This window comes from Sphingobacterium sp. ML3W (assembly GCF_000747525.1).
Classification (GTDB): Bacteria; Bacteroidota; Bacteroidia; order Sphingobacteriales; family Sphingobacteriaceae; genus Sphingobacterium.
On record NZ_CP009278.1, the window covers coordinates 4,553,070 to 4,610,740 of the forward strand.

Here is a 57,671-nt window from a genome sequence, read left to right on the forward strand (position 1 = left end):
ATAAATGATAGGATTTATATGTTTTTTTATAAGAATTGCTGATTACTTCTCCCCTATCCCTCAATTTTATTAATCTTCGCCAACAGGAAGAAAAAAACTAGTAATAAGGCCATTAAGAAGCATGAAGCCATTATATTAGCTTTAAATTATTTTTTCACAAGATCCAATAGAATTAGAATGAATAACAAATTGACATTTTTAAATAAAAAAGAATTTAATTGAAATTTCTATTTGTTTTTCAGCGACAATAACCTTATTTTTGCTGACCAAAAAGAGGCGGTTAATATTGCCTTTATAAAATTGATTAATAAATATTTAGTCCCTATAATATGCCCAATATTGGTAAAATAGCGCAGATTATCGGCCCAGTGGTTGACGTCAACTTCGCCGACAATGAAAATCTACCTAAAATTTACGATGCCTTGATTATCGAAAGAGAAAATGGTCAGCGTGTCGTTTTAGAGGTTCAACAACACTTAGGTGAGGAACGTGTTCGTACAATTTCTATGGATGCAACCGAAGGTTTGGTTCGTGGAATGAAGGTTGTAGACACAGGTGCTCAAATCAAGATGCCTATTGGTGAAGAAATTAAAGGTCGTGTATTCAACGTTGTGGGTGATGCCATTGACGGAATCAAAAATTTAGATAAAACTAATGGTCGTTCGATTCATAATGTTCCACCTAAATTTGAAGATTTATCGACTGAAACTGAAGTACTTTTCACAGGTATTAAAGTAATCGATTTATTAGAGCCATACTCTAAAGGTGGTAAAATTGGTTTATTTGGTGGTGCCGGTGTAGGTAAAACTGTATTAATCCAAGAATTAATCAACAATATCGCAAAAGGTCACGGTGGTTTATCCGTATTTGCTGGTGTTGGTGAGCGTACACGTGAGGGTAATGACTTATTGCGTGAGATGTTGGAATCAGGTATTATCAAATATGGTGATCACTTCATGGAAGAGATGGAGAAAGGTCAATGGCCATTAGATGCTATTGATACTGAATTAATGAAAGAATCAAAATGTACTTTCGTATTCGGTCAAATGAATGAGCCTCCAGGTGCACGTGCTCGTGTTGCTTTATCTGGCTTAACTATCGCTGAGTATTTCCGTGATGGTGAAGGTGACGGACAAGGTAAGGACGTATTATTCTTTATTGACAATATCTTCCGTTTTACACAAGCAGGTTCTGAAGTATCCGCGCTATTAGGTCGTATGCCTTCAGCAGTTGGTTACCAACCAACATTAGCAACGGAGATGGGTTTAATGCAAGAACGTATTACATCTACTAAGAATGGATCAATTACTTCAGTACAAGCGGTATATGTACCTGCCGATGATTTAACTGACCCTGCTCCAGCGACAACTTTCGCCCACTTAGATGCAACAACAGTATTATCTCGTAAAATCGCTGAGTTAGGTATTTATCCTGCAGTAGATCCATTAGATTCAACTTCTCGTATTTTAAGTCCTGCAATTTTAGGTAACGAACACTACGATACAGCACAACGTGTTAAAGAAATCTTACAACGTTATAAAGAGTTACAAGATATCATCGCAATCTTAGGTATGGATGAATTATCTGAAGAAGATAAATTAACAGTACAACGCGCACGTCGTGTTCAACGTTTCTTATCTCAACCTTTCCACGTTGCTGAGCAATTTACAGGTTTAAAAGGTGTATTAGTAGACATCAAAGATACAATCAAAGGATTCAATATGATTCTTGAAGGTGAAGTTGATGAATATCCTGAAGCAGCTTTCAACTTAGTAGGTAACATCGAAGAAGCAATCGAAAAAGGTAAGAAATTATTAGCTGAAGCAGTTTAAATTAGTTGTTAGTATTTAGTAGCTAGTATTTAGATCTCAAAAACTTAATATGAGGGTTTTAGATGCTAATCGATAGCAAAAGTCTAAATACGTCATACTAAATACGGTGTAAAGTCTAAGTACTTAATACGAACTACTAAATACTATTATATAAAATGAAATTATCTATTATCACTCCAGACAAAATAGTATTTGAAGGTGATGCAACTGCAGTAACTGTTCCAGGTACTTCAGGATCTTTTCAAATTTTGAAAGATCACGCTGCAATCATTTCTACTTTGGAAGACGGAAAAGTAATTATTCAGCAAGGTAAAGACGAGCAAACCTTAAACATCAAAGGTGGTGTGGTAGAAGCTAAAAATAATGTCGTTACCATTTTAGCCGAAGGAATTATTGAAGCATAATCATCTTTTGATGATAGTAAAAGCCTCTTATTAATAATAAGAGGCTTTTCTTTTAGCACAAAAAATCGTACAATTTTGAACAAAGCTAAAAAAGATATAAATTACAAAGTCAGCATCTCCCCATACAGATGATACCCTCCGAGTTATCAACAGCATATACCCGATGTTGATAACATATCCAAATCAGCTTATCTCAGAGTATCAATTATACGGTACTTCTTAAGCTTTTCAGAGCTTACTAACAATATGTTAATAAGAACACCTAACTCAGGAAATACCTGCTCCCAAATTTAACAGCACTATATCCCAAATCATAATTACAGCCTTTTTTTCAACAGATGTATAGAACATGTTGAAAAAGAAAACTCCATCAATAAAGCCAGTACAAGTAAACTAGGAGCCATCCATTTTCCATCTCCCTTATAGCTTAAGTTTTCAACAGCTGTATCCAATAGCCCTAATCTTATTCAGAGATATATCCTCTTTAGTAAATAAAAGCCATAATAATAGGCTACGCTAATACTCTTACCCAAAAGTTATAAGTCAAACTCTCAATAAACCAAATGTTATCCACAAAATGTTGATAAAACCAACCCATCCATAATTTCAGCATGCTGTCGAAATAGGATTTATAACAACGATAAGTATAACAGACTGTAAGCAATAATAAAATTAAAATTTCACCTTCAATTTTCGGACAATATTGCAGCACAATCATGTAATTAAAAAGAAGAAAAAATCAGGCACATAAAAACAAAAAATCATCACATTATCATTTTTTAAGAAGAATTTTCGATAAAAACAGAAAAACTCATCCTCAACTCAAGTAGACCGATTTTAAATACGGTCTACTTACTTCATTTTAAAATATCAATATAATTGAATATATTAAAATATAATTTTGTAAAAAACAATATAACCAAATTATATACTAAATCAAAAAAGTTAGGTCAGCCTATTGCCAATTATTTTTATTCGGAGTAACTTAAAGAAATAATTTGAGCGGCACATTCTACCGCGAAAAATTACATTTACCCAGGGAAACAAAAGCAGTTTATTTTTTAATTTTTACTAACGGGGGTAGATACCAAGTTTATGAAATATTACGACGAGAACACATTAATTTACTTAGACGGATCATACGTGAAAGCTTTTGCTACAGGCCTCGACTTGTATACGCAAGCATTACACTATGGCTATGGAGCGTTTGAGGGTCTACGGGCATATAACACCCATAATGGACCTCGTATTTTCAAAGCACTAGAACATTTCGAACGTCTACAAAAATCATGTGAAGCGATCAACATTCCTTATGCATGGGACAATCGTGAGTTAATAGACCGTGCATACGAATTATTAGCGATAAACAATTTACGCTCCGCATATATCCGCCCATTGGTATTCTCTGGTTCAAACATGCATTTGACTTCAGCAACTGAAGCACGAATCATGATGGCAGCATGGGAATGGGGACCATATTTAGGTCAAAATTTGTTGAAGGTAGAGATTTCAGATATTCTGCGTCCAAGCTCAAAAGCCTTTCCAACTTCATCCAAAATATCGGGACAATATATCAACTCCATTTTAGCGAGCAGTAAAGCGATCCAAAATGGATTTGATGAAGCGCTATTATTAGATCAGGACGGTTTTGTAGCACAGGCTTCAAGTGAAAACTTGTTCATAGAAAAAGATTTCAAAATCTACACCCCGCCTATCCAGAATATTTTCCCTGGTATAACGCGAAAAAACGTAATTCTTATTTGTAAAAAACTAGGAATTGAATTAATTGAAAAACACTTAACTGTTCAAGAAATTCATGAAGCAGATTCTGCTTTTCTATCAGGAACAGCAGCGGAGATAATAGGAATAAAACAAGTCGATCATATTGTATATAAAGAAGATTGGGAGCATACAATAGGTGCTTCGATTCAAAGAAGATATAAAAATTTAGTATTAGAGAACGAGAACTATGAAGTCATCATCTGATAAGGAACAAATATTGAATAAATACAGCCGTATATTCACACAAGACGAAACACAACCTGCAGCAAAAGCGATGCTATATGGTATCGGTCTTACAGATGCGGATATGGAGAAAGCACAAGTGGGCATCGCAAGTATGGGCTACGATGGTAATACCTGCAACATGCATTTAAATGATTTAGCACAAATCGTTAAAAAAGGAGTTTGGGCAAACAACTTGGTTGGTTTAACATTCGGTACTATTGGTGTCAGCGATGGTATGAGCAACGGTACCGACGGTATGCGCTATTCTTTAGTCAGTAGAGATGTTATTGCCGATAGTATCGAAACCATTTGTGGTGGTCAATATTACGACGGTTTGATAGCTATTCCAGGATGTGACAAGAATATGCCCGGTGCTATTATCGCCATGGGCCGATTAGATCGTCCAGCGATTATGGTCTATGGTGGAACGATTGCACCAGGACATTATAAAGGCGAGGATTTAAATATCGTTTCCGCGTTTGAAGCTTTAGGACAAAAAATATGCGGAAATATTTCCGATGAAGATTACGATGGTGTAATCCGCAATACCTGCCCTGGTGCTGGTGCCTGTGGTGGAATGTATACCGCAAATACGATGGCTGCAGCTATCGAGGCTTTAGGAATGAGCTTGCCTTATTCATCATCTAATCCCGCGGTTTCAAAAGAGAAAAAAGAGGAATGCTTAGAAGCAGGTAAATACATCCATATCTTACTTGAAAAAGATATCAAACCATCAGATATCATGACTCGTAAAGCCTTTGAAAATGCTATTCGTGCAATCATTATCTTAGGAGGAAGTACCAATGCTGTGTTGCACTTTATCGCCATCGGTAAGTCTGTAGGTGTAGACATCACACAAGACGATTTCCAACGCATGTCTGATGAAACACCAGTATTGGCAGACTTTAAGCCATCTGGAAAATACTTAATGCAAGATTTACATCAGTACGGTGGTATCCCTGCTGTTTTGAAATATTTATTGAACGAAGGTTTGTTGCACGGCGAATGTTTAACTGTAACAGGTAAAACGTTGGCGGAGAATTTAGCTGATGTTAAATCAGTAATCGATTACGACCAGAAAATCATTCATACATTAGCCGACCCAATTAAAGCAAACGGTCACTTACAGATTTTGTATGGAAACTTAGCCGAAAAAGGATCCGTTGCTAAAATTTCAGGAAAAGAGGGAGAAAAATTTTCAGGTCCAGCTCGAGTATTCGACGGAGAGCATGATTTAATCGCTGGTATTTCTTCTGGTCGCGTAAAAAAAGGTGATGTAGTCGTTATTAAAAATGAAGGTCCTGTTGGAGCTCCAGGAATGCCTGAAATGTTAAAACCGACTGCGGCTATTATTGGTGCAGGATTAGGTAAATCAATTGCATTAATCACCGATGGAAGATTCTCTGGAGGAACGCATGGTTTTGTCGTGGGACACATTACCCCTGAAGCGTACAAAGGAGGCTTGATCGGATTGGTAGAAGATGAAGATATCATTGAAATCGATTCCGTCAACAACACACTAAACTTAAAAGTAGATGAAGCAATAATCGCTGCAAGACGTGCAAAATGGGTACAACCCGCACTAAAAGTAACGAAAGGTGTGCTTTACAAATACGCAAAAACTGTCTCCGACGCTTCTGATGGCTGTGTAACAGATCTATAAGAGCAAAAGACCGAATAATCAACAAAAACAAAAGAATTACAAATCGAATAAATTAAAAATAATGAGTACGCTGGAAAAAACTGAAAGTAAGGAATGTACAAAGCAACCTCAACCTATTAATCAATTAACAGGTTCGCAGGCGGTATTAGAAGCCTTATTGTGTGAAGGTGTTGATACTATATTTGGATATCCTGGAGGAGCAATCATGCCGATCTATGATGCATTATATGATTACAATGAAAAATTGACTCATATTTTGGTCCGTCACGAGCAAGGTGGTATCCATGCTGCACAGGGATATGCAAGAACCTCTGGCCGTACCGGTGTTGTATTTGCAACTTCTGGTCCTGGAGCAACAAATTTGGTTACTGGTTTAGCTGATGCTATGATCGATAGTAACCCTATCGTCTGTGTCACCGGACAAGTGTTCGCAAGTTTATTGGGTACAGATGCCTTTCAAGAAACAGACGTTATTAATATTACAGCTCCTGTCACTAAATGGAGTTATCAAGTGACAGAGGCCTCAGAAATTCCTATTGCATTAGCAAAAGCATTTCATATCGCAAGTACTGGCCGTCCAGGCCCGGTACTTATCGATATTACCAAAAATGCACAAATGGAATTATTCGATTATTTCGGTTACGAAAAGTGTACGCACATTCGCTCTTATCGTCCATCTCCTATCGTAAGAAAAGAGTATGTACAGGAGGCTGCAGCTTTAATCAATAGTGCTCAAAAACCATTTATATTATTTGGTCAGGGTATAATCTTAGGGAGAGCTGAACAAGAGTTTAAAGATTTCTTAGAAAAATCTGGTATTCCTGCCGCAGCAACAGTAATGGGACTGAGCGCACTTGAAACTGATCATCCACAACATGTGGGTATGTTGGGTATGCACGGTAATTACGCACCAAATGTCATGACCAACGAATGTGACGTTTTAATTGCTATCGGTATGCGTTTCGATGACCGTGTAACGGGCCGTCTTGACAAATATGCAAAACAAGCAAAGGTGATCCATTTGGATATTGACCCTGCTGAAATTGATAAAAATGTACAGACAACGGTTGCTGTTTGGGGGGATTGTAAAGAAACATTACCACAATTGACCGAATTGATCACTAAAAATGATCATACAGATTGGTTAGCGCAATTCAGAACGTTAGAAAAAGAAGAAATTAAAGAAGTCATCCAAGATGAACTCCATCCCACAGGCGATGTGCTAACGATGGGTGAAGTTATCCATTTATTAAACGAATTGACTGGTGGAGATGCCATCATCACAACAGATGTGGGTCAACATCAAATGGTAGCATGTCGTTATGCAAAATTCAATCAATCTAAATCCAATGTTACTTCAGGTGGTCTAGGTACCATGGGTTTCGGTCTTCCTGCAGCTATAGGAGCATGGTATGGCGCTCCACATCGCGATGTTATTGCAATTATCGGTGACGGTGGATTCCAGATGACCCTACAAGAGCTGGGAACCATCATGCAATTTGGTGCTAAAGTGAAAATATTGATCCTGAACAATCAATTTCTAGGGATGGTACGCCAATGGCAGCAACTTTTTAATGATAGACGTTATTCTTTTGTGAATATCACCAGCCCAGATTTTGTTGCTTTAGCAAAATCGTACTATATAGACGGACAAAAAGTTTCAGAAAGAGATCATTTGAAAACGGCGTTAAAAACAATGTTAGATCACGATGGAGCTTATCTCCTAGAAGTAATGGTTGGCAAAGAAAACAATGTATTCCCGATGGTTGCCCAAGGAACAAGTGTTTCAGAAATTAGATTGAAGTAAAATGGAAAAACAAGAATATACAATCACGATATATACAGAAAATTCTATCGGCATGATCGGTAGAATATCAACAATATTCTCAAGAAGAAAAATCAATATCGAAAGCTTAAACACTTCGCCATCAGAAGTCGAAGGCATTCACCGTTTCACGATATTAATCACGGAAGTTGAAGAAGTTGTACGCAAATTGTGTCGTCAAATCGAAAAACAGGTAGAAGTACTCAAAGCATACTACAATACCAATGATGAAGTGATCTGGCAAGAACAGGCGTTATATAAAGTTCCTACAGATATCATTACCGAAAAAGTATACGTAGAGCGATTATTACGTCAATATGGCGCATCAGCAGTGGTGATCCGTAAAGATTATACGGTCTTTGAAACCGCTGGACACCGAGAAGAGATTGATAAGTTAACGGAAGAGTTAACCAAGTACAACTTAATCGAATTTGTACGTGGCGCACGTATAGCTATCATTAAAGAGAGCGCAGGATTTCATGCGAAATTAAAAGAATTTGAACGAAGAGAACCTTCTGAAGATGTCGTTGAAAACGAATACTTAGAAAAAGGAGATGGTGTTTTTACCATGTAAAAACGGTACTTCCTAACTTTGATTGATCACAATGAAATGTATCCAAACCATTCCCATATTCAGAATCTTCGATTATAACAAAGCGATAGAATTTTATGTGGGTTGGTTGGGCTTCACTATAGATTGGGAGCATCAATTTGACAAACATGCGCCTATCTATATGCAAGTTTCATTTTCGGGAATGAGCTTACATTTAAGCGAGCATCATGGCGACGGAACACCGGGTACACATATACATGTAAATTGCACAGGTATCAAAGCATATCACAAAGCATTACTCGATAAACAGTATAAATACAACAAGCCAGGGTTAGAAAAGACAGGTTATAATACTTGGTGCGTGGAGGTAAATGACCCCTTTAACAATAAGATCTTTTTTAACGAAGAGATTTAGAAAACACAAAAATGACACAGCATATATTTGAATTTATCATCAATAGCCGTAAAGGATTTTTACGTTTAATAGATGATTTGAGTTTAGAAGAATTAAATCAGATACCTGACGGATTCAATAATAATATCTTTTGGAATTTTTCACATATCGTTGTTTCTACGCAAACTTTGAGCTATGTTCGCACAGGCATCCGAGCAGATACTTCGGGAGTAAAGTACAATGAAGATTATAAAAAAGATACCAAACCAACACGCACTGTAACCCAGGAAGAAGTGTATGAATTTAAAACCTTGGCATTATCAACTATTGAACAGATTCAAAGTGATTATGACAAAGGTATATTCAACACCATTACACCCTATTCGACGGCAACATACGGTTCTGAGATGAACACCATCGAAGAAGTATTAATAGCGACACTTTCGCACGACAATTTACATTGGGGATATGCCCAAGCACAACGCAGAGTGATCAAAAACATTAAATAGAATAATCAACAACCATCAATAAAGAAATTAACAACAACAATGGCAAATTATTTCAACACACTACCACTTAGAGATCAATTACATCAATTAGGTCAAGCAGATTTTATGGACAACAGTGAATTCGCTGACGGTATAGATGCTTTAAAAGGTAAAAAAATCGTAATCGTAGGCTGTGGCGCACAAGGTTTAAACCAAGGTCTAAATTTAAGAGATAGTGGTTTAGATGTATCTTATGCATTACGTAAAGAAGCTATTGAGCAAAAAAGAGATTCTTGGAAAAATGCTACAGATAACAATTTTACAGTTGGAACTTATGAAGAATTAATTCCTACTGCAGATTTAGTGATCAACTTAACTCCAGATAAACAGCATACATCTGTTATCAATGCAGTAATGCCTTTGATGAAAGAAGGAGCTACATTATCCTATTCTCACGGTTTCAATATCGTAGAAGAAGGAATGCAGATTCGTAAAGACATCACGGTAATCATGGTAGCGCCTAAATGCCCAGGTTCTGAAGTACGTGCTGAATACGTTCGTGGTTTTGGTGTCCCTACCCTAATCGCTGTTCACCCAGAAAATGACCCTCAAGGTAAAGGCTGGGCTGAAGCAAAAGCATATTGCGTAGGTACAGGTGGTCACAGAGCTGGTGTATTGAAATCTTCGTTCGTAGCTGAAGTGAAATCTGATTTAATGGGTGAGCAAACCATCTTATGTGGTTTATTGCAAACAGGTTCTATTTTATCTTTCGATAAAATGGTTGAACAAGGAATCGACGCAGGTTACGCTTCTAAATTAGTACAATATGGTGTAGAAGTAATCACTGAGGCGTTAAAGCATGGTGGCGTAAGTGGTATGATGGATCGTTTAAGCAATCCTGCTAAAATCAAAGCTTTTGAATTATCAGAAGAATTGAAAGATATCATGCGTCCTTTATTCCAAAAACACCAAGATGATATCATCTCAGGCGAATTCAGCAAGACGATGATGGCAGACTGGGCTAATGGTGACGCTAATCTATTAAAATGGAGAGCCGAAACAGGTGAAACAGCATTTGAAAAAACACCTGCTGGTGATGTAAAAATTGCAGAACAAGAATATTTCGACAACTATACGCTGATGGTTGCTTTCATCAGAGCTGGTGTTGAATTGGCTTTCGAAACTATGGTTGAAGCTGGAATTAAACCAGAATCTGCCTACTACGAGTCATTACACGAAACTCCTTTGATAGCGAACACGATTGCACGTAAAAAATTATTCGAAATGAACCGTGTGATTTCTGATACGGCTGAATACGGTTGTTACTTATTTGATCAAGCTTGTAAACCTTTATTAGCTGATTTCATGAAAACTGTACAAACTGATTTAGTAGGAAAAAACTACAATGCAGGTAAAGACGGTTCAGTAGATAATGCACAATTAGTAGAGATCAATGACATTTTACGTAATCATGAAGTAGAAATTGTAGGTCGTAAATTACGTCAAGCAATGACTGCTATGAAAGCTATAAAAACTGTTTAAATTTTCGTAATTTAGACTACCAAAATTCCATTGTTTTTAGGAAATCCCTAAAACAATGGAATTTAATTGAAAAAATTAACATTAGAGAAGAAAATGTCAAAAACATTAGTAGAAAAAATTTGGGATGCGCATGTCGTTAAACGTGAAGAAGGATTTCCAGATATTATTTATATAGACACACACCTTATTCATGAGGTAACTTCACCGCAAGCTTTCGATGGTTTAAGAAAAAGAGGCTTACCGGTATTTCGTCCAAACCAGACTGTCGCAACAGCGGATCATAATGTTCCCACTCTAAATCAACACCTTCCCATAAAAGAGGAATTATCGCGTTACCAAGTCGATATGTTGACTAAAAACTGTGCTGAATTTGGTATCAATTTATATGGCCTAGGTCACCCCTACCAAGGTATTGTGCATGTTATTGGTCCAGAATTAGGGATTACCTTACCTGGTAAAACAATGGTCTGCGGAGATAGCCATACCTCTACACATGGCGCATTTGGTGCGATTGCTTTTGGAATAGGTACTTCTCAAGTGGAACAAGTTTTTGCAACACAATGCTTATTGCAACAAAAACCAAAAACGATGAAAATCGAAGTAAATGGTGATTTGCAAAAAGGTGTGGGAGCAAAAGATATTATCTTATACATCATTGCAAAAATCTCTGCAGCAGGTGGTACAGGCTATTTTATTGAATATGCTGGTTCTGCAATCCGTGCATTAAGTATGGAAGCAAGAATGACCATTTGTAATATGAGTATTGAAATGGGGGCTCGTGGGGGCTTAATTGCTCCTGATCAGACTACTTTCGATTATGTAAAAGGCCGTGAATTTGCACCAAAAGGAGAAGAGTGGGATACAGCATTAGCGTATTGGAAAACACTATATTCTGATGATGATGCACAATTTGACGCGGTTCTAGAATTTGATGCTGCAGACATCGCACCGATGATCACTTATGGAACCAATCCAGGAATGGGAATGGGTATCACCGAAAATGTTCCTGCAACACAAGCACAACCAGAATCAGAACAACCATCTTACCAAAAAGCACTGAATTACATGGGCTTTACTGATGATGCTCCAATCTTAGGAAAACCAGTAGACTATGTGTTTATCGGAAGTTGTACCAACTCCCGTATAGAAGATTTACGTGAAGTAGCTGCCTTTGTACAAGGAAAACAAAAAGCAGAACAAGTAGAAGTATGGATCGTACCGGGTTCAAAACAAGTAGAAAAACAAGCCATCGAAGAAGGTTTAGATAAAATTTTTGAATCTGCAGGTTTCCAATTACGCGAGCCAGGCTGTTCAGCTTGTTTAGGAATGAATGAAGATAAGATTCCTGCAGGTAAATACTGTGTTTCCACATCAAATAGAAACTTTGAAGGCCGTCAAGGCCCCAATGCCCGTACGATGCTCGTGTCACCTTTAACAGCTGCTGCTGCCGCCGTAACAGGTGTCATTACCGATGTTAGAGAGTTGATATAATCTAAATGCTAATAATAGCTGTTCTTTAATACATTTAAAAATGTGCCAAATTTGTCAGACAGTAGTAGTCACCGAAAATAAAGTAATCGATAGAGAAGCACAAAATGCTTCTACAATCTTTAACCAAAGAACTTTGGACCAGGATTATCATACGCTGAAATCTGCTCTAAAACCCGGATTAAGAGTTTTGGACATCGGATGTGGAACAGGCGCCATCACAAAAGATATTGCCGCGATCGTCGGTCCTTCTGGTTCTGTCGTTGGAATTGATAATACGGGAACCTTTATTACGGAAGGAAAAAGTCTATTTGCTCATATACCCAATCTAGAATTGATCCATTGCGATCTACTAGATTTTGAAAGTCTGGAGAAATTTGATCTAATTGTATCAGCAAGAACGTTCCAATGGATTTCAACATTAGATAAAGCAATTGATAAATTGAAAACGTTATTAAAACCCAATGGGCAAGTATCGATATTAGATTATAATCATGAAGCGATAGATTGGAATCCTAAAATACCAAGGAGCATGGAACATTTTTATCACATGTTCTTAATGTGGAGAAATGATGCAGGTATGAATAATAGAATTGGCTATGATCTGGAAGACATCTTTGAAGAGCACGGTTTTGGTCAGATAGAAGTTTTTAATGCCGACGAACATTATGAACATAGCAATCCATTGCACCTAGACAAACTAAAAATATGGTCCAAGGTAGCCAACTCTACACAAATGGTAGATGAAGGATATGTCAGTGATCAAGAACGTTTAGATGCCATTAAAGATTATAACGATTGGGCAGATGAGTCGGCTATCAGTATGACAATGAAACTAAGAGAAGTTAGGGCAGTTTTAAACACAAATATTTAGCAATCACCATTAAACAGAGTGAAACGAGCTTAATAATACAATTAAAAGCTAACACTCATAAATAATGAATTGGATGAAACCATCATGAGCTTAAAGTGACTCACAAATAGAGATTAGTACGCTTCTCATGATAGCCTCATCACCATTAAGTAACAAACCGAGTGAAACGAGTTCATTTATACAGTTAAGAACAGACACTCGTAAATAATTATTTGGATGAAAAAATTTGAAACAATAACAACAACGGTAGTTCCTTTACCGATTGAAAATATAGATACCGATCAGATTATTCCTGCTCGTTTTTTGAAAGCGACTACACGAGAAGGATTTGGTGACAACTTATTCCGTGACTGGCGCTTTGATAGCAACAATCAGCCTAAAGCTGATTTTGTAATGAACGATGCTACCTACAAAGGAAAAGTCCTTGTGGCAGGTAAAAATTTTGGTTGCGGTTCTAGTCGTGAACATGCTGCTTGGGCTATCCAAGATTATGGGTTTGATGTCGTTATCAGTAGTTTTTTCGCAGATATTTTCAAAGGAAATGCTTTGAACAATGGCGTATTACCTATTCAGGTAACAGAAGAGTTCCTAGAAACTATCTTTGATACGGTATTCAAAAATCCAAACACGGAGATTATTGTTGACCTCGAAAACCAAACAGTCACCTTGTCTGAAACCGGTGCTCAACAAGCTTTTGAAATCAACCCTTACAAAAAATCATGCCTCATTAACGGTTATGATGATATTGATTTCATCCTAGACAACAAAGCTGCAATTGAAACTTTCGAACAAACGAGATAATGATAGAACCTGTCGTCCATATTGCCAATTTAACTGTCCAGCACCAATATCATGTGGTGTTGCAGGACTTGAATTGGCAAATTGAACCTGGACAACACTGGTTGATAGGTGGAAGAAGCGGTACTGGAAAAACTACTTTAGCGCAAGCAATTGCAGGTCATATTCCGTACAACGGGCTTCTTAATGTCAACTTTGACAATAACTCTCCTCTTCCAGCAGAAATTTTTTATGTTCCAAATTGGTATCAATTCACCAATTTAGAAGGTGATAAAAATTTCTATTACCAACAACGATATAACAAGCACCAAACGAATGATACCTTAACAGTACAGGCAGAATTCATGCATTTTGCAAAAGAAAAACATTTGCAATTTGATGCTATAAAACCCTACCTCGAAACTTTTGGTTTTGAAGATGTCCAAACGGCACAGCTCATCGAGTTATCGAGTGGAGAACATAAAAAACTGCAATTGTTAAAGGCGCTATGGTTGAAACCTCAGGTATTGATTATTGATCAACCCTATACAGGTCTTGATCGCCAATCTCGCCAAGAACTCAACCAAGCATTTGATGATCTTGCATTAGCAGGAGTTACTTTAATATTGATCAGTAACGATCAAACAACACCTACCTGTATCCGTCATTTTGCTGAAATACAACAAGGAAAATTAAAAGTAGTCTCTTCACAAGCTGAGTTTTCAAGAGAAAAAGAACGTGCAAGAAAAGTACTTCCCCATTTTTTACAAAAAGCTCCTCAGATTTCTTCGGAAACGATGGTTAAAATGTCTCAAGTTGATGTCAAATATGGAGAAAAAGAAGTCCTAAAAGATATCAGCTGGGAAGTGAAGGCAGGAGAAAAGTGGTTATTACAAGGCCATAATGGCTCTGGTAAGTCTACCCTATTGAGTTTAATCAATGGAGACCATCCCCAGGCATATGCCAATGATATCATCCTCTTTGGAAAACAAAGAGGATCAGGAGAAAGTATTTGGGACATCAAATCGCACTTGGGCATTATTTCTCCCGAGATGCACTGGTACTTCGATCCAACAGCTAAAGTTTGGCAAAGTGTCGCTTCAGGATTTTTTGATTCCGTTGGATTATTTCGCAATTTAAGCTTTGAAAAACAACAATTACTAAATCAGGTATTGGACTTTTTTGATTTAAAAGAAGATAAAAACAAACTACTCAACACCCTTCCCTTAGGGAAACAACGTCTTGCATTATTAGCACGGACAGTGATTAAGAATCCAGAATTATTGATTTTGGACGAACCTTGCCAGGGTCTTGACTACGAACAAACACAACATTTCAATGCAGTAGTAGATGAACTGTGTACCTATGGAAAAACATTAATTTATGTAGGTCATTTTGAAACACAACTCCCAACTTGCCTTGAAAAGAAAATTATATTAGAAAAGGGAATGGTTAAATCCATTGAAGATATTTTACAATACGCATAACATGAAACCATCAAGAGCGCTCTACTCACAAACTGAAGTAAAAATGCTCATGATAGCTTCATCACCATTAAAAGAAAAATAATTCTGATGAAAAAAAATATACTCGTTATTCCTGGTGACGGAATAGGACAAGAAGTTACGATTTGGGGTAAAAAAGTTTTAGAAAAAATTGGACAAAAATATGGCCATGATTTCAACTTTGATGAAGCAATCATGGGACACGTGGCTATTGAAGCCACTGGAAACCCTTTGCCTGACGAAACTTTAGAAAAAGCAAAATCAAGTGATGCAATTTTATTTGGAGCAATCGGACACGCTAAATATGATAATGACCCCTCTGCGAAAGTTCGTCCAGAGCAGGGATTATTAAAAATCCGTAAAGAGTTAGGTCTTTATGCAAACTTACGCCCTATCTTATTATTTGATGAGCTTTTAGATGCTTCAAGTCTTAAACCTGAAATCTTAAAAGGCACAGATATCCTTTTCTTTCGTGAGTTGACAGGTGATGTTTACTTCGGAGAAAAGAATCGTTCGGAAGACAATAACTTCGCTTCGGATTTAATGAACTATAACCGATATGAAGTAGAACGTATCGCACACAAAGCCTATGAAGCTGCGCGTACACGTTCTAAAAAACTATGTTCGGTCGATAAAGCAAATGTATTGGAGACCTCCCGCCTTTGGAGAGAAGTTGTTCAAGAAATTGCAAAAGAATATCCTGATGTAGAGACCGAGCATATGTTCATCGACAACGCAGCGATGCAATTAGTGAAAAACCCAAAGAAATTTGATGTTGTATTAACCGCAAACCTATTTGGTGATATCCTAACTGATGAAGCTTCACAGATTGCTGGTTCTATGGGTATGCTTGCTTCAGCATCCATCGGTGATGGTACAGGATTTTTTGAACCTATTCACGGATCTGCACATGATATCGCAGGACAGAACAAAGCGAATCCATTAGCTTCTATCTTATCTGCAGCCCTCCTATTAGATATTAGTTTCGGTCTACAGGCTGAGGCAAAAGAAGTAACTGAAGCAGTTGCTGCGACATTGAAAGCAGGTTGGAGAACAGGTGATATTGCTAATGCAGATACACCATCGGATAAAATATTAGGCACGCAAGAAATGGGTGCTAAAGTGTTAGAATTTATTAAATAGACTGAACAGAGTTTCTAATATAAAAACGTAAAGCTATGTTACACGATCCAAATCATCTATACATCTTTGATACTACGCTTCGCGATGGCGAGCAAGTCCCAGGATGTCAATTAACTACTCCAGAAAAAATCGACATTGCAAAAGATTTGGAGAAACTAGGTGTCGATGTTATTGAAGCCGGTTTCCCAGTTTCTAGTCCAGGAGATTTCCAGTCCGTAGTTGAGTTATCAAAAGCGGTAAATGATGTGATCATCTGTGCGTTAACCCGTGCCAATGAGAATGACATTAAAGTAGCTGCTGAAGCGCTGAAATATGCAAAAAGACCGCGTATCCATACCGGTATTGGTGCTTCAGACATGCATATCAAATACAAATTCAATTCCACTCGTGAAGAAATATTAGAACGTGCTGTTGCTGCAGTAAAGTACGCTAAAACTCATGTTGAGGACGTAGAATTCTATGCCGAAGATGCAGGTCGTGCCGACTTGGTTTATTTAGCACAGATGGTAGAAGCAGTTATTGCTGCAGGTGCTACTGTTGTTAATATCCCAGATACAAACGGATATTGCTTACCTGACCAATACGGCGCAAAAATAAAATTCTTAAAAGAAAATGTTAAAAACATCGACCAAGCGATTATTTCTGCACATTGTCACAATGACTTAGGATTAGCAACTGCGAATTCAATTGCCGCAATTCAAAATGGTGCACGCCAAGTAGAATGTACCATCAATGGTATTGGCGAACGTGCCGGAAATACTTCATTGGAAGAAGTAGCCATGATTCTGAAAGTTCACAATCAAGCTTTTGGTAGTTTAACATCAAACATTGACAGTAAAATGTTCACTTACCTTTCACGCAAAGTGAGTAAAATGATGAATATGCCCGTACAACCGAATAAAGCAATTGTTGGCCGTAATGCCTTTGCACATAGTTCGGGTATTCACCAAGATGGTTTTCTAAAGCACCGTGAGACTTATGAAATCATTCGTCCTGAAGATGTCGGCTTAGAGGAAGCAGGTATTATCCTAACTGCACGTTCTGGTCGCCATGCATTAAAGTACCACTTGGAACGTCTCGGTTACACGTTAGAGAAAGAAGCACTATCACAAACCTATGAACGTTTCTTAATCATAGCAGATGCAAAGAAAGATATCTGCGACGATGATCTAAGAAGTTTATTCGCAGAGCGCGTTTAATAATAGAAAAACTTATTAAAACGTCATTTTGACAAAGGATAAATTTTCAAGTAAAAAGTCAAAAAACTTAATTACTTTTATTCTAAGTCGAGATGACGTTTTTTTATTAAAAAAAATCAATCACCTAATCACAGTAAACAAAATGAGTTTAGATTTTTCTAATTTACAAATCGACTCAGAAAGCACTTATCACCGTATCAAGGACGTCGTTAATCGGACAGCTTTGCAATACAACACTTATCTTTCTGAGAAATATGGCGCTGATGTCTATCTAAAGCGAGAAGACCTTCAAATCGTCAGATCCTATAAACTAAGAGGTGCTTATAACAAAATAATTTCCCTGGGCGAAGAGGAGCAGCAACGCGGCGTGGTATGTGCTAGCGCGGGCAACCATGCGCAGGGTGTTGCCTTTTCGTGTAAAAAACTCGATATCAAGGGAGTTATTTTTATGCCTGGTCCTACACCAAAACAAAAAATAACACAAACGGAAATGTGGGGAAACGGCAATATCGAAATTATATTGACGGGTGATACCTTTGACGATTGCCAAAAAGCCGCACGCATCTATACCGAAGAAAATAACATGACTTTTATTCCACCTTTTGATGACCCAAAGGTGATTGAAGGTCAAGGAACAGTCGCTGTCGAAATCCTACAAGATTTACCAGATATAGACGCTGTTTTTATTCCAATTGGTGGCGGAGGTCTCTCGGCAGGAACGAGCTACTACTTGAAGAATAAAAATCCCAATATTAAATGTTATGGTGTCGAACCTCAAGGTGCCGCCTCTATGCAAGCTGCATTTACGGTTGGAAAACCTGTTGAGCTTGAAAAGATCAATAAATTTGTAGATGGTGCCGCTGTTCAAAAAGTGGGCGACCTCACATTCGAGATCAGTCGTCAATATTTAGATGATATACGTTCGATTCCAGAAGGAAAAATATGTACCTGCATATTAGAACTCTATAACAAGGATGCAATCGTTGTTGAGCCTGCAGGTGCCCTCTCAGTAGCGGCATTGGAATTTCATAAAGATGAAATAAAAGGGAAGAAAGTCGTTTGTATCATCTCGGGTGGTAATAATGACATTAACCGCATGAGTGAAATTCAAGAGTTATCGCTCCTATACGAAGGATATAAGCATTACTTTATCGTGCGTTTCCCGAATCGTCCAGGAGCTTTAAAATTATTTGTCTCTGAAGTACTAAGTCCCAAAGATGATATCACTCGTTTTGAATTCATCAAAAAAACAGAACGCGAACGCGGTCCTGCTTTGATCGGTATCGAATTAAACGATCCGGAAGATTACCAATCTTTGTTACAAAGGATGACAGACAATAAATTTGAATATATCGAATTAAATAAAGACCAAACATTATTTGAGTATTTGGTTTAGATACCTTTGATAAACAAGTAAAAAAGGGGAAAATAGGCAACTATATATCCCCTTTTTTTGCAATATAATTAGTTTATTATAAGACATCCAAGTGTCCTTTCGTCGTTTTATAAGGTAATAAACGATGCATATTTGATTCATGGACCCATAACTTACTTTTATTTTTTCTACCGTTGTCCAAGAGCTGCTCCTAAAAAACCTAGATCCGGATTTAGCTCTTTTCAGTTATAGACGCTTGACTAGCGCCCCTAAATCTTATCTTTAGACATGAGAGACATTGTAGATAAATTGAAAACAATGCTCTTCCCATTCCGATGAACCTCTACAATAAATAACAAAAAATCTTATAAAAAATATCCAATACAACATTTTAAAAAGCTTGATATCAATTTTTTATGTATATTTAATTAAAAAAAATTATGAAAACAACAGCTATTTTATTCATGTTTACAATCATTTGTGCCACGGCATTTGGACAAACTGATAAAAGTAAAAGACCAAGCCCACCCGATAGTGTTAAAGTCACTACTGACGACGGAGTAACAGTAGATATCCATTACAGCCGCCCACATTTAAAAGGACGTCAAATAGGAATAGACATTGTTAAGGTCGGTGAAATATGGCGCACAGGTGCAAATGAAGCAACCACTATAGCGTTTGATAAAAATGTCCTCATCGAAGGGAAAAACTTACCTCAAGGCAAATATGGTTTATATACCCTTCCTGGAGAACAAGAAACGACTGTTATTTTCAATAAAGTATGGGACCAGTGGGGAACAAAATATGATCAGAATCAAGATGCACTGCGCATAAATGTACGCAATGAAACGAGCAATTCGCCAGAAGAGCAATTTAAGATCGATATCGATAAATCGGGTAAGCTAATCTTAACTTGGGGTGATTATTTACTTCCTATAAAAATTAAAGCAGCAAAGTAGTTCATATACCACATGCTCTATTGATCAATAAGCGGTATCCAAAAAACTAATTAGACCAATTACGGTTTAGCAAGATACGTTATAAAAAAGAAAGCTTTTTGAAAAATCAAAGAGCTTTCTATTATTAAGCAACAGTAAGCCCCTTCTTTTCATACAACATACAATCACTAGGGTTAGCGATTCATACAACATCGCTTTTATAAGGCTAATCATTTAAGCTTCAATATCCCTAACTCATCCCCCTAGTAGTGAGTAGCCACTAAATCTAGAACTTAAAAAAAAGCTATTTAATTTACTGTTTTTTTCATCACAAAAGCTGTACTTTTGCAGAACAATTTGTCACGGTATTTTCATTAAAATAAATTGTAGTTTTAGCACTACAAATAACCCGACTAAAGTTATCCACATTAAATAAGCGTTGATTACCAGCTAAATACAAGCATTCACAATGCGCAAAGCCGTATATCGATCAAGTTTTTCCACCAATGTGGAAAAGTCAAATTAACGCTTCAGATTTAATTTGTGATATTTGTTAGAGTTGGGAATTCAGCTTCTCAAAACTTATTAAAATCATTCAACTCAACTCGCCTTCTTTTAGGAAGCGCGGTTTTAAATTAAAGTATAATCATGGCAAGAATCATCAAATTCGAGAAAAACGATTGTGCACCTTGTGCTCAAGTATCTGCATATCTAGATCAAAAAGGTATCAAATATGAGTCTATCAACCCATTTGACCAACCTGATTTAGCTGCAAAATTTAAAGTACGCACAGTTCCGACCGTAATCGTTTTGGAAAATGACGAAATTCAACACCGCATCATCGGATTCAAACCTGAAGAATTAGGGGCAATCGCATTATAATTAATGCTGTATCAAATTTTTATAATCCATGATACATATTTATTACGATAGCAAAACAGGAAATGTGCAACGTTTTATGGACAAGCTCACCCAGTTCACAGGTTGGCAAATACATAAAATAACTGCCGATCTTGTTGCTGAAGAATCGGGGCATCTCGTGACTTTTACAACTAATTTCGGACAAATGCCTGAAACGACCTTAGCATTTATGAAAGCCAACGCTTCAAAAATCTATTCGGTTACTTCAAGTGGCAACCGCAATTGGGGGCAGAATTTCGGACTAGCCGCTGATCGGATTTCAGCTGACTTTGACATTCCATTGGCTTTCAAATTTGAATTGTCTGGTACAATGGAGGATATTAACCAATTTATTGACATCATAAAGAACAACTGCGATGGTAGCAAACGAGGTAGCAAAAAACTGGATATTGCTTAACAACGAAATCATGATCAAACATGAGGACGAGTTTAGCTTACATAAAGATAAAGAGGCTGTACGTGCCTATTTTTTAGAGTATGTAAATAAGAATACGGTATTCTTCTATACACTAAAAGAAAAAATCGATTACTTAATTGAACACGATTACTATATCAATTTCTACGAATGGTTCACTTTCGAAGAAATGGAGACCGTATATAATTTTGTTTTTTCAAAAAAATTCCGCTTTGCCTCTTTCATGGCTGCGTTTAAATTTTTCCAAAACTATGCACTAAGAGATGATTCTGGTGAAAAGTTTTTGGAACGTTATGAAGACCGTGTTGTGGCAGTAGCTTTATTCTTAGCACGTCATGAAGGTATTGACAAAGCAATTTCTTACGCCGAATTATTTATAAACCAAGAATATCAACCTGCGACACCAACATTCTTAAATGCGGGTAAAAAACGCTCAGGTGAATTGGTATCTTGTTTCTTAGATGAAATTGGAGACAATCTAAATGGGATTGGCTATGCTGTTGACTCAGCAATGAAGTTATCTTCTATCGGAGGTGGTGTTTCATTCAATATTTCAAAAATTCGTGCTCGTGGAGAAGCCATTAAAGGCGTAGAAGGTCGTGCAGGAGGTGTTCTTCCAATCATGAAAATCATGGAAGATACTTTTTCATATGCCAACCAATTGGGACAACGCCCAGGTGCTGGTGCCGTATATTTAAATATTTTCCATGCTGATATTGAAGAGTTCTTAGACTGTAAAAAAATCAACGTGGATGAGAAAGTACGTATCAAATCGCTTTCTATCGGCATCATTATTCCTGATAAATTCATGGAATTAGCAGAAAAAGACGAAGCTTGTTACCTCATCTATCCACATACCGTGATGCTAGAATATGGCATACCATTAGACGAAATGGATATGGACAAGATGTACGAAGAGTTGATTACCAATCCAAATATCAAGAAGAAAAAAATCAACGCCCGTCACATGTTAGTGAAGGTTGCACAGACACAAAAAGAGTCCGGATATCCTTACATATTCTATAAAGAGAATACCAACCGCGCTCACGCATTAAATGGCATTGGTAAAGTGAAATTCTCGAATTTATGTACCGAAATCATGCAGGTATCTGAGGTTTCAGAAATCAACATTTATGGTGAAGAAGATCATATCAAATACGGTATCTCTTGTAACTTAGGTTCCTTGAACATTGCTACTGTAATGGACAATAAGCGCGTTAAAGAATGTGTGAAATTGGCCATGCGCGCATTAACGATGGTATCTGATGTGACAGATATTAAAATGGTTCCTTCCATTGCAAAAGCAAACAAAGAGCTCCATTCAGTAGGGCTCGGTGCTATGAACCTACATGGGTATCTAGCAAAAAGCTTTATCATGTATGAATCGGATGAAGCCTTAGATTTTGCAAATGCATTCTTCATGATGATGAACTTCTATTCGCTAGAAGCATCTATGGAAATCGCACGTGAGCGTAAAAGAACTTTCGTAGGATTTGAAAAATCTGCTTATGCAGACGGTACTTACTTCGATAGCTATACAGAAAGAGATTGTTTACCAAAGACAGATAAGGTTAAAGAATTATTTGCTGGTGTACATATTCCAACCATCGAAGATTGGGAAAAATTGAAAGCGGATGTTAAAGAGCATGGTATCTATCACGCTTATCGATTAGCAATCGCACCAAATCAATCTACTTCTTATATCATGAATGCCACAGCTTCGGTTATGCCGATTGTGGACATCATCGAAGTTCGTGAATACGGAGATAGTACGACCTACTACCCAATGCCTTATTTGACAAATGACAATTACTTCTATTTCAAATCGGCTTACGACATGGACCAATTCAAGGTACTAAAATTAGTTTCCGTTATCCAACGTCATATTGACCAAGGTGTAAGTACGATTTTACATACAAATTCAAAAGATAATACACGTGATTTATCTAGATACTACATTTATGCACATAAATTAGGCTTGAAATCATTGTACTACACACGTACACGTAAATCTTCTATTGAAGACTGTGTTTCTTGTTCGGCATAACCTTCATTCAAAGAAAATCAATAAGCTATTCAAAGGGGTTCAAAACTTTGGATAGCTTTATTAACAAAAACATTCAATAATTCTCGCTGTAAAAATAATGAGTAAAAAATATACTGCTGTAAACTGGAATACGCCAGATAATGACTATGCTTTAATGTTTTGGGAGCAAAATATTAGACAATTCTGGATTGACACCGAATATATCCCTTCAAAAGATATTGATAGTTGGAAAGGATTAAGTTGGGAGATGAAAGAATGCTACAAAAAAGCATTAGGCGGACTTACTTTGTTGGATACACTACAAAGTCATACAGGAATGCCAAAAATCATCGACCATACGGATTCATTGCAAAATAAGGCCGTATTATCGTATATGTGTATGATGGAAGCAATCCATGCAAAATCATATTCAACTATTTTTACAACAGTATCTACTACAAACGAAATCAATGATATCTTCGGTTGGGTTGAACAAAATAAATTTTTGCAATTCAAGGCGTCTACGATTGATTCTTACTACCGTGTATTGGACAAGGAAAATCCAACAAATGAGGAGTTATTCATGACATTGGGAGCTTCGGTACTCCTAGAATCATTTTTATTCTACTCAGGTTTCTTCTTGCCATTATGGCTATGTGGTCAAGGCCAAATGGTTGCTTCTGCAGATATCATTAAGAAGATTGTTGCCGATGAATCCATCCACGGTGTTTTCGTTGGACTAATGGCACAAGAGGTCTTCAAAAAAATAAAAAATCAAGAAGAAGTAAAACAAAAGTTCATTGATTTGTTGAATGAATTGTACGACAATGAAATGAAATATACAGAAGAAATCTATACCGAAGTTGGTTTAACAGCTGAAGTAAAGGAATATGTTCGTTACAATGGAAACAAAGCATTGATGAATCTTGGCTTCGACCCTATTTTCGAAGTGAAACAGGTGAATCCGATCGTTTTAAATGGCTTAAATACAGAAACGACACAACATGACTTCTTCTCAAAGAAATCCACAAACTACGAAAAATCAATGGAGATCGTACACCTAAAAGATGACGACTTCAAAATGGATGCAACGGTAAACGTATAAGAATACTGAACCATCAGATTGATTCCCTTTACAGAAACGTAAAGGGAATTTTTTATTTATAGAAAAACACCACATTCCAAAACCCACAAGTAAAACCTCTATTACACAATCGTTTGCTTAAAAGCAATACCTAAAAAATAAGGTCTATTCGCTTATATTTGAGGTTAACCATTAATCCAATTCAATGAATAAAGTATTTACTTTTTTATTATTATCTGCTATATGTGTGCAATCTTATGCACAGCAACAGTATAGTCAGGTATTTACTAAAGACGATTACAGTCAAGTAAAAAAGAATGTCAAAGATCAAGACATTGCGAATATTAATAACGCCACTTTACAACAAGCCGCAAGACAACTAAAAGAAGGTTCCTACCCTATTCAACAACGTCTTCGTGCCTATACAAATTATCTTTCGCCAAAAACCTTGAGTAAACAACTCAAAACAAGCCCCTATTCGCAATATGAAAACCCAACAGGTATTTATTTCTCTGAAGGTGACGAAGCTATTGTTTGGGTCGGAAAAACTAATGGAGCGCCAATTGCACTTCGCGTAACGAACTGGGATGATAAAAATTTTAAACAACAAGACTACAGCCTAAAAGAAGGCTATAATACTTTAAAGATTGAAAATAAAGGAAACGCTTACATCCAATACTTCTCTGAAGACAAAGTTTCCTCCAAAAAGATTGCTATCCATATACTTGGAGGGAAAGTAAACGACGTATTCGAGTTGGGCAAGCATAACGACAAAGACTGGGACAAAATGTTAGCAAATGCAGCAGGCCCTATATTAGACATTGTTGGAAAACAAGTTCAGCTCGCCTATGCCGTTCAATCACTAAAAGAAAATGCTCCGCATCAAGGAGTTGCACTTATCCAATTATATGATTCTATTATTGGTATACAACATCAGATCATGGGGTTGGTACAAACAAAAAGAGTTCCTAAGAACAGGATGTTTGGCCGCGTAATCTGGGAAGGTTTTATGCATGCCGATGGAATTGGTGCTGCATTCCATGACAATACGATGAAAGATGTAGCAAACGTGCCTAACCTTAGGAAAAACTCTTGGGGAGTAGCACACGAATTTGGGCATGTCAACCAAGTGCGTCCAAACATGAAATGGGTAGGTACAACAGAAGTAACGAATAACATTTATTCGGTATGGACACAGTATAGCTACAATAGTCACAGTCCAAAATTAGAAAGAGAACGTTTAAAGGATTATGATGAGCCCAAAATTGGCGGTCGAATCACCGCTTATATGGAGTCTGCATTTGTACACCGTCAACCTTGGTTGACGCAAGCTGGACCTGACAGATGGGATCGTCAACGTCCCCGTGATTGGGGTGGAGATCACTTCGTAAAATTAGTACCTCTTTGGCAGTTACAATTGTATTTCAATGTAGCTGGAAAAGGAAATACTTGGGAAAATAAAAACTTTTATGGCGATATCTTCACAAAGGCCATCAACGCAGCAGAAACAGCAGACAAGCAAGATTCCTACTACCAAATGGAATTCATCAAAAATGCATGTGATGCCGCAAAGTTAGACTTAACCGATTTCTTTGAACAGTCTGGCATGCTTATCCCAATCGATCTCTGGGTAGATGATTATACCTGTGCACAAATGACCATAACAGCAGCAGACATTGCAGCAGTAAAACAATATGCAGCAAAATATAAGAAACCGACAACACCGGTATTACATTATATTACCGCAAATAGTATTGATAGCTATAAAAATAAATTAGCAGTAAGTGGAATAGCAGGAGCTGGATTTGAGAAAAAAGAAGACCGTATTATCATACAAAATGATGCGTGGAAAAATGCGGTTGCTTTCGAGACCTTTGCAGGCGATAAACTGACAAAAGTAGCCTTTGTTGGAGCTGGGTCAGAAGACGTCTCTAAGACGATTGTACATACCCCTACGGGGACGACACAAGTCAAAGCCGTTGGATGGGATGGAAAAAGAATCAATGTATTATAAAATAAAAAGGCTATCCAGATGGATAGCCTTTTCTATGCTATTTATAACCTTCGTTTTGGGTTAAGTTTTTGTTTCTCTGCAATTCATCAGGCGAAATTGGCCATAGCAGGTCAGTCTCTTTAAATATAGCACCAGATCCATTTTTAGCACCAATAAGCGGAACAAAATCAACCTTACCAGCATCAGTTGTGGAAATAACAGGGAACATCTTTGTTCTTAAAACATCATCCCACATCTTGAATTCCAATGGAAATTCTCTTAAACGCTCTATCCAGCATTCTTTCACAAAACTATCTGCCGAAAGTGCCATAAGCTCCGTAGTATATGCAGCAACAGTTTTCCCTTCGGTATTCGCACGAGCCTTAACTTGCGCTAAATAACCCGCAGCCTCAGTAGTCACACCTCCGCTTTTAGCAAGACCTTCGGCCGCAATTAATAAAGCTTCAGGATAACGGTAAAGATTCCAATCTTTTGTTCCTTTCCCTGTCGTTAATAATGCATCCTCATCAACATAGTACCAAATACCTGCTTCAGTCGATGACCAAACCTTACCCGTATTAGGATTGGTATATTTCCAATGAAAAAATTGATTAGGCTGGATACGTAAATCCTTGGGGTTATACACATTCAAAAATTGCTGTGTTGGACCATAAACACGTTCAAAGATGGAGTATTTATCAAATACCGTTACTGCTGATGCATTAAAGCCATAAGTCGGCCACCAACCGCTACTACTAATAGTTGCATTGTACTCTTGTGCATAAATTACTTCGTCCAAATCATCGGTCGTACGCAGCTTGTTATATGCACTACTCAAGCCTAAATCTCCATTGGCAGTCATACCATGAGCAGAATTTACCACTATTTTAGCCGCATTAGCCGCATCAACATACTTTCCTTGCTGTAAATAGACATTCGCTAAAGTCATTGCAGCTACATACTTCGTAATACGGTGTCCATTACTGGCAAATTTAGTCGCTGGCAATACCTCTACAGCCTCTTTAAGGTCTGCTTCAATCAACTCATAAACTTTTCCGGCCTCTGTTCTACCTAAATAAAGGTCATTATCTAAAGATTCATATACATCAATAGACAATGGAATCGCTCCGAAAGTTTTGACTAAATAAAAATAGTTATACGCTCTAAAAAATTTCGCTTCTGCTAACAACCTACTTCTATTTTGATCAGACATATCAATCAGTGGAAGATATTTTAATCCCCCATTAGCAATGTTGATTGCTTTATACGAATCATCCCAAATCGTGTTCATCGTAGAGGAAATCAAATTTGTATTATTTTGACGGGTCAACTCCCTCGAAAATAAGCAAACTCGTTCCTGCCCCTCATAACTATTGGTGAAATAACCAGTTAACATCGTATTTACGGATGCAGTAGCTCCAACATAAGCACTAGAAGCAAAAGAATAACGTAATGGTGCACCTCTCCGATACAAACTATTGACTGTTGCCTCTGCCTGTGCTTCAGTTTTATAATAAGCGCCCAAAGTAACCGCAGACTTAGGCTCTTCTTCTAAAAATTTATTACATGATGTCGTTAGCGCCAATCCTGCTAATAACAACAAAAACAATTTATTTTTCTTCATTTGATTTTTCAAAATTAAAATGTAACATTAAGACCTAACATAAAAGTTTTAGCTCTTGGATAAGCGAAAAAAGTCATGTTTTGACCGAACTGACCAGATCCCTGTGAAGTACTTTCCGGATCGTAACCTTTAAACTTACTCGAAGTCAATAAAAATGGATTATTAGCATTTGTATAAATACGCAATGCAGATACTCCTACTCTTTTTAAAACATCAGGTTTGAACGTATATCCCAATTGAATCATGTTCACACGTAAATACGACCCATCTGCTACCCATGAATCGTCCACATTTGTATCTTGACCTCTATGACCATTATTTGTCAAATAAATAGCCTGCTGCATGGTATTTGGGTTAGATCCATTATACGCATCCGTCAAGACCTCTTTCAAACCGTTTGTAATTCCAAAGCGATCATAAGTAGAATGGAAAAATTGTTGCATGACCTCTACGCCTTTTACAAACTGTAGGTCTAGAGTCATATCAAAATTCTTATAACTCAAGTTATTAATAAAACTTCCAGTCCAATCTGGCAATCCCTTTCCAATAATCTCTTTTTCTGTTGTACGTTTAGCGCGACCTATATCTTCTAATTTTGCATTTCCCGCATCAACATCAGCTTGAGTAAAGACACCTAATCTTCGGTAACCGTAAAAACTATTTAAGTTTTCTCCAACCCGAATAATACTATTAGCCCCTCCAACCCAATCATTCATCAAAATATCCTCATTATTATCACCTAATTTTAAAACTTTATTTTTATTATAATTTAGGTTTAACGTTGATTTCCATGTGAAGTTTTCATTATCCACTAAAGTACCATTGACCATTAAGTCCATACCATGATTTTGAACTGATCCAATATTCTTCATAACCGAGTTATAACCCGTTGCTCTTGGTAGTGGCGCATCAAGTAAAAGATCTGTAGTTTTCTTATTATAATAAGAAACATCAAAACTCAATCTATTTTGGAATAAACCCAATTCTACACCAAAATCAAATTGCGCTGTCTTTTCCCATTTTAAATTTGGATTTTCTAATGTGCTTACGAAGGAATAAGGTTGACGAATACCATTTAATAATACCGTACCCGCTTCAACATTAGCCAATTTTTTATATGGGTTTATTTCGGAATTTCCCGTCATACCATAACTGGTGTGCAGTTTCAAATTACTAATGGAACTATTATCCTTTAAGAAATCTTCATTAGAGACATTCCAAGCTAGCCCAGCTGATGGAAAGAAAGCATATATATTATTCGTTCCAAATTTAGAAGCTCCATCATAACGACTGGTAAAAGTTGCTGAATAACGATTATCATATGAGTAAGATGCACGTAAAAAATAAGAGTTCATTGCCCATTTATTCCAGTCAGACCCCGGTGCAGAAGGAATTGTACCGATTCCCATATTATAATATTCATAGAAGTCATCTTGAAAACCCTCCGTTCTTGAATTATCATAATCATAGGTCCGTGCTTGCCAAGACAATCCAGCCATGGCATTAATACGATGTTTATCAAACTCCTTGTTATATGTCAAATAAGTTTCCTCTTGCCAATAAAAGGTATTGGTATGATTAATCTCTGCCCAACCATTTGGAGCCGATATATTATTCAACAACACCGAAGAATAACCCCTATAAGTTTTTTGATGATTATCGATACCTAATTGAGTTTTCAGATCTAATCCATCAGCCAGATGGAATGTCAATGCCGCATTTCCAAAGATTTGCGTATTGTAACGCATCCGTTTTTGAAGATCTAAAATAGCAACCGGATTGGACATACCTTCAAATCCCAACGTTTCAGACACTGTAGAGGATGAAGAATTTGTAAAGTTCCCTTTTTTATCACGAACTGAATACCATGGTAACATTTCAATCATGGTACGACGAGCATCCTGCCCACCACCGTCTTCAGGAGTATAGCGGCCCCAGGTATGGTTTACGGATAAATTAACGGATGTAGATAACCAATCGTTTGGCTTTGAGTCATAAGCCATCTTCGCATTTACCCTTTTATTCCAAGTGTTGTTCATGACGCCCTGTTGATCCGTGTAATTTAAAAACGCACCTACAGACGATTTTTCATCTCCCTGTTGGATATTCAACTGATGGTTATGCGAAACAGCTGTTCTCGTAGCTTCCCGTTGCCAATCCGTATCATACAGCGGATTTCCATTCCCATCAAAATAATTCTTATCATTAAACCAATCTTTTCTATCCAAAGACCACGGTTTCCATTTTGGATCCTTACTTTTTAAAAATTCAGCCGCGTATTTGTTTTCATTTTCAAGACCAATCATAAATGCGTCCGTCCACTCTTGCGCATTCAACAGATCCATATAACGTTGTGGAGAACTTATCCCTACAGACCCTTGATAACTAATTGTTCTCCGCCCATCTTTGTTACCCCGTTTGGTCGTCACTAGAATAACACCATTTGCACCACGTGCTCCATAAATAGCAGCAGAAGAAGCATCTTTCAATACTTCCATACTTTCAATATCATTGGGATTGAGCAATTGAAAATCTTCCATCACCACACCATCTACCACATACAGGGGATTTGATGAAGAATTAATTGTTGCAACACCACGAATCACAACGCGATTGCCATAGGCTCCAGGTTGACTTGAATTTGAAAAGATATTAACACCAGAAGCTTTACCTCTCAAATTTTCTAAAGCACTGAAACTTTGTGTTTTTACCATATCAGCTCCTTTTACAATCGAGATAGAACCCGTAACATCTGATTTACGCATGGTTCCATAACCTACTACGACTACCTCATCCAGTTGATCTTGGGCAGATACCAATCGAATCGTTAATCCAGATGTACTGCTTACTTTTACTTCAATGGGTTTGTATCCAATAGAGGAAACACCCAATACGTCTCCTATTTTAGCGTTAACACTGAAACTACCATCTTCGGATGTCTGTGTTCCAACAGCAGTTCCTCTAACAGAAATTGTTACACCAGAAACAGGATTTCCCGTACTTGAGTCCAATACTTTACCGCTAACTTGACCTTGAATAGCAACGAGTTCTTTTACACCGGACTCACCCAATACTCCTAAAGAAGTGGTTGTCGATGCATTGACCTGTTGCATTGACCCCGCAATAACAGCTAATGAAAAAAATAATTTAGATCTTTTCTTTAACTGCAAAAATGTTCTTGCGTCAAATTTGTTCATAATTTAAAATGATTTTAGATTTATTTAATCGTTTTAGCAATTTTACTGAAAGATGCGCTTTATTGAGCTTTCAGTAACCTATTCTAAAACAAGTTTTTTGGTTTGGCTTATTTGATTAATATCCACACAGGGCATCCAATGTCCTATAGGAAAATTCGAGTATAATTATTCCATTACATCATAATAGTTTAAAACGTTTTAGCTTATAAAAAATCCAAATATCTCTATTTAAGATGATACTGGAAAATGTAATTAATGGTTTTATTGAATCCTAAATAAGATTAGGAACACAGGCTTAAAATTAGGTTTTTAATTTTAAAGATGAAGTTTTTTTATTAAAAAAACTTCATCTTTAAAATGGTCTACATATTTCCTTTTTTCATTCTGACATCGCATAATCTATCGCACGAGCTAAAAAAGCCCTATAAGTCAATGAGGGATTTTGTTCTGATGCTGAAGTCATGACAACGTCATCTGTAACAAAAGCGTTGGGCACCGAGGGAATTTGATTCCATTTATTGAGTATGGATGTTTTTGGATCTAAGCCCATACGAGCTCATTTCATGGATAACAATAGTAGGTTTTTTTTGAAAAGACCTACTATTGTTTTATTAAATTCTAATAACCCGGATTCTGTTTAAGGTTAGGATTAATAGACAATTGATTTGATGGTATCGCATAAAGCTCTTTATTTGGATCATTGCTTGGTTTATGATCCCACCACGTAGCAGTTGTGTATTTTCCAAAACGGATCAGGTCGGTCCGTCTTTTTCCTTCAAAGATAAATTCACGTCCACGTTCAGCCAATAATTCATTCAAAGTTAGCGATGAAGTGGTATATTTCGCTGCTGGCCAATTGGCATTAGAAAAAGATCTTTTTCTAGACTCATTGATTAAGTCAACTGCTGCTTGAGGAGCTGATCCACCATTTTTACGCATTAAAGCTTCTGCTTTATTGAAATAGATCTCCGTTAGGCGGTAAATGATATAATCATTTTCTTGATAATTTGGATCTGAGAGTCTTCCAGATTTATATTTATTAAAGCGAGCACCTGAATTTTCTTCCCCTTTGGTCATTCCTCCTTCACTAGTCAGATCTCCCTCACTTTCACGACGGATTGAATTGACGAAGCTCAATGGTTTTCCAGAATACTCCTCTGTACCAAGAATAGGCGTTGTCGTTCCATATTTATATTGTGGACCGAACAAGAACCAATCTTTTTTACGCAAATCATTAGCAGCATAGGCATCAAAAGCCGTAGGAATGACGACAAAAGCATTCCAACCTCCATAACCAACATCCAAAACCTCTCTCATATAATCATAACTCATGTAAAAACCTCCCCAATCGAAGGTAAAACCAGCTTGTCGACTGAATTGGAATTGGAATAACGACTCTGGGTTTGCCCCATTCGTATTACTAAACAATGAATTGATATCGGAAGCCAATTTGGGTGCACCACCGATACCACCACCTTGAGCTTGGATAATCTTATCCGATACAGCAATACATTCGTCCCACATCGCTGTTCCAGTCCATTTCTCTGCATTCAGATAGAGTTCCGATAACATGGCATAACCAGCTGCCTTGGAAACTTGCCCAATATTATCTGCTGAAGTAAGAGGAAGACTTTCTACATTTTCTAAAAGCTCAGCTTTAACAAAATCAAATACTTCTTTACGAGATTTAGTTTCCGGATTTAAAGGGTTGGCCACTTTAGTTGAAATAGGCACATTTCCCCATAAGTCAATGATCTTGATATAATGGTACGCACGCAATACTTTTAATTGTGCTTGAATCGTACTTCTATCTTCTTCAGTCAGACCTTCAACTTTACTCACATCTAATCCCTCTATTTGCGTAAGCGCATCATTGACAAAACCAACCCCAGTCCACATCAACTCCCAACCACCACGCATTCTACTTTCATTATCGGTCCAAGTGTGGTGATGTTGACGAATATGATCGCCCCCATCATAACCGTGGCGTCCTTTTTGTGGCCAAGCCACTTGATCGGCACTAAGTTCCGAATGATAATAAAACCCATTTCCACCTGTCGGTGCTAACCAAGCTTGCATATGTGTGAAGGGACGAAGCGCTGCCTGCATCACCTCACGTTTATTTTTAAAAAAATTATTAATAGGAATCTCACTATATACATTTTCATCTAGCTTGGTACATGCTGAAAAAGTAGCACCTAAGGTTACTGCAGAGATTATATAATATAAATATTTATGTGTTCTTTTCATGATTAAAGCGTATTAAAAACCAATATTTAAACCAATTGTCCAAGATCTAGTTCTCGGGTAGAAGCCACGACTGTCTATACCAGCATCAAAACCAGTGTCTTGCAATTCAGGATCTAACCCCGAGTAGCCTGTAAATGTGGCGATATTTCTTCCGCATACGTAGACATATAGACTTTTAACATATTCGGTTTTGAACTTAAAGTTATAACCTAAAGTAACATTATCCAGTTTAACAAAGCTTCCATTTTCTAAGTAGTAATCTGAATATTGTGGATCATCTTTAATTTTTGCATACTCTCCAAAAGCGGATTCAAATACATTATTTGGCAGCCATTTTTGATTTGCGAAAAACATATTGGAAGTATTTAGGATATCATACTTGAATTTTCCTCTAAAAAATACCGTCAGGTCAAATCCTTTATAAGCGAAACGATTGCCCAATGCAGCCTGAAACTTCGGAACACCATTACCGATATAGCTCAGATCATCGTCATTCATTTCACCAGCAGTTCCTGTTGATCCGTCCGCTTTATAAAATAAGAATTTACCCTCATCGTTAAGTCCAGCATAGCGTTTGCCATAAAAGGAGCCTATTTCACCTCCTTCCTCTAAACGAATAGCATCACCCAAATTCCCTGGTGAAGGTAGTCCGCCAAAAGGCATAAAGTCATTTTTAAATATGTCACTCGACATTGAAACCAGCTTATTTTTTTGATAGTTTGCTGTAAAATCTACCGTCCATTTGAAGTCTTCATTTTGAATTGGAACACCTGTTAATTGCAATTCAACCCCTTTGTTAGATACCTCACCTACATTATACCAAATTTTTGATGCTACAAATCCCGGTTGTTGTGCTACATATTCATACAATAAATCTTTTGTTTTTCGATTATAAACATCAACACTACCGGTCAATCTATTGTTCCATAATCCAAAATCTACCCCTACGTTCAATTCCGCTTTTTGCTCCCACTTCAAATCTGGATTGGGGTTTTGGGTTAGCCCATATGTTTGATAGTAAACTCCATCCTGTGGATACACGCCTCCAGTTCCCAATAGGGTCAAAGATTTATAATTTGGGAACCCTTGATTACCCGTTACACCGTAGCCGGCACGTAATTTCAAATTATTGACAAGGTCCTTATTACTAAAAAAATCTTCATTGGTAATCGTCCAACCTGCAGATAGAGCTGGGAAATTTCCCCATTTATGATTGGTTCCAAAACGGGAAGAACCTTCTCGTCTTAAAATAGCACTTACGAAATATTTATTATCATAATTATAATTTACCCGGCCAAAAAAGGCAATCAATGTATTGTCTTCTTTAAATGAACCCATTCCTGGTTTTGGTAACTTCGGATTTGTTAAAGCCGTACCCGACCCCATATTCCAGTCCTCAAATGCATCTGTCGTAAAGCCATTATTGGACATATCAAACCTTTCATTGGTACTGTATTGGTAACTATAACCCAATAATCCCGTTACGTTATGCTTTTCATTAAATGTTTCATTATAATCAATGGTCGATTCAAAGGTTTTTGACCAATTCAACTCATTCCGTTTAAATCCATAACCCATACCTTGATAGTCCGAGTTCTCACGTTGATCCCAATCTTTGATAGAACGGTATTGACGATCGTTCCAATTATCACGAACATATGAACCAAAAGCCGATACATGGAGCTGATCGATAACTTTCAATTTTAATCTTGCATCACTAGAAAATGTTTGTTGATCTCGCTCGTCTACCCTATTTGCTAAACGGTCCAATGGATTGTAATTATTAAATCCTTGTGTTTGATAAAAACTACCATCGGGATTATATAGTGGTGCTGTTGGATTTCTTTGAACAGCTTGCTCGAAATCTGGAGAATTACCACTAGTGGCATCAAACTTACCTCCTAAAAGATCTGCTTTATTAAAATTAGCTGCGATATTTCCTGTAAATGTTAATCGATCTTGTAAACCGGTTTGAGAAAAATTAAATCGACCACCAAATTGCTGCCGTCCATTTTGTTTAGCAATACCTTCGGCATTCTCATAATTTAAGGAAGCACGATACGACGATTTCTCACCACCACCACTCGCTACGAAATTATGGAAATTTGAAAAATTGTTCTTATTTATTAACTCATCATATAAGTCTGTTGATGCACCCAAATCTAGATCTGGTTTATTTAAGCCGTTAACAACAAGCTCCCGAAATTGAGCAGCACTTAGCATTTCCGGTCTCTTTGCAACACTTTCATGCTGCCCATAAGTATAATATTCAAACTTTGGTTCACCAGACTTTCCTTTCTTGGTCGTAACTAAAATAACACCCCCATTACCACGGGTACCGTAAATAGCTGCAGCAGAACCGTCTTTCAAGACATCAATGGATTCAATATCTCCCTGTTTAACCAGATCTAAATTACCGCCCGGGATACCATCAATAACGATTAAAGGGGTATTTCCTCCCTTCATGGACGCCATCCCTCTTAGCTGAATGCTCGTTCCTGAATTCGGGTTGCTACCCTGTGTTCTCGTCACGTTAAACCCGGCTATTTTTCCTTGGACCAAATCCATCGGGCTACGCATCCCACCTTGGTTAAAATCCTTTTCCTTCACGGATGCTACTGCTGAAGTTACCTCACTTTTCTTCTGCGTACCATACCCGACAACGATTACTTCATCCAATTGATCTTGTGCAGATACCAATCGAATTGTTAATGCAGATGTACCCGTCATTTTTACTTCTGTCGGCTGATAACCAATTGAAGAGATGACCAATACGTCACCTGTTTTAGCGCTAATACTGAAACTACCATTCTCCGATGTCTGTGTTCCGACAGCAGTTCCTTTAACAGAAATTGTTACACCAGAGACAGGATTTCCAGTGCTCGAGTCTATTACTTTACCGTTAACTTGACCTTGAATAGCAACAAGTTCTTTTACACCGGATTCAATCAATACTCCTAAAGAAGTGGATGTCGATGCATTGACCTGTTGTATTGACCCGGCAATAACAGCCAATGAAAAAAATAATTTAGATCTTTTCTTTAACTGCAAAAATGTTCTTGCGTCAAATTTGTTCATAATTGTTAGTGATTTAAGATTGTTTAATCGTTTTAGCAAATTTCAAAAGACATAGCTTTGTTACATCTTTTATACTCAATTACGAAAACATGATTTTAGGTGTGGTTTGTTTGGTTATTATCCTATAGGGCATTCAATGCCTTAAAGGATAATTGAGAAAAATTAATTCTTTACATCATAATTTTTTTAAAACGTTTTAGCATATAAAATATAACAAATCAGCACATCCTTGTTTAATTGATACTGGAAAATGTTATTAATGGTTTATCGAATCCTAAATATGATTAGGAAAACAGGTTTAAATTAGTTTTTTTAATTTTAAAGATGAAGTGTTTTTATAAAAAACTTCATCTTTAAAATTGCTTATATATTCCCTTTTTTCATTTCTGACACCGCATAATCTACTGCACGAGCTGAAAAAGCCATATAAGTCAATGAGGGATTTTGTGTCGATGTTGATGTCATGGCAGCGCCATCTGTAACAAAAACGTTAGGCACCGAGTGAATTTGATTCCACTTATTGAGCATAGATGTTTTTGAATCTAAGCCCATACGAGCTCCACCCATTTCATGGATATCAAGTCCAGGAGCTTGACTACCGTCGTCACGTCGGATATTCGTAAACCCAGCAGTTTGGAACATATCTTCCATCGTATCAAGATAATCTTTTTTCATCTTGGCATCGTTGTCATCATAATCAACTGCAATATGCAACAATGGAACTCCCCAATCGTCTGTCTTCTTTGTATCTAATGTGACTTGGCTAGACTCTTTTGGTATCGTCTCGCCCATCATGTGTGAACCAACTTGCCAGTTTCCCAACTTAGGGTTCAACAAATTATCCTTCAATGATTCGCCAGCACCCGAACGATCGGTATTTTTACTTCGATTAGCTCCAAAACCTGCAGCATATCCTCGAAGAAAGTCAGTCTCTTGTTTATGTAGATTTCTAAATCTCGGGATATAACCTCCACCTGCAGGACTTCGTCCCTCTGTGGTATAGTCTAACAATCCTTCATATTCGGCATAAATACGTGCGCTATAATTATGAAAAGCAACATATTTACCCAATACTCCTGAGTCATTACCTAACCCATTAGGGAAACGATTGGATTTGGAATTCAATAAGATTAAATTCGTATTGATTGCTGCTGCGTTTACAAAAATAACACGAGCATAAAAATCTATTTCTTCTTTAGTATTCGTATCGATTACACGAACCCCTACTGCTTTTCCTTTTTGTTCATCGTATAAGATCGAGTGAACAACAGAAAAAGGACGCAGTGTCATATTACCTGTTTTCGCAGCCCATGGCAATGTCACAGCATTAGAGCTGAAGTACCCACCAAACGGACAGCCACGTTGACATAAGGTACGATTTTGACATTGCACTCGGCCTTGATCAAAGTGAATCTGCTTTGGTTTGGAAAGATGAGCGCAACGTGATGAGATCACTTTCCTTTCAGGGTATTTAGATGCGATGGATTGCTTGAAATATTTTTCAACCATATTCAATGGATAACCCGGCAGAAATTCACCATCTGGCAGTTCGGGTAAACCATCTTTATCGCCTGCAATACCTGAAAATCGTTCGACATAATCATACCAAGGTTTTAAATCTGCATAACGAATGGGCCAATCGACAGCAAAACCATCACGAGCCGGACCCTCAAAATCGAAGTCTGACCAACGTTGCGTTTGTCTCGCCCATAACAAAGATTTACCTCCTACTTGATAGCCACGTATCCAATCAAAGGGTTTATCCTCCACATAAGGGTGCTCTTTATCTTTCACAAAAAAATGAGCTGCATCCTCATGAAAAGCATAACACTTGCTTACAATTGGGTTTTCTTGCTTTACCGCATAAGGCATTTCATTGCGATGCTCAAATTCCCAAGGATTCATATTCGTTGTTGGATAATCTTTAATGTGCTTAACATCACGACCACGCTCCAAAACCAATGTTTTTAATCCCTTTTCACATAACTCTTTCGCAGACCAACCACCGCTGATCCCGGAGCCAATCACAATAGCGTCGTATGTTCTATCTTTTTGACTGTCTATATTAATATTTGCCATTTATGCTTTCAATTTTACCGCAGCTTGATAAGGCCCTGGAATCAATTTATAAATCAATTTGTTCGTCATCACATATTCAGAATTTAAATATCCTTGAATAGCCCGACTTTTGAATATCTTAAAAAAAGTAACCTCATCACGCTCTTTTTCTTTTTCCAAGACGGTTATAGCACTTAAAATTTGTTCTGGAGTAAATGATTCATATTGATCCTTTAATACCTGCATCCCTTTCACAAATTCCTGTTGCTTTTCAGGACTCTCACAATCGTCTACCATCTTCATCACAAACAAATGTAAATTAAGTTCACGGCCTCCTGGAGAGTCTGTTTTAGGAATAAGTATATCGGATAACTTCGCTAGGAAATCTTCATCTGCGGCAGCTATCTTAATATTCTGTAGCACGATAGATGCTCCCCCCTGTTCTCTCAGGCAGGATGGCAATAGAGCAATTCCTCCGGCAATAATAAATAATTGCTTAACAAGGGTTCTTCGATTCATCATAATAAGGTGTTCTTACTGCTGTAATATTAAAGATAATATTAAAAATAACAAAGCTAAAACGATTAATTTTTTGTAACAAAAATGCAAAAAGCTATCTCAGGATATCATGAACCTCCTTTAAGTCTAAAAAAAGATGTGTCACAAAATCCAAACGATCCCGCTCAGCTTTTTGTTTAGTGACAGCAATGCATTTCAATCCGGCATCTATAGCTGCTCTCGATCCTGTTGCGGTATCCTCTATCGCTACAACTTCATCTTTGTTAAAACCGGAAAGCATTAATGCTTTTTGATAACAGGTAGGATTCGGCTTGGGGTCGACTACATCCTCACGGGTTACAAACCAGGAAAAATGCTCGTGTAAGTTATAATGTGTCAACATCCGGTCCACAGTCGGCCTAAAGTTGGAAGTCACCAATCCAATCTGAATATCCTGTTCAACCAAGAAATCAATCAATTCTCGAGCATGTGGCATCAGCGGTATGCTTAGCATATCTTGTTTGGCGTAATTTTCCCTTGTGGTTTTCCACATAAATTCTTCCTTTACCTCTACATCCCAAAGCTCTTTCATCGTGAGTAAATTGCGGGCCAAGGTGTGCCCAGCAAAATGCTGAATCCAGGTTTCAAAATCTAAATCAATTGCAAAATGATACTTAAGAATAGGTTTCCATGCTTCAAAATAAAAACGTTCGGAATCCACTAAGGTTCCATCAAAATCAAAAAATACGGCTTTCAAATCTTTCATGCTTTAAAAATAGACAAACCAAAGAGCAATTCCTATTCAACTATGCCACAATAGACTGAATCAGAAAGTAAATCATGATAGGAATCCCAAATTCCAAAGTACACATGAATCGGGATCCCCACATCAAAATGTCCGATTAACGGTATGGTACAGAAACCCTGACTAACTTCTGTAGGTCCAATCTCAAGCTGAATAAAGTCCTTCATATTGAAAAATGCAAAATTCATTTTATATATCTTATCTGCGTAATGAGGCATAACTCCCCATTTCAAATGCAACGTACTCCCTTGCTTATCCACAGAACAGCCGACTGGTGGAGCAAGAGGACCTCTAAAAATGAATAGTTTTTCGACATTAACATAATATTGACAATCGGCATCCAATTCCATTGTTTCCTTTAAAATGTGCCGCTGTGCCAACTGAAAAGGCCCAATCCTACTTCCTTTTGGAGCGAGATGACGGTACCCATATTGCAGAAGAGCCTTTATCGGTCCAATAAAGTTATTCGCAACTTTCATTTTCTGTTGATTCATTAACATTGCTTCAGTTGGAGGTTTCCTATTACTATTTCGCGCACCCCTAATAATATTTTGACCATTGAGCTCATAACCATATATTGAGCCCACTTTACCTTTAAATAGTCCATTAGGACCGTTTTCTTGAATTGCCATCAGTTTAATTCGTTTATTTCTTGGTTTCAAAATCACACCTATCCTACTCTATACCAAATATATACAAAATTCGGTATTAATTTAGGTATAGTTTACGCTTTAGTTAGCCTTTATAAGGGGTTAGTAGGGATATACCCCTACTAACCCCCTATAAACCCCCTATTATATCCCTATAAAACCTATATTAATACCGAAGATAATATTGATTTAATCCGAATCAATTTGAAATACTTTCTACATTTACTAAGTTTGTATATTCCGCACCCACAACGCATGTTTCCAGGTGCTTTACTTTAAGAAAGATCAAGATGAAAGTCATTGCTATAGGCCGCAACTATGTAGACCACGCTAAAGAACTGAACAACCCCATCCCACAAGAACCTGTTGTCTTCATGAAACCCGATACAGCCTTACTAAAGGACAATAAAGACTTCTATTATCCAGAATTTTCAACTGATATTCATTATGAAACAGAAGTGGTCATTCGTATTTGTAAAGAAGGAAAACACGTGAGTCATAAATTTGCAAATACTTACTTTGATGCAATCGCATTGGGGATTGATTTCACAGCTAGAGATATTCAACAAAAGCACAAAGAAAAAGGTCTTCCTTGGGAGCTAGCCAAATCCTTCGATGGTTCTGCAGTCATTAGCCCCCTGCTACCAAAAGAAACTTTAGGAGATCTTAAAAATCTTGAATTTTCATTAAAAAAAAATAAAGAAATCGTACAAAAGGGAAATACAAAAGATATGATTTTCTCCTATGAAGACCTTATCGTATATATCTCGAAGTTCATAACCCTTCGAAAGGGAGACTTAATTTATACAGGCACACCAGTAGGTGTGGGTCCTGTAGTCATTGGCGATACATTAGCGGGGTATATAGATGAAGAGAAAATGTTTAGCTGCACGATTAAGTAAGATCAAAATGAAAAAATTAAGTTTTATAATCAGTATGCTTGTGCTGCCTTTAACGACCATACAAGCACAGGACATCATCAAACACCGTCAGTTTCCACAAAACTACTTTAGACGTCCCATGGATATTGCTCCACAGGCCTCTGGTTCATTTGGGGAATTGAGAGCAACACATTTTCATGGTGGTGATGATTACCGTACCCAGCAAAAAATCAATATCCCAGTTTATGCAGTTGCTGATGGATTCGTATCGCGCATACGTGTACAGATTGGTGGTGGTGGGAACTCCGTCTACCTCGACCACCCTAACGGCTATACTTCCGTATACCTACACTTAGAAAGTTTCAACGAGGAGCTCAACGCTTTAATTAAAGTGGAGCAATATAAGCAACAGCGTTTTGATGTTGATGTCTTTTTGAAGCCTGGCCAGTTTACCTTAAAGAAGGGGCAACTTTTAGCTCATTCGGGAAATACAGGAGGTTCTGCTGGTCCACATCTTCATTTCGAAATTCGTGACACCAAACAGCAGCTTCCTTTTAATACCCAATTATTTGGACTCACCTTCCCCGATGAAACAAAACCGATTATTCGGGGATTAACAGTATACGATCTGGCAGATCCCATTTTCGATGAGAATACACCGAGAAGACATCAGACTGTTAAAGCATTAGCAAATGGCAATTATAGTTTAACTGTCAATACACCCATTTCAGTCAATGGTAAATTTGGATTGGGGATCAATACGGTCGATAGACGCAAGGGCGTTTCATTTACCTACGGTGTATATTCGATTGAACTATTTTTAGATAATAAAAAAATAAGCACCGTATTATTTGAATCTATTCCTTTCGATAAAACACGTGCTATCCATTCATACATCGATTATCCGTATTGGAAAAAATCAAAAGTACGTGTTCAAAAAAGTTTCAAGCAGCCTGGTAACCCAATCGAAATCTATGAAAATTTGGACAACAATGGCATCATGGAGCTCAAAGATGACCAGCTGCACCAAGTGCGTTATGTGGTAAAAGATGTACAAGGAAATACGACAGAAATAAATTTTGAAGTAAAGCGAGATGCAAATTATACGGTACGAAACACCCCTTCCAGTTCTGGAAAATCGTTCAATTACCTTATGGACAATGTTTATCAAGCTGAGAATGCTAAGATTACAATACCCAAAAACACACTTTACGATAATTTAAACTTTACATACAGTGAAACTGAGGGGCCAGTGAATGCCTACTCTCAACTTCATCGTATACATAATATATTTACCCCTGTTTTTGGCTCATACAGCTTGAGTATCCGACCAAATGAAAAATTATCCGCAGCACTCTTTAGTAAGGCACTTTTAGTGTCGAAAGATGGCGGTTCACAGGGTGGTAAATATGAAAACGGCTTAGTAACCGCCACGGTACGCAGTTTTGGTGATTTCTATATCGCCGTAGATACGGTAGCACCCACAATCACGGCACGTAATCTTGTCAACAACAAAAATGTTGCTGCACAAAGACAGATTGACTTCACTATTTCAGATAACCTATCAGGCATCCAATCCTTCAATGCTTATATAGATGGTGCATGGGTACTGATGCAGTATGATTCTAAAAACAGACATCTATGGCATACCTTCGAGTCCAATTTAAAGGGCGGAAAACACAGTTTTAAGCTAGAGGTCAAAGACTGGAAAGATAATGTAAGGGTTTATGAGGCGAGTTTCACAAGATAATCTGTATCTTGGATAGTAGAATAAAAACAACGCATATGGCAACACTCGAAATAGGACAAAAAGCTCCAGAAATAACGGCTAAAAATCAAAATGGAGAAAACATCTCTTTATCGGATTACATCGGTAAAAAGGTCATTTTATATTTCTACCCAAAAGACAACACACCAGGCTGCACAACAGAAGCATGCAATTTTAGAGATAACTACCAATCCCTAAAGAAAGATGGATTCGAAATTATTGGTGTCAGTATCGATAGCGAAGCTTCGCATCAAAAGTTTATCAGCAAGCATGAATTACCATTTCAATTGTTGGTAGATGAAGACCAAAAAATCGTCAATGACTATGGGGTATGGGTCGAGAAAAACATGTACGGTAAAAAATATATGGGAACGGCACGGACGACATTTGTAATTGATGAACAGGGAAATATAGCACACATCATCAAAAAAGTGGACAATAAAAATGCTTCACAACAAATACGTGATCTCTTAAAATAAACGGATGCTATAGCTATGCGACAACAGCAATATCGCATAGCTGCCGTTATTTACTGTTAATTATGATGGGAAAAACAACACCTTTCGTAATGACAGTTTTTATGTACGCATTGCTAGGTGCTAAATAAGAGTTATATTTAACTTACTCCCTGAATACGAATTAGCAATATCTAGGTACTACTATCTAAAATCTAAATACTAATAATTATATTTGCTACTTATGAGCAAACAAACAGACGACTTCTTTAAAAGTATAGTATCCCACTCCAAGGAATATGGTTTTGTATTCCAATCGAGTGAAATCTATGATGGCTTAAGTGCTGTCTATGATTACGGTCAGTTAGGTTCTGAGTTGAAAAACAACTTGAAGACTTACTGGTGGAAATCAATGGTGCAATTGAATGAAAATATAGTAGGCATCGATGCTGCAATTTTTATGCATCCAATGACTTGGAAAGCTTCGGGACACGTTGATGGATTTAGCGATCCTATGATCGATAACAAGGATTCTAAAAAACGTTACCGTGCCGATCAATTGATCGAAGATAAAATAGCACGTTACGAAACTGATGGTAAAACTGAAAAAGCTGCTGCTTTGTTGGCAGAGTTTAATGTTGCTTTAAATGCAGATGATTTAGCTGCTTTAAAAACTATTATTGAAGATCATAATATTGTTTGTCCTGTCTCAGGTACAAAAAACTGGACGGATGTACGTCAGTTCAATTTAATGTTCGCCACACAAATGGGCGCCATGGCTGACGGAGCTGAGCAAGTATATTTACGTCCTGAAACTGCTCAAGGTATTTTTGTTAATTTCTTAAATGTTCAAAAATCTGGCCGGATGAAAATTCCTTTCGGAATTGCTCAAATCGGTAAAGCTTTCCGTAATGAAGTAATTGCACGTCAATTCATTATGCGTATGCGTGAGTTTGAACAAATGGAATTACAATTTTTTGTTCGCCCAGGAACAGAAATGGAATGGTACAATAAGTGGAAAGAAACTCGTCTTAAATGGCATTTAGCTTTGGGTTTCAATCCTGACAACTACCGTTACCATGACCACGATAAGTTGGCACATTATGCTAATGCTGCAGTAGATATCGAATTCAACTTCCCATTCGGATTTAAAGAAGTAGAAGGTATCCACTCGCGTACTGATTTCGATTTGAAACAACACCAAGAATTCTCAGGTAAAAAATTACAATATTTTGATACCGAAATCAACCAGAATTATATCCCATATGTAGTGGAAACTTCCATTGGTTTGGATCGTTTATTCTTAACGGTTTTATGTAATTCTTTGGTTCAAGAAGATCTTTCTACAGCAGAAAAACAAGATTCGCGCGTAGTATTGAAATTCCCACCTGCAATTGCTCCTGTAAAAGCAGCTATCTTACCTTTGACTAAGAAAGATGGTTTACCGGAAAAAGCACGTGAGATCATGTCCGTATTGAAATTGGACTACAATGTACAATATGATGAGAAAGATTCGATTGGTAAGCGTTACCGTCGTCAAGACGCTATTGGTACTCCAATCTGTATCACAGTAGATCATCAGTCATTGGAAGACAACACGGTTACCATTCGTCACCGTGACTCGATGCAACAAGAGCGTATCGCAATTGCTGAATTAGAGAAATTTGTTTCTGATTTAGTCGGTTGGAACACCTTGCTAAAAAAACTTATATAGTCTTATATAAAAGAGATTGGGTTCGTTTCATAGAAACGAACCCAATCTCTTTTTATGGCCTTAACGCATTAGGGGCTGTAAACTACACCTCTAAAATAACGCTAAAAATCAACATCTACTTTTCCTTTCCAAATTTCATTTTTTCTAATCGTAAATCCCTGACCAGGATTACCCCCTTCTACTAACAATCCTTTAAATAATACCTGCATATTATTCTTAGTTTCAGACTCCAGCACAAAAGTTCGAATTATAATTCCCTTTTCAAACACTTGTAATTCGTATTTGATTGCCTTATTCGTATCGTGGAATCCCATAAACTGATTAAAATAAAAACTCTTATTCTCCACCGTAAAATTAGGCTCTATCGTTAAGATACTGCCGTCCAATTGACTATTACTGCTATTGCTAAACGGATAATAGTAAAAGCTCGGATGTTTTTGCTGAATACGAATGCTATCAATTGTGCTGAGGTTCTGTATATCGGTAAATTCTACTTTAATCTCACTATAAATCCGATTTAATGTCAACGTTCTTTCAATAGATTGGGTGACTTCAAATGTATCTCTTACGGCATATAGCTCAGATTCCTTTTCTTGAAACGAATTGCTCAGATAGAATCCATTTCGATTTGTACTATTTACAAAACTAATGGGGCTGTTGGCATTTTTTGTGAGTACGCTCAGATAATAAGTCCCAATCGGTAGATCAATAGCAAACACCTCTTCTGCAGAGATTCCTCCCTGCTTCACCAGCACATCGCTTTCGGAATCATAGATATGATAGTATAATTTATTTTGCACGGCATCCCCATCTGCAATACCCGTAATCCTTAAATTATCCATTTTAAAGCTACCGCTTGTCGGATTAAAATTATTCCCTGGGGGGCGTTTTCCTTCAAGAGGACGAAGTCGAATCCAAACTTCCGATTTGCCTAAAATGGGAACTCCAGTCAAAGACTGGACAAGCGATAATTTCGAAGCACCTGAACTCGCTAAATCAAGCGGGTAATGTATCGTATCTGAGAGCGATTCATAAGACAAGCCATTATCGAGAGAATAATCAATCAATAATGCTCGCGGCCCTGTCCCCGAACTATTGACATCCATTGCTAAATTGCCGAGCGATTCGATACCTGCAACTGGAAGTTTAAAGAAGATAGACTGCGCCGCCCTAAAACTAATTGCTTTACCCGTAGTAGGCCATCCAGCTGTGAAGCTGTAATCTACCAAGCCTTTATTATAATCAATAATTGGGGAAGGGTTAAAGGCGATAATTGGCTCTACGTTGCTTAAATCAAAGTCCCATTGAAATAAGATTTCTTCTTTCAAACTACCATTGGTAGTTGTTGAAGCTGCTTTTTTAACTCCGGCCTTTTTTTGTAACGGAGTCACAATACTTTCAAAATTTTTAATTTTGAACTTTACAGAAAACACATCTCCTTCTAATTCATCTGAAATTTTCTTGTTTTTTTGACATGACGAGGTAGCGGCTAATAAAGTAATGAATAGGAAAGAAAAGGTGATCCAATTTGATTTGAAACACTTTTTCATAAAAATTAATTATTTAGATTAATATATAACCTAAACATAATAATTTCAAGTGTATATCAAAACTTCGGGACGATAATTTCCAACTTTTCACTTTGACAGGTCGTCAGTTTATTAACTTTTACCACATATATTTTTGTTTGATGATTTGATTTTTTCATCAACAAAACATTATTATTACCTTCTGGACGAACATATTCACCATTAAAATCATCCCACTCGTAGAGCTGTGTACCATTCTCGTTACACCATAGGTAATTGTAACGATCATCCGACCTGTCTTTCAGCTCAATACGGATTTTATCTAACTTCTTATCCCATGCTATACGTTTAATTTCAGGTTTTGCAACCTGATCAAATACGTGAATTACAATTTTACTTTTGGTAGATTTCTTATTCTTCCAAACGCTTTCCACAAAGTATGTCTTTTGCTCTTTTATATGATTTAAACGCACATTCACACCTGTCGCAAAAGGAGTTCCAGCTAACGAGTCGGTATACCAGTTATATTGCAATCCGCGACTAGCATGCTTAAGAGTCAATACCTGTCCACCGTTAAAACAGGTTTCCAAACGATTTCCCCATTGGGATTCAGGTGCTGTCAACTCACGTACCATAGGGTTCACAATTGACCAACTTGTCTCATATACATGCTGCTCATGTGCTTCAATGCGGACCAATGAAGTCGTATCTCTCACCACAGCTTTTAATTGATTCGCCCCTAAACCAAGCATTCCTATATTCAAATAAATAGAATCTATATGCTCAGCAATTAGGTCATCATTCAGATACCATTTCACGGTGAGTGTATTGGGTGATGGCTTTAACAATTTCAAGGCAAAAACCGATAGACTATCTGTATCCGTTATTGTCTTGTTTTCAGGTCTGGCACCTACTATTGGATTCGTCTTATGATGGATCGTCTCGACAAATACTTCCTGACAAACTGCACAAAAAGGTGCAACTAAATATTGCATTTTACAAAATTCATGTGGCCTAAACCAGTTGGATTTTGATCCTTCACCACCATAGGAATACACACCAACACCCTGTGTGCCGACCCACTGTTTCCAAGGGACTTTTGTAGGGTCGGTTTCCTGGGTCCGATTGGGTCCTTCAATAGCATATTGATTACCTGCCCAATATTCATCAGCTAAAATCGCAAAGGAATGCCCAATCTCATGAACGGCAATATCATTGCTCATAAAATTAACGGTAGCAGTCGCATATTTACCTCCTGACCCCCCATAAAATGGGGAATTCACCAAAATTACGACCTGCGTATAATTGGGGATATGCTCCTTTAACACCTTTTCAATAACATCATATTTTTGGGGAACGACCAAACGATGCAAACCACCGTTATCAAAACTACTCCCAAATATGGTATTGGGTGAAGCAATGGGAACAGCGTACTTTTTTGTAAACATATTATACCTTGCTGGATACTGACTTAAATCCATATCCCCGTGAACACAGTCACTTGCATTTCCAACATGTGTAGCACCAGATTCTGGAGATGGTGTTTTAATTGCAAACACATTAAAATAATTGCTATACTGACGAAAAGGTTCTGTCTGAAAAAAATAATCGGTGAAACGTTTTGCATCTTCTTCAAAATAAACCAATTCATCCTCGGTATACCCATCTCCAAGGATCACGAGATTGACGACCTTTTGGTCCGTTCCTTGATATTGTAACGTATCGATAGCATACTGTTGTGCAGAACAAATAGGAAGAGAGAGTTGTAAAAAGAGAAAGCTAAAAAGTAAAGCTTGTAAGTAGATCTTCATTTAAAAGTTATTAGTATATGATTAATTCATGTCCTTAATCTTATGCTGTACCAGGTACTCACTGGGTGACATCTTAGTGATTTTTTTAAATACCCGATTAAAATTCACCACATTATTAAATCCTGTTTTAAAAGCAATATCCGACACATTCTCAGAAAGATCATGAATCAGCATCTTGCAAGCCTGCTCAATACGGATTTCATTTAGAAAAGTAATATAAGTTTTCCGAGTATGTTTTTTAAAATATTTACAAAATGCGTGGGGGGTCATATGTGCAATACTCGAGATATCTTCTAATGATATCTTTCCTGCAAAGTGTTTAAATGTATATTGAAAGATTTCATTGATTCGAATTCCCTCCGCATCTGAATATTTCTTTTGAGGAATACCTGTATAAAGGGAGGTCCATAGATCAACTTTCTCTGCTAAATAATCTACTAAGCTTATAAATGCAGTCAATCGACCTAAGCCGTCTTCTTCATTAATTTGCAAGAATTTCCGTCTAATAGCAAGGCTTGAACTGGCATCCAGTTTTTTACTTACATTGATGTTTTCTAGAAAAAAACGTACCTGTTCCAATTCTGGTAATAGGAGAAAATCCTTAAACCGAGCATAATCGAAGAAAATATGGATGGCATGAATTTGCTCTTTTAAGGGGGGATCCGAAATCAATTCGGACCTTTTGAACATATGCGGTTCATCGGCATCCACAATATATATTTCATCTTGTTTGAAATGATGTGTGAAATTGCCAATCAGGAAGGTCCCCTCTCCTTTTAATATGTAAGTCAGTTGGATTTCTTTATGTCGATGGTAGTTGCTGTAAAACTCGACCAACAAATCCTCTTGCACACAGACTGAGCCCTGGTTGGGAACAGGAACGGTAAACTGAACAACTTTCATCCTCCAAAATAGCTACAAAAAAAACAGATATTGTTTAATTATTCAAATTTAAACAATATAGTAGACAATAAACGTAAATCGTATTATAATTTATTTTTAACCTTTTGAATAAAATCTGGCAATGTTGGATCCTCTCCCGCGAGCTCTATAATGGCTCTAGATTTTGGATCGACCCAAAGATAGCGTGGGGTTAATGCGATATTGTAGCTATTTTTAATAAAATCGCGATCGGTCACATTTAACAAATAACTATTGGAGCCTAATCCGATAGCTTGGTTACTACTTCGCCAGCGCTCATAGTCTTCATCATCTGTCAGATACACAATTTCCACACCAAGTTTATTTAATTCAGCTTCCTTTTTAACCAAAACGGGTAAATCCATTTTTGAATTTTTGCCCTTACTTGACCAGACCGCAACAATAATCATTTTCTTATCTTTCAACTGGTCAAACTTCAGAGAATCACCCTGTAAATTTCGAGGTGTAATTTCTGGAAAAGCGGGCATGTTTCCATAATAATCTTTCACCTCCTCCACTTTAGCGATAGCGGCTTTTACCAGCGGGTGTTTCTGAATTGTAGGATCTAATGTTGCTAAAATTTCTTCATAGCGCTCGTAATTCTCCTTATTCACATCAATGTATTTAAAGGAATAGGGAATCAAAAAAGATGCTTTTTGATTACTATTTAAGACATAATCTGCGTACAGCTGTTTATCATCTTTTTTCCTTCTAATATCAGCCGACTGCTTTGACAATGTTTCGAGTCTATCTATCGTTTGATTATAAATAGATTCTTGTCCGCGGGTAATGGTCATTAGTTTAGCATTGAGGTCACCAATTTCATTTCGAATTTCTGTTAATTTCTTATCTAGGTCCCGAACTTGCTTTTCTTTATTTTTATTGAACGCAATCAGTTCATTTGTAGTCAAAGAGTTGGTTTTCACATCAACGTCATAGCTATCACCATTTTGCTTAACGGTTACAGCATAATCTACTCCACCTTCTACATAAAGCGGATACATATACCTAAAAGACTGTTCAGAAGCAGAATCTGACTTGATGATGAGGTCATAAAAGGCATCGATGGCCAACTCCCCTTCTAAAATAAAATTGCCTTGATTCACCTCAGCTCGTTGAAACTGCTGCATCGGATTTTCATGATCTTGCAAATAAACCGTCCCATGACCCTCTGGCTCTATGGAGCCTGTAATTTTATAGGTTATGGGCATACCTGTTTTCTCTTGCGGCGAATTTGACTGGCAAGAACTAAAAAAAAGGACGAAAAAAAGGGTATAATAAGTGATTGTCAGGTTCATTACAAATAAAAAATTGGTTGTCAGTACAAAATATACTGACAACCAATTTACAAAATTTTATTTATAAATTATTTTATTTGATAATCTTGGTATTCCGTTCCAATCAAAACTTTAACAAGCGCTTTGTTTGGTCCAGCTATTTTATAATCGACCACCTTACCATCCTTCCATGAAACGTCGACGGTATAGTTCCCTCTTGCTTTCAAACCTTTTACTGCTCCATCTTTCCAAGCTTTAGGTAAAGCGGGCAGTAGGTGTATAAAGCCTGCATGACTCTGAAGAAGCATTTCTGCAATACCTGCCGAACCACCGAAGTTACCGTCTATTTGAAATGGCGGGTGTGCACAAAACAAGTTTGGATATGTTCCTGCCCCTACCCCTTGATAAGTTGTTTCATTGACAAATGCTGGTTTTAGCAATTGTCTTAAAATCTCTAGAGAATGATCACCATCTTGCAACCTTGCCCAAAATAGAATTTTCCATGCGCGTGACCATCCTGTACCTTCATCACCACGTACTTCCAGCGTTTTACGAGCAGCATCTGCCCAAGCCTTATTCTTTTGCGGTGAAATGAAATTCGCAGGATACAAGCCGTATAAGTGCGAAACATGTCGATGCTGAGGCTCTACTTCCGCATAATCTTCCAACCATTCTTGTACACGACCACTTTTACTGATGACTACCGCAGGTGGGATCTGGCTCAACTTACCTTTTAACTGCTGAATAAAAGGATCATTCAGATTCAAAAGACTATCGGCCTGTATTAAATTCTCATAGAGTTCCCTTACAATCTGATTGTCAATTGTAGGTCCCATCACCACCGAAGCTCCTTTACCATCAGGAAGACGGAAACCATTCTCTGGTGATACTGATGGTGAAGTAACCAACCATCCTGTTTTTGGATCTTTCACCAAGATATGGTTATAAAACTCTGCTGCACCTTTCAAAACTGGATATACATCCTTTAAGTAGGATTTATCCTGCGTGAATAAGTAATGTTCCCAAAGGTGATTACATAACCAACCTGAGGCTGTGCTCGCTCCCCAAGAGGCGTTCTCTCCTGGTGCTGAATAACCCCAAACATTTGTCATCATATACACGACCCATCCTGGTGCATTATAGTATGCTTTAGCTGTTTTCTCTCCTGTTTTTGCGATACGTTTAATCATCGCTATAAAAGGATTGTGGTATTCCGATAAATTACTGACTTCCACACCCCAGTGATTCATTTGCGCATTGATGTTCAAATGATAATCTCCATTCCAGGGAGTCTGAATCTGATGGGCCCATAATCCTTGTAAATTAGGAGGCAGCGCATTTACTTGTTCTGGTGCAGTGCTTGAAATGCTTAGGTAACGGCCAAATTGAAAATAAAGTGCCGCTAAGCCATTATCCAACGCCGGGTTTTCAAAAAATTGTTGCAAGCGCTGCGCTGTCGGAATATCAAACTTAGACTGATCATCTGCAATCGTTAGGGCAACACGATCAAATTTTTTCGCAAAAGCTTTTGTATGATTGTTAAAACGCTTTTTTTCCGTTATTTTTTCAATCGCTTCGATATTACGTGCTATTACTTCTTGAGGATTGGTCCCATAATAGTTCGTACTTGCTGTAAAAAGAACAGTTGCTTCATCGGCATCTTTTAATAGCAATTGTTTACCATCATCTGTTAATTTACCGCCCTTGAAAACAATCTTTACCTTACTCGCAAATTGCAAGTTTTTACCACCTTTACCATCAGGTAAAGATCCTAGCAAAACGATTTCACCATCTTTGATCTGGTAAGAGTCGATGTTCTCTGCTCGTTCTAGGGCAACCGAAAAACTGATGCTTTTTTTCTTCGAGGCCGTTAAGTGAATAACGCCCACATTTTTATCAAAGGAGGTATAATACGTTCTTTTGTAATCTACTCCATGGGCCGAAAATGAAGTGTTCGCAGTTGCATTTCCGATTTGCAGGGACCTTTCATATTTTGAAATATCCTTTGCTTGGATCGCATGATTGAATTTCAGATAACCGAAATTCTGATAACAACCATATGGGGCATTGGCTCCGGTTCCAAATGCAGAGCCTTGTCCGCTACATACAAAGTTCTTATTGACCAATTCTTCTGCTTCATTATTTTTCCCTGCCATCAATAGCTGCTGGATTGCATTTACGCTTTTATAGGCTTCGTAGTTATTGGGATCTTCGGCAGATCCAGACCACATGGATATTTCGTTTAAAACCAAAGATTCTGACTGTACTCCCCCATCTGGCATCATGCCTATCAACCCATTTCCTAGTGGAAGCGTTTCCTCCCATCTTACGGCTGGTTTATCATACCACATGGTTAAACCATCTCTTTTTTGGGCTTGCGCTTGAAAGGCAGTGATGGCTAACAACGAAAACAACACTGATTTAGATATAAATTTCATTAGAATAATTTGTGTTAATAATGCTTGCTTTAATTTTATTGCTGTGCTCAGTTTTTATGTCAATGAAGCTATCATAAGCCGAATATCTAACTCGGTTTGCGAGCTGATATACGCTTATGATAGCTTCGGTTTTTTATTTGGAGTATAATTCGAATTCTGCTACTGTGAATACGTTTTTAGTCAGTGTTTCCGTTGGCACAAATTTGATGTATTTAGCTTTCGTTGCTTGATCAAAAACAATTTGTTGCAAAATTGGATTGGCTTTGATATTCGAAAACTCACCCTCTTTCAGGAGTTTCCATTGTTGATTATTGTCACTTGTATAAATTTTATATTTGGTAGCAATCCCTGCTGTCTGTCCATCTTGACGTGGCAAATAGCCAAACCCATCGACATCATCCTTTATTTCGAAGATAAAACCTCCTTCATAAGCAGGTACTGAGGCAAAAGTTTGCTCATTATGATCAATTGCTTTTGCTGATTCTGTAAAAACAGCGGGTATGTATTGATTTGCATTCATTTTCTTTAAGCCTGTATGCTCAAAAGCAAATGGCTCATTAAATTCTTTATACAAGCCAAAATCACTTAGGGTAATCGCTACAGGTGCAAATAAGTGCATACGCAATTCATCAGTTGTAATTGTATTTTCCAATTTCATCAAGCGATTCGCTCCAATGCTGGTCGCTTTAGCTAATAACTTCCATTGACCATTAACTTTATGCTCCACAATTACACTATCCAAGCGTTGTCCGAGTTTTATATTTTCTCTTATCTGGACAATATCAAAAGTTTGTTTCCCTTTTAATTTAATATCCAAGGTAGCTTGATGCTCAGCATCATTTGTTGCCCAATAGCTGTAGCGATCTTCATCTAAAAGGAATTGCGTTCCGTAATCTTTAACGGCATTTCCACGAATCGTAGATGCTTTGATCTGCGCTCCCTGCGCTAAATTGTTCTCAAAAGTTTTTCTAACTTTCTTTCCAAATGCCGCTAGCGATTTGACATCATTCTCGTGCAGTTGCCCAGAGGGCATGGGTGCTAATCCTAAGTTCATATTGGCACCACGTCCTACGGACTTGAGGTAAATCTCAAATAATTGATCTGGAGTTTTCACCTGTGCATCTTGCTCTGCATGATAAAACCAACCGGGTCTTTGCGGAACATCACATTCAGCAGGTATCCAATATGCACCATTTCTAACGCCGGATGTAAGTGTTTTTTCGTTCACCGACCCGGGTACAGCTTTTTTCCCATCTAAGCCTTCTGGCGTGAATGTAGCCCATGAAGTTTCCCCAGCAAAACCTTTTTCATTTCCAACCCAGCGCATATCAGGACCTACATCACTGAATATCATGGCCATTGGCTGTAATTTCCGAACAATTGGCCAGGTTTTTTCCTCCCAAGCATAATAAGTGTTACGATCGATTGTTCTTTTTTCATTTAAACCTCCATAGTAGCCATCTCCACCATTAGCACCATCATGCCATGATGTGAATAATTCGCCGTAATTGGACATCAATTCTGTCAACTGTGCTCTATAGGCTTCAGCATAAGCTGCTGTTCCGTATCGGGTGTCATTACGGTCCCATGCAGAAAGGTAAACTCCAAATTTCATCTTATTGGCATGTGTTGCCGTCATAAAATCTTTAACCATATCTCCCTTACCCTGTTCCCATGGAGACGATGCGACACTATAAGTTGTGGTTGCTGTTGGCCAAAGACAAAAACCGTCATGATGCTTAGCAACGCTAATCAATCCCTTGAATCCTGCAGATGCTGCAGCGTTAGCAATTTGATTGGCATCAAAATTAGTCGGATTAAAAACCTTAGGCGATGCATCGCCGTAACCCCATTCCTTATTTTGAAATGTTGTTGGTGTATAGTGAATTAAACAATAGGCATCCATTTCATGCCATTTCAGTTGTCGTTCACTGGGAATCGCCCCATATGGTTTTGGTGGGTTTACAGGTTCGGATGGCAAAACTTGACCATTCATAAAGAGTAAACTGGAGAGAAGGAGTGTGAGCATATCTTATAATAAAAGGTTTAAGATCTTAAATATAGTTTTATTTTAGAGTAATAAAAATTTGGAAAAATCATTTTCTTTAATCAATCGATTGATTATATTTATAACAATAAAAGCATTGATCATTAACATTGATAAGGCATCGAGATTATCAATAAAACAAACTCATGTATTTCATTTAAATTTGTTGTAGAACAAAAAGAAAAAACTAATAAATAAATCAATAATGGAAAATAACGAAAACAAGAAAATTACAACGGCTTCAGGAGCTCCAGTTGTAAACTACGAAGACACCATGACAGTTGGTCCGAGAGGTCCCGTATTATTGCAAGATTATTTTCTTCATGAAAAATTAGCACACTTTAATAGAGAGCGTATCCCAGAACGTATTGTCCATGCTAAGGGCTCCGGAGCCTATGGTACCTTTACGGTTACAAATGATATCTCTAAATATACTAAGGCCAAACTTTTTAATGGGATTGGTAAACAAACAAAATTATTCATTCGCTTTTCTACAGTAGGTGGCGAACGCGGGTCGGCAGATTCGGAACGTGACCCACGTGGTTTCGCAGTTAAGTTCTATACTGAAGATGGCAATTACGATTTAGTTGGAAATAATACGCCAGTTTTCTTTATCAAGGACGCTAAAAAGTTTCCTGACTTTATCCATACTCAAAAAAGAGATCCTTATACAAATTGTAAATCTGCAACTATGGTATGGGACTTCTGGTCGCTAAATCCAGAGTCACTACACCAGGTAACGACGTTAATGTCCGATCGTGGTACCCCATTTGGTTTCAGACACATGCACGGTTATGGTAGTCATACTTACTCCATGATCAATGCCAATAATGAACGTGTATATATCAAATATCACTTTAGAACACAGCAAGGAATCAAGAATCTGACGGCTTCAGAAGCAGATGAAATGCGCGCTAAGGATATGGATTATGCACAACGCGATTTGCATACGGCTATTAATAATGGTGATTTCCCAAAATGGAAACTCTATATTCAGGTCATGACAGAATCGGAAACTAAGACCTTCCGTTGGAATCCATTTGACTTAACGAAAGTATGGTCACAAAAAGAATACCCATTGATCGAGGTCGGTGTGATGGAACTGAATGAAAATCCGAATAATTACTTTGCCCATGTGGAGCAGGTAGCTTTCGCTCCAGCGCATGTGGTCGATGGGATTGGCTTTTCTCCAGATAAAATGTTACAGGGACGTATCCTATCTTACCCTGATGCGCAACGTTACAGATTAGGAGGTAACTATGAGCAGATTCCAGTAAACCAATGTCCTTTTATGACCAACAATTACCAACGTGATGGTAAAATGACGGTAAACGGTAACCAAGGATCGGCTCCAAATTATTTTCCAAATAGTTTTGACGGTAATTATCAAGATCAATCTTATAAAGAGCCTGCATTACAATTAGACAGCTTAGTGGCGGACAATTATGATCGCAACGCACCTGGTGAAGATGATCATTATACACAGCCTGGAGATTTGTACCGTTTATTGGATCCTGTACAAAAAGAACACCTTATTGAAAACATTGTTGGTGCGATGTCAGGTATTGAAGGTCCAAAAAGAGATGAAATCGTGATGCGTCAATTGTGCCACTGGTTTAGAGCGGATATGAATTTAGGACTTGGAGTTGCTAAAGGATTAGGCTTCTCTATGGATGAAATGGCAAAACATATGCCTCAGAAATAGTAGTTACAACCATTTAAATAGAAAAAGGGAATGTATACATTCCCTTTTTCTATTTAAAAATATTGGGACTCCAATTACGCACTTCAGTTAAATTTCTCTCTCCCGATGCATCCACCTTATGAATCTTGTTAGTCCAGTAAGTGTGTACAGAAAGTGAGCCCGCCATCTTTTTCTTAAAAATCGTAAATCCATAAAATTTATTCGATTAAATCGAATAAATAAAATTTACAACTTGTACCTTTACCTCATCATGAACAAAGATCAATCTAAACTCATTCGCGAACAGGCAGATCGCTCTGCAACACGAGAACACTCGGTGCCTTTATACCTCACTTCAAGTTTTATTTTTGATAGTGCGGAACAAGGTAGAGCTATTTTTGCTGATGAAGAGCAGGGAATGGTATACTCCCGTTATGCCAATCCGAATACTTCTGAATTAATCAATAAAGTATGTATCCTAGAGGGAGCAGAAGCTGGGCTGTCCTTCTCTTCGGGTATGGCGGCTGTGTTTGCTGCTTT

The 57,671-nt window shown here is 37.5% G+C and carries 42 protein-coding genes and 1 pseudogene (1 of these 43 only partly in view); 28 read left to right on the top strand and 15 right to left on the bottom strand.

Annotated elements, in window-relative coordinates; translation table 11 throughout:
- The first annotated feature begins 329 nt into the window (after window positions 1–329).
- The 22 genes from atpD to KO02_RS19640 all read left to right on the top strand — a co-directional run bounded on the left by atpD (window position 330) and on the right by KO02_RS19640 (window position 26,467).
- Complete coding sequence (gene atpD, locus KO02_RS19530; protein WP_038701019.1) at window positions 330–1,832, top strand: F0F1 ATP synthase subunit beta; 1,503 nt, start codon at window positions 330–332, stop codon at window positions 1,830–1,832.
- Window positions 1,833–1,987: 155 nt separating this feature from the next.
- On the top strand, window positions 1,988–2,236 hold the full coding sequence (atpC, locus tag KO02_RS19535; protein WP_038701021.1) for an ATP synthase F1 subunit epsilon: 249 nt from the start codon (window positions 1,988–1,990) through the stop codon (window positions 2,234–2,236).
- 1,095 nt (window positions 2,237–3,331) lie between these two features.
- Window positions 3,332–4,222: a branched-chain-amino-acid transaminase gene (ilvE, locus tag KO02_RS19545; protein ID WP_038701025.1), complete on the top strand. Its 891-nt coding sequence runs from the start codon at window positions 3,332–3,334 to the stop codon at window positions 4,220–4,222.
- Entirely contained in the window at window positions 4,206–5,906 is a 1,701-nt protein-coding gene (ilvD, locus tag KO02_RS19550; RefSeq protein WP_038701027.1) for a dihydroxy-acid dehydratase, read from the top strand. Before ilvE ends, ilvD begins: the two co-directional genes overlap by 17 nt.
- A gap of 61 nt (window positions 5,907–5,967) precedes the next feature.
- The gene (gene ilvB / locus KO02_RS19555; RefSeq protein ID WP_038701029.1) at window positions 5,968–7,713 is read left to right on the top strand and encodes a biosynthetic-type acetolactate synthase large subunit; all 1,746 of its coding nucleotides are present in this window, start codon (window positions 5,968–5,970) and stop codon (window positions 7,711–7,713) included.
- 1 nt (window position 7,714) lies between these two features.
- Window positions 7,715–8,305: an acetolactate synthase small subunit gene (ilvN, locus tag KO02_RS19560; protein WP_038701031.1), complete on the top strand. Its 591-nt coding sequence runs from the start codon at window positions 7,715–7,717 to the stop codon at window positions 8,303–8,305.
- Window positions 8,306–8,336: 31 nt separating this feature from the next.
- On the top strand, window positions 8,337–8,699 hold the full coding sequence (locus KO02_RS19565; RefSeq protein WP_038701033.1) for a glyoxalase superfamily protein: 363 nt from the start codon (window positions 8,337–8,339) through the stop codon (window positions 8,697–8,699).
- A gap of 11 nt (window positions 8,700–8,710) precedes the next feature.
- On the top strand, window positions 8,711–9,187 hold the full coding sequence (locus KO02_RS19570; protein WP_038701035.1) for a DinB family protein: 477 nt from the start codon (window positions 8,711–8,713) through the stop codon (window positions 9,185–9,187).
- A gap of 39 nt (window positions 9,188–9,226) precedes the next feature.
- A complete protein-coding gene (gene ilvC / locus KO02_RS19575) occupies window positions 9,227–10,708 on the top strand; it encodes a ketol-acid reductoisomerase (protein WP_038701037.1) in 1,482 nt (493 codons plus the stop codon).
- Window positions 10,709–10,801: 93 nt separating this feature from the next.
- Window positions 10,802–12,199 carry a 3-isopropylmalate dehydratase large subunit gene (leuC, locus tag KO02_RS19580; protein WP_038701039.1) on the top strand — a complete coding sequence of 466 codons (1,398 nt, stop codon included), beginning with the start codon at window positions 10,802–10,804 and terminating at the stop codon, window positions 12,197–12,199.
- 40 nt (window positions 12,200–12,239) lie between these two features.
- Window positions 12,240–13,070, top strand: a complete 831-nt coding sequence (locus tag KO02_RS19585; protein ID WP_051960080.1) for a methyltransferase domain-containing protein — start codon at window positions 12,240–12,242, stop codon at window positions 13,068–13,070.
- Between the two features lie 216 nt (window positions 13,071–13,286).
- Window positions 13,287–13,871: a 3-isopropylmalate dehydratase small subunit gene (gene leuD / locus KO02_RS19590; protein WP_038701041.1), complete on the top strand. Its 585-nt coding sequence runs from the start codon at window positions 13,287–13,289 to the stop codon at window positions 13,869–13,871.
- Entirely contained in the window at window positions 13,871–15,334 is a 1,464-nt protein-coding gene (locus tag KO02_RS19595) for an ATP-binding cassette domain-containing protein (protein ID WP_200878571.1), read from the top strand. Before leuD ends, KO02_RS19595 begins: the two co-directional genes overlap by 1 nt.
- An 87-nt stretch (window positions 15,335–15,421) precedes the next feature.
- Window positions 15,422–16,495, top strand: a complete 1,074-nt coding sequence (leuB, locus tag KO02_RS19600; protein WP_038701045.1) for a 3-isopropylmalate dehydrogenase — start codon at window positions 15,422–15,424, stop codon at window positions 16,493–16,495.
- A gap of 35 nt (window positions 16,496–16,530) precedes the next feature.
- The gene (locus KO02_RS19605; protein ID WP_081918436.1) at window positions 16,531–17,694 is read left to right on the top strand and encodes a 2-isopropylmalate synthase; all 1,164 of its coding nucleotides are present in this window, start codon (window positions 16,531–16,533) and stop codon (window positions 17,692–17,694) included.
- A 142-nt stretch (window positions 17,695–17,836) separates the two neighbouring features.
- Window positions 17,837–19,090 carry a threonine ammonia-lyase IlvA gene (gene ilvA / locus KO02_RS19610; RefSeq protein WP_051960083.1) on the top strand — a complete coding sequence of 418 codons (1,254 nt, stop codon included), beginning with the start codon at window positions 17,837–17,839 and terminating at the stop codon, window positions 19,088–19,090.
- Between the two features lie 419 nt (window positions 19,091–19,509).
- On the top strand, window positions 19,510–20,028 hold the full coding sequence (locus KO02_RS19615; RefSeq protein WP_038701047.1) for a DUF2911 domain-containing protein: 519 nt from the start codon (window positions 19,510–19,512) through the stop codon (window positions 20,026–20,028).
- 627 nt (window positions 20,029–20,655) lie between these two features.
- Window positions 20,656–20,889, top strand: a complete 234-nt coding sequence (locus tag KO02_RS19620) for a thioredoxin family protein (protein WP_021191847.1) — start codon at window positions 20,656–20,658, stop codon at window positions 20,887–20,889.
- 28 nt (window positions 20,890–20,917) lie between these two features.
- Window positions 20,918–21,325, top strand: a complete 408-nt coding sequence (nrdI, locus tag KO02_RS19625; protein WP_051960085.1) for a class Ib ribonucleoside-diphosphate reductase assembly flavoprotein NrdI — start codon at window positions 20,918–20,920, stop codon at window positions 21,323–21,325.
- Window positions 21,285–23,390, top strand: a complete 2,106-nt coding sequence (nrdE, locus tag KO02_RS19630; protein WP_038701050.1) for a class 1b ribonucleoside-diphosphate reductase subunit alpha — start codon at window positions 21,285–21,287, stop codon at window positions 23,388–23,390. Before nrdI ends, nrdE begins: the two co-directional genes overlap by 41 nt.
- A 97-nt stretch (window positions 23,391–23,487) precedes the next feature.
- Window positions 23,488–24,474 (top strand): class 1b ribonucleoside-diphosphate reductase subunit beta, encoded by a 987-nt coding sequence (nrdF, locus tag KO02_RS19635; protein ID WP_038701052.1) that lies wholly within the window; start codon window positions 23,488–23,490, stop codon window positions 24,472–24,474.
- Between the two features lie 184 nt (window positions 24,475–24,658).
- Entirely contained in the window at window positions 24,659–26,467 is a 1,809-nt protein-coding gene (locus tag KO02_RS19640; RefSeq protein WP_038701054.1) for a M60 family metallopeptidase, read from the top strand.
- Window positions 26,468–26,504: 37 nt separating this feature from the next.
- Here KO02_RS19640 and KO02_RS19645 read toward each other — a convergent pair whose 3' ends face one another.
- The 9 genes and pseudogenes from KO02_RS19645 to KO02_RS19680 form a co-directional block, all read right to left on the bottom strand.
- Entirely contained in the window at window positions 26,505–28,070 is a 1,566-nt protein-coding gene (locus KO02_RS19645) for a RagB/SusD family nutrient uptake outer membrane protein (RefSeq protein WP_038701056.1), read from the bottom strand.
- Window positions 28,071–28,084: 14 nt separating this feature from the next.
- Window positions 28,085–31,267: a SusC/RagA family TonB-linked outer membrane protein gene (locus KO02_RS19650; RefSeq protein ID WP_081918437.1), complete on the bottom strand. Its 3,183-nt coding sequence runs from the start codon at window positions 31,265–31,267 to the stop codon at window positions 28,085–28,087.
- Between the two features lie 362 nt (window positions 31,268–31,629).
- Window positions 31,630–31,823, bottom strand: a pseudogene (locus tag KO02_RS23665) (GMC oxidoreductase); the annotation flags it as partial.
- 62 nt (window positions 31,824–31,885) lie between these two features.
- Window positions 31,886–33,517, bottom strand: a complete 1,632-nt coding sequence (locus tag KO02_RS19655) for a RagB/SusD family nutrient uptake outer membrane protein (RefSeq protein WP_038701058.1) — start codon at window positions 33,515–33,517, stop codon at window positions 31,886–31,888.
- Window positions 33,518–33,529: 12 nt separating this feature from the next.
- Entirely contained in the window at window positions 33,530–36,595 is a 3,066-nt protein-coding gene (locus KO02_RS19660) for a SusC/RagA family TonB-linked outer membrane protein (RefSeq protein ID WP_081918438.1), read from the bottom strand.
- A gap of 363 nt (window positions 36,596–36,958) precedes the next feature.
- Window positions 36,959–38,674: a GMC oxidoreductase gene (locus tag KO02_RS19665; RefSeq protein WP_038701060.1), complete on the bottom strand. Its 1,716-nt coding sequence runs from the start codon at window positions 38,672–38,674 to the stop codon at window positions 36,959–36,961.
- Window positions 38,675–39,175, bottom strand: a complete 501-nt coding sequence (locus KO02_RS19670) for a gluconate 2-dehydrogenase subunit 3 family protein (protein WP_235212294.1) — start codon at window positions 39,173–39,175, stop codon at window positions 38,675–38,677.
- 91 nt (window positions 39,176–39,266) lie between these two features.
- On the bottom strand, window positions 39,267–39,917 hold the full coding sequence (locus KO02_RS19675; RefSeq protein WP_038701062.1) for an HAD family hydrolase: 651 nt from the start codon (window positions 39,915–39,917) through the stop codon (window positions 39,267–39,269).
- Window positions 39,918–39,949: 32 nt separating this feature from the next.
- Window positions 39,950–40,588 carry a DUF6266 family protein gene (locus tag KO02_RS19680; RefSeq protein ID WP_038701064.1) on the bottom strand — a complete coding sequence of 213 codons (639 nt, stop codon included), beginning with the start codon at window positions 40,586–40,588 and terminating at the stop codon, window positions 39,950–39,952.
- 308 nt (window positions 40,589–40,896) lie between these two features.
- On the opposite strand from KO02_RS19680, the gene KO02_RS19685 reads away from it, so the two are divergent.
- From KO02_RS19685 to KO02_RS19700, 4 genes are all read left to right on the top strand, one after another.
- On the top strand, window positions 40,897–41,508 hold the full coding sequence (locus KO02_RS19685) for a fumarylacetoacetate hydrolase family protein (protein WP_038701066.1): 612 nt from the start codon (window positions 40,897–40,899) through the stop codon (window positions 41,506–41,508).
- A 7-nt stretch (window positions 41,509–41,515) separates the two neighbouring features.
- Complete coding sequence (locus KO02_RS19690) at window positions 41,516–43,237, top strand: M23 family metallopeptidase (RefSeq protein WP_038703043.1); 1,722 nt, start codon at window positions 41,516–41,518, stop codon at window positions 43,235–43,237.
- Window positions 43,238–43,272: 35 nt separating this feature from the next.
- On the top strand, window positions 43,273–43,734 hold the full coding sequence (gene bcp / locus KO02_RS19695) for a thioredoxin-dependent thiol peroxidase (protein WP_038701068.1): 462 nt from the start codon (window positions 43,273–43,275) through the stop codon (window positions 43,732–43,734).
- Window positions 43,735–43,954: 220 nt separating this feature from the next.
- The gene (locus KO02_RS19700) at window positions 43,955–45,424 is read left to right on the top strand and encodes a glycine--tRNA ligase (RefSeq protein WP_038701070.1); all 1,470 of its coding nucleotides are present in this window, start codon (window positions 43,955–43,957) and stop codon (window positions 45,422–45,424) included.
- A gap of 101 nt (window positions 45,425–45,525) precedes the next feature.
- Here the strand turns inward: KO02_RS19700 and KO02_RS19705 are convergent, their stop codons facing one another.
- The 6 genes from KO02_RS19705 to KO02_RS19730 all read right to left on the bottom strand — a co-directional run bounded on the left by KO02_RS19705 (window position 45,526) and on the right by KO02_RS19730 (window position 55,429).
- Window positions 45,526–46,974, bottom strand: a complete 1,449-nt coding sequence (locus KO02_RS19705) for a hypothetical protein (RefSeq protein ID WP_038701072.1) — start codon at window positions 46,972–46,974, stop codon at window positions 45,526–45,528.
- Between the two features lie 56 nt (window positions 46,975–47,030).
- Window positions 47,031–48,764, bottom strand: coding sequence for a M64 family metallopeptidase (locus tag KO02_RS19710; RefSeq protein ID WP_038701074.1), 1,734 nt, complete (start codon window positions 48,762–48,764; stop codon window positions 47,031–47,033).
- 21 nt (window positions 48,765–48,785) lie between these two features.
- Window positions 48,786–49,667 carry an AraC family transcriptional regulator gene (locus KO02_RS19715; RefSeq protein WP_038701076.1) on the bottom strand — a complete coding sequence of 294 codons (882 nt, stop codon included), beginning with the start codon at window positions 49,665–49,667 and terminating at the stop codon, window positions 48,786–48,788.
- An 83-nt stretch (window positions 49,668–49,750) separates the two neighbouring features.
- Window positions 49,751–50,983 (bottom strand): DUF4369 domain-containing protein, encoded by a 1,233-nt coding sequence (locus tag KO02_RS19720; RefSeq protein WP_038701078.1) that lies wholly within the window; start codon window positions 50,981–50,983, stop codon window positions 49,751–49,753.
- Window positions 50,984–51,051: 68 nt separating this feature from the next.
- Complete coding sequence (locus KO02_RS19725) at window positions 51,052–53,400, bottom strand: glycosyl hydrolase family 95 catalytic domain-containing protein (RefSeq protein ID WP_038701082.1); 2,349 nt, start codon at window positions 53,398–53,400, stop codon at window positions 51,052–51,054.
- A gap of 133 nt (window positions 53,401–53,533) precedes the next feature.
- On the bottom strand, window positions 53,534–55,429 hold the full coding sequence (locus tag KO02_RS19730; RefSeq protein WP_038701084.1) for an alpha-L-fucosidase: 1,896 nt from the start codon (window positions 55,427–55,429) through the stop codon (window positions 53,534–53,536).
- Window positions 55,430–55,652: 223 nt separating this feature from the next.
- Here KO02_RS19730 and KO02_RS19735 point away from each other — a divergent pair, with 223 nt between their 5' ends.
- Window positions 55,653–57,152: a catalase gene (locus KO02_RS19735; RefSeq protein ID WP_038701086.1), complete on the top strand. Its 1,500-nt coding sequence runs from the start codon at window positions 55,653–55,655 to the stop codon at window positions 57,150–57,152.
- Between the two features lie 250 nt (window positions 57,153–57,402).
- Window positions 57,403–57,671, top strand: the start of a protein-coding gene (locus tag KO02_RS19740) for a trans-sulfuration enzyme family protein (RefSeq protein ID WP_038701087.1). 904 nt of this gene lie beyond the right edge of the window; the window shows 269 of its 1,173 coding nt (coding positions 1–269); the start codon lies at window positions 57,403–57,405; its stop codon lies off the right edge, out of view.

Bases quoted from the DNA above. Each gene is read 5' to 3' on its own strand.
- atpD (WP_038701019.1), top strand. From the start codon at position 330: ATGCCCAATATTGGTAAAATAGCGCAGATTATCGGCCCAGTGGTTGAC.
- atpC (WP_038701021.1), top strand. From the start codon at position 1,988: ATGAAATTATCTATTATCACTCCAGACAAAATAGTATTTGAAGGTGAT.
- ilvE (WP_038701025.1), top strand. From the start codon at position 3,332: ATGAAATATTACGACGAGAACACATTAATTTACTTAGACGGATCATAC.
- ilvD (WP_038701027.1), top strand. From the start codon at position 4,206: ATGAAGTCATCATCTGATAAGGAACAAATATTGAATAAATACAGCCGT.
- ilvB (WP_038701029.1), top strand. From the start codon at position 5,968: ATGAGTACGCTGGAAAAAACTGAAAGTAAGGAATGTACAAAGCAACCT.
- ilvN (WP_038701031.1), top strand. From the start codon at position 7,715: ATGGAAAAACAAGAATATACAATCACGATATATACAGAAAATTCTATC.
- KO02_RS19565 (WP_038701033.1), top strand. From the start codon at position 8,337: ATGAAATGTATCCAAACCATTCCCATATTCAGAATCTTCGATTATAAC.
- KO02_RS19570 (WP_038701035.1), top strand. From the start codon at position 8,711: ATGACACAGCATATATTTGAATTTATCATCAATAGCCGTAAAGGATTT.
- ilvC (WP_038701037.1), top strand. From the start codon at position 9,227: ATGGCAAATTATTTCAACACACTACCACTTAGAGATCAATTACATCAA.
- leuC (WP_038701039.1), top strand. From the start codon at position 10,802: ATGTCAAAAACATTAGTAGAAAAAATTTGGGATGCGCATGTCGTTAAA.
- KO02_RS19585 (WP_051960080.1), top strand. From the start codon at position 12,240: ATGTGCCAAATTTGTCAGACAGTAGTAGTCACCGAAAATAAAGTAATC.
- leuD (WP_038701041.1), top strand. From the start codon at position 13,287: ATGAAAAAATTTGAAACAATAACAACAACGGTAGTTCCTTTACCGATT.
- KO02_RS19595 (WP_200878571.1), top strand. From the start codon at position 13,871: ATGATAGAACCTGTCGTCCATATTGCCAATTTAACTGTCCAGCACCAA.
- leuB (WP_038701045.1), top strand. From the start codon at position 15,422: ATGAAAAAAAATATACTCGTTATTCCTGGTGACGGAATAGGACAAGAA.
- KO02_RS19605 (WP_081918436.1), top strand. From the start codon at position 16,531: ATGTTACACGATCCAAATCATCTATACATCTTTGATACTACGCTTCGC.
- ilvA (WP_051960083.1), top strand. From the start codon at position 17,837: ATGAGTTTAGATTTTTCTAATTTACAAATCGACTCAGAAAGCACTTAT.
- KO02_RS19615 (WP_038701047.1), top strand. From the start codon at position 19,510: ATGAAAACAACAGCTATTTTATTCATGTTTACAATCATTTGTGCCACG.
- KO02_RS19620 (WP_021191847.1), top strand. From the start codon at position 20,656: ATGGCAAGAATCATCAAATTCGAGAAAAACGATTGTGCACCTTGTGCT.
- nrdI (WP_051960085.1), top strand. From the start codon at position 20,918: ATGATACATATTTATTACGATAGCAAAACAGGAAATGTGCAACGTTTT.
- nrdE (WP_038701050.1), top strand. From the start codon at position 21,285: ATGGTAGCAAACGAGGTAGCAAAAAACTGGATATTGCTTAACAACGAA.
- nrdF (WP_038701052.1), top strand. From the start codon at position 23,488: ATGAGTAAAAAATATACTGCTGTAAACTGGAATACGCCAGATAATGAC.
- KO02_RS19640 (WP_038701054.1), top strand. From the start codon at position 24,659: ATGAATAAAGTATTTACTTTTTTATTATTATCTGCTATATGTGTGCAA.
- KO02_RS19645 (WP_038701056.1), bottom strand. From the start codon at position 28,070: ATGAAGAAAAATAAATTGTTTTTGTTGTTATTAGCAGGATTGGCGCTA.
- KO02_RS19650 (WP_081918437.1), bottom strand. From the start codon at position 31,267: ATGAACAAATTTGACGCAAGAACATTTTTGCAGTTAAAGAAAAGATCT.
- KO02_RS19655 (WP_038701058.1), bottom strand. From the start codon at position 33,517: ATGAAAAGAACACATAAATATTTATATTATATAATCTCTGCAGTAACC.
- KO02_RS19660 (WP_081918438.1), bottom strand. From the start codon at position 36,595: ATGAACAAATTTGACGCAAGAACATTTTTGCAGTTAAAGAAAAGATCT.
- KO02_RS19665 (WP_038701060.1), bottom strand. From the start codon at position 38,674: ATGGCAAATATTAATATAGACAGTCAAAAAGATAGAACATACGACGCT.
- KO02_RS19670 (WP_235212294.1), bottom strand. From the start codon at position 39,175: ATGATGAATCGAAGAACCCTTGTTAAGCAATTATTTATTATTGCCGGA.
- KO02_RS19675 (WP_038701062.1), bottom strand. From the start codon at position 39,917: ATGAAAGATTTGAAAGCCGTATTTTTTGATTTTGATGGAACCTTAGTG.
- KO02_RS19680 (WP_038701064.1), bottom strand. From the start codon at position 40,588: ATGGCAATTCAAGAAAACGGTCCTAATGGACTATTTAAAGGTAAAGTG.
- KO02_RS19685 (WP_038701066.1), top strand. From the start codon at position 40,897: ATGAAAGTCATTGCTATAGGCCGCAACTATGTAGACCACGCTAAAGAA.
- KO02_RS19690 (WP_038703043.1), top strand. From the start codon at position 41,516: ATGAAAAAATTAAGTTTTATAATCAGTATGCTTGTGCTGCCTTTAACG.
- bcp (WP_038701068.1), top strand. From the start codon at position 43,273: ATGGCAACACTCGAAATAGGACAAAAAGCTCCAGAAATAACGGCTAAA.
- KO02_RS19700 (WP_038701070.1), top strand. From the start codon at position 43,955: ATGAGCAAACAAACAGACGACTTCTTTAAAAGTATAGTATCCCACTCC.
- KO02_RS19705 (WP_038701072.1), bottom strand. From the start codon at position 46,974: ATGAAAAAGTGTTTCAAATCAAATTGGATCACCTTTTCTTTCCTATTC.
- KO02_RS19710 (WP_038701074.1), bottom strand. From the start codon at position 48,764: ATGAAGATCTACTTACAAGCTTTACTTTTTAGCTTTCTCTTTTTACAA.
- KO02_RS19715 (WP_038701076.1), bottom strand. From the start codon at position 49,667: ATGAAAGTTGTTCAGTTTACCGTTCCTGTTCCCAACCAGGGCTCAGTC.
- KO02_RS19720 (WP_038701078.1), bottom strand. From the start codon at position 50,983: ATGAACCTGACAATCACTTATTATACCCTTTTTTTCGTCCTTTTTTTT.
- KO02_RS19725 (WP_038701082.1), bottom strand. From the start codon at position 53,400: ATGAAATTTATATCTAAATCAGTGTTGTTTTCGTTGTTAGCCATCACT.
- KO02_RS19730 (WP_038701084.1), bottom strand. From the start codon at position 55,429: ATGCTCACACTCCTTCTCTCCAGTTTACTCTTTATGAATGGTCAAGTT.
- KO02_RS19735 (WP_038701086.1), top strand. From the start codon at position 55,653: ATGGAAAATAACGAAAACAAGAAAATTACAACGGCTTCAGGAGCTCCA.